General features: G+C 60.5%; 54 protein-coding genes and 1 pseudogene (1 of these 55 cut by a window edge). 19 read left to right on the top strand and 36 right to left on the bottom strand.

Going from position 1 to position 57,520, the window contains the following annotated elements:
- The 12 genes from fabZ to rpsB form a co-directional block, all read right to left on the bottom strand.
- Positions 1-81: the 5' end (the start) of a 3-hydroxyacyl-ACP dehydratase FabZ gene (fabZ, locus tag AO064_RS25135; RefSeq protein ID WP_003172281.1), read on the bottom strand. Its footprint begins 360 nt before the window's first position; the window shows 81 of its 441 coding nt (coding positions 1-81); it begins with the start codon at positions 79-81; its stop codon lies off the left edge, out of view.
- A gap of 111 nt (positions 82-192) precedes the next feature.
- Complete coding sequence (gene lpxD, locus AO064_RS25130) at positions 193-1,248, bottom strand: UDP-3-O-(3-hydroxymyristoyl)glucosamine N-acyltransferase (RefSeq protein WP_012722602.1); 1,056 nt, start codon at positions 1,246-1,248, stop codon at positions 193-195.
- Between the two features lie 3 nt (positions 1,249-1,251).
- Positions 1,252-1,755, bottom strand: a complete 504-nt coding sequence (locus tag AO064_RS25125; protein WP_003219314.1) for an OmpH/Skp family outer membrane protein — start codon at positions 1,753-1,755, stop codon at positions 1,252-1,254.
- Positions 1,756-1,800: 45 nt separating this feature from the next.
- Positions 1,801-4,188, bottom strand: coding sequence for an outer membrane protein assembly factor BamA (gene bamA, locus AO064_RS25120; protein WP_012722601.1), 2,388 nt, complete (start codon positions 4,186-4,188; stop codon positions 1,801-1,803).
- Between the two features lie 74 nt (positions 4,189-4,262).
- Positions 4,263-5,615: a sigma E protease regulator RseP gene (rseP, locus tag AO064_RS25115; protein WP_064054964.1), complete on the bottom strand. Its 1,353-nt coding sequence runs from the start codon at positions 5,613-5,615 to the stop codon at positions 4,263-4,265.
- Between the two features lie 53 nt (positions 5,616-5,668).
- Positions 5,669-6,859, bottom strand: coding sequence for a 1-deoxy-D-xylulose-5-phosphate reductoisomerase (gene ispC / locus AO064_RS25110; protein WP_064054963.1), 1,191 nt, complete (start codon positions 6,857-6,859; stop codon positions 5,669-5,671).
- Positions 6,856-7,662 (bottom strand): phosphatidate cytidylyltransferase, encoded by an 807-nt coding sequence (locus AO064_RS25105; RefSeq protein ID WP_012722598.1) that lies wholly within the window; start codon positions 7,660-7,662, stop codon positions 6,856-6,858. The genes ispC and AO064_RS25105 overlap by 4 nt, the downstream gene beginning before the upstream one ends.
- Positions 7,663-8,418 carry a polyprenyl diphosphate synthase gene (uppS, locus tag AO064_RS25100; RefSeq protein WP_012722597.1) on the bottom strand — a complete coding sequence of 252 codons (756 nt, stop codon included), beginning with the start codon at positions 8,416-8,418 and terminating at the stop codon, positions 7,663-7,665. It lies immediately after the preceding gene.
- 17 nt (positions 8,419-8,435) lie between these two features.
- A complete protein-coding gene (gene frr, locus AO064_RS25095; protein WP_064054962.1) occupies positions 8,436-8,993 on the bottom strand; it encodes a ribosome recycling factor in 558 nt (185 codons plus the stop codon).
- Positions 8,990-9,733 (bottom strand): UMP kinase, encoded by a 744-nt coding sequence (gene pyrH, locus AO064_RS25090; protein WP_003172271.1) that lies wholly within the window; start codon positions 9,731-9,733, stop codon positions 8,990-8,992. Before pyrH ends, frr begins: the two co-directional genes overlap by 4 nt.
- A gap of 211 nt (positions 9,734-9,944) precedes the next feature.
- On the bottom strand, positions 9,945-10,808 hold the full coding sequence (tsf, locus tag AO064_RS25085; RefSeq protein WP_012722595.1) for a translation elongation factor Ts: 864 nt from the start codon (positions 10,806-10,808) through the stop codon (positions 9,945-9,947).
- A gap of 203 nt (positions 10,809-11,011) precedes the next feature.
- On the bottom strand, positions 11,012-11,749 hold the full coding sequence (gene rpsB, locus AO064_RS25080; RefSeq protein WP_003189158.1) for a 30S ribosomal protein S2: 738 nt from the start codon (positions 11,747-11,749) through the stop codon (positions 11,012-11,014).
- A gap of 387 nt (positions 11,750-12,136) precedes the next feature.
- Between rpsB and map the strand changes: the two genes are divergently transcribed.
- The 3 genes from map (at position 12,137) to dapC (ending at position 17,038) form a co-directional block, all read left to right on the top strand.
- Entirely contained in the window at positions 12,137-12,919 is a 783-nt protein-coding gene (gene map, locus AO064_RS25075) for a type I methionyl aminopeptidase (protein ID WP_012722594.1), read from the top strand.
- Between the two features lie 60 nt (positions 12,920-12,979).
- Positions 12,980-15,682: a [protein-PII] uridylyltransferase gene (locus AO064_RS25070; RefSeq protein WP_012722593.1), complete on the top strand. Its 2,703-nt coding sequence runs from the start codon at positions 12,980-12,982 to the stop codon at positions 15,680-15,682.
- 159 nt (positions 15,683-15,841) lie between these two features.
- Positions 15,842-17,038, top strand: a complete 1,197-nt coding sequence (gene dapC, locus AO064_RS25065; RefSeq protein WP_012722592.1) for a succinyldiaminopimelate transaminase — start codon at positions 15,842-15,844, stop codon at positions 17,036-17,038.
- 58 nt (positions 17,039-17,096) lie between these two features.
- Here the strand turns inward: dapC and AO064_RS25060 are convergent, their stop codons facing one another.
- The 3 genes from AO064_RS25060 to AO064_RS25050 form a co-directional block, all read right to left on the bottom strand.
- Positions 17,097-17,606 (bottom strand): type II toxin-antitoxin system YhaV family toxin, encoded by a 510-nt coding sequence (locus tag AO064_RS25060; protein ID WP_064054961.1) that lies wholly within the window; start codon positions 17,604-17,606, stop codon positions 17,097-17,099.
- A gap of 2 nt (positions 17,607-17,608) precedes the next feature.
- Entirely contained in the window at positions 17,609-17,809 is a 201-nt protein-coding gene (locus AO064_RS25055) for an AbrB/MazE/SpoVT family DNA-binding domain-containing protein (RefSeq protein ID WP_064054960.1), read from the bottom strand.
- A 208-nt stretch (positions 17,810-18,017) separates the two neighbouring features.
- Entirely contained in the window at positions 18,018-19,661 is a 1,644-nt protein-coding gene (locus AO064_RS25050; protein ID WP_064054959.1) for a Na+/H+ antiporter, read from the bottom strand.
- Between the two features lie 266 nt (positions 19,662-19,927).
- Between AO064_RS25050 and AO064_RS25045 the strand changes: the two genes are divergently transcribed.
- The 4 genes from AO064_RS25045 to AO064_RS25030 all read left to right on the top strand — a co-directional run bounded on the left by AO064_RS25045 (position 19,928) and on the right by AO064_RS25030 (position 22,983).
- On the top strand, positions 19,928-20,236 hold the full coding sequence (locus AO064_RS25045; RefSeq protein ID WP_231501198.1) for an arsenate reductase: 309 nt from the start codon (positions 19,928-19,930) through the stop codon (positions 20,234-20,236).
- Between the two features lie 32 nt (positions 20,237-20,268).
- Positions 20,269-21,303 (top strand): 2,3,4,5-tetrahydropyridine-2,6-dicarboxylate N-succinyltransferase, encoded by a 1,035-nt coding sequence (gene dapD, locus AO064_RS25040; RefSeq protein WP_012722589.1) that lies wholly within the window; start codon positions 20,269-20,271, stop codon positions 21,301-21,303.
- Positions 21,304-21,367: 64 nt separating this feature from the next.
- Positions 21,368-22,573: an aminotransferase class V-fold PLP-dependent enzyme gene (locus tag AO064_RS25035; protein ID WP_064054958.1), complete on the top strand. Its 1,206-nt coding sequence runs from the start codon at positions 21,368-21,370 to the stop codon at positions 22,571-22,573.
- Positions 22,570-22,983: a SufE family protein gene (locus AO064_RS25030; protein WP_064054957.1), complete on the top strand. Its 414-nt coding sequence runs from the start codon at positions 22,570-22,572 to the stop codon at positions 22,981-22,983. Before AO064_RS25035 ends, AO064_RS25030 begins: the two co-directional genes overlap by 4 nt.
- 116 nt (positions 22,984-23,099) lie before the next feature.
- Here AO064_RS25030 and tcdA read toward each other — a convergent pair whose 3' ends face one another.
- Positions 23,100-23,909 (bottom strand): tRNA cyclic N6-threonylcarbamoyladenosine(37) synthase TcdA, encoded by an 810-nt coding sequence (gene tcdA, locus AO064_RS25025; protein ID WP_046036662.1) that lies wholly within the window; start codon positions 23,907-23,909, stop codon positions 23,100-23,102.
- A gap of 217 nt (positions 23,910-24,126) precedes the next feature.
- On the opposite strand from tcdA, the gene AO064_RS25020 reads away from it, so the two are divergent.
- The 4 genes from AO064_RS25020 to AO064_RS25005 all read left to right on the top strand — a co-directional run bounded on the left by AO064_RS25020 (position 24,127) and on the right by AO064_RS25005 (position 29,348).
- Positions 24,127-26,718 (top strand): glycosyltransferase, encoded by a 2,592-nt coding sequence (locus tag AO064_RS25020; RefSeq protein WP_064054956.1) that lies wholly within the window; start codon positions 24,127-24,129, stop codon positions 26,716-26,718.
- Positions 26,719-26,955: 237 nt separating this feature from the next.
- Positions 26,956-28,107, top strand: coding sequence for a succinyl-diaminopimelate desuccinylase (gene dapE / locus AO064_RS25015; RefSeq protein WP_046036633.1), 1,152 nt, complete (start codon positions 26,956-26,958; stop codon positions 28,105-28,107).
- Positions 28,107-28,916, top strand: a complete 810-nt coding sequence (locus AO064_RS25010) for a putative RNA methyltransferase (protein ID WP_064054955.1) — start codon at positions 28,107-28,109, stop codon at positions 28,914-28,916. The genes dapE and AO064_RS25010 overlap by 1 nt, the downstream gene beginning before the upstream one ends.
- 54 nt (positions 28,917-28,970) lie before the next feature.
- A complete protein-coding gene (locus AO064_RS25005; protein ID WP_012722582.1) occupies positions 28,971-29,348 on the top strand; it encodes a hypothetical protein in 378 nt (125 codons plus the stop codon).
- A gap of 194 nt (positions 29,349-29,542) precedes the next feature.
- On the opposite strand, the gene AO064_RS25000 is transcribed toward AO064_RS25005, so the two are convergent.
- Entirely contained in the window at positions 29,543-29,752 is a 210-nt protein-coding gene (locus AO064_RS25000) for a cold-shock protein (protein ID WP_003219353.1), read from the bottom strand.
- 180 nt (positions 29,753-29,932) lie between these two features.
- Here AO064_RS25000 and plsB point away from each other — a divergent pair, with 180 nt between their 5' ends.
- Genes plsB through AO064_RS24985 form a run of 3 tightly spaced genes read left to right on the top strand, consistent with a single transcriptional unit; the run spans position 29,933 to position 33,635 of the window.
- Positions 29,933-32,452 carry a glycerol-3-phosphate 1-O-acyltransferase PlsB gene (plsB, locus tag AO064_RS24995; protein ID WP_064054954.1) on the top strand — a complete coding sequence of 840 codons (2,520 nt, stop codon included), beginning with the start codon at positions 29,933-29,935 and terminating at the stop codon, positions 32,450-32,452.
- A 51-nt stretch (positions 32,453-32,503) separates the two neighbouring features.
- A complete protein-coding gene (locus AO064_RS24990) occupies positions 32,504-32,905 on the top strand; it encodes a YbaY family lipoprotein (protein ID WP_043204895.1) in 402 nt (133 codons plus the stop codon).
- A 40-nt stretch (positions 32,906-32,945) separates the two neighbouring features.
- Positions 32,946-33,635: a DUF4197 domain-containing protein gene (locus AO064_RS24985; RefSeq protein ID WP_012722579.1), complete on the top strand. Its 690-nt coding sequence runs from the start codon at positions 32,946-32,948 to the stop codon at positions 33,633-33,635.
- Between the two features lie 67 nt (positions 33,636-33,702).
- On the opposite strand, the gene AO064_RS30810 is transcribed toward AO064_RS24985, so the two are convergent.
- The 3 genes from AO064_RS30810 to AO064_RS24975 form a co-directional block, all read right to left on the bottom strand.
- Positions 33,703-33,915 carry a hypothetical protein gene (locus tag AO064_RS30810; protein WP_147469658.1) on the bottom strand — a complete coding sequence of 71 codons (213 nt, stop codon included), beginning with the start codon at positions 33,913-33,915 and terminating at the stop codon, positions 33,703-33,705.
- Between the two features lie 155 nt (positions 33,916-34,070).
- The gene (locus AO064_RS24980; protein ID WP_012722577.1) at positions 34,071-37,136 is read right to left on the bottom strand and encodes an efflux RND transporter permease subunit; all 3,066 of its coding nucleotides are present in this window, start codon (positions 37,134-37,136) and stop codon (positions 34,071-34,073) included.
- 6 nt (positions 37,137-37,142) lie between these two features.
- Entirely contained in the window at positions 37,143-38,243 is a 1,101-nt protein-coding gene (locus tag AO064_RS24975; RefSeq protein WP_012722576.1) for an efflux RND transporter periplasmic adaptor subunit, read from the bottom strand.
- A gap of 94 nt (positions 38,244-38,337) precedes the next feature.
- On the opposite strand from AO064_RS24975, the gene AO064_RS24970 reads away from it, so the two are divergent.
- Positions 38,338-38,973 (top strand): TetR/AcrR family transcriptional regulator, encoded by a 636-nt coding sequence (locus AO064_RS24970; RefSeq protein WP_064054953.1) that lies wholly within the window; start codon positions 38,338-38,340, stop codon positions 38,971-38,973.
- Positions 38,974-39,118: 145 nt separating this feature from the next.
- Here AO064_RS24970 and AO064_RS24965 read toward each other — a convergent pair whose 3' ends face one another.
- Positions 39,119-39,901 carry a class I SAM-dependent methyltransferase gene (locus tag AO064_RS24965; RefSeq protein WP_012722574.1) on the bottom strand — a complete coding sequence of 261 codons (783 nt, stop codon included), beginning with the start codon at positions 39,899-39,901 and terminating at the stop codon, positions 39,119-39,121.
- Positions 39,902-39,997: 96 nt separating this feature from the next.
- Between AO064_RS24965 and AO064_RS24960 the strand changes: the two genes are divergently transcribed.
- A complete protein-coding gene (locus AO064_RS24960; RefSeq protein WP_064054952.1) occupies positions 39,998-40,618 on the top strand; it encodes a hypothetical protein in 621 nt (206 codons plus the stop codon).
- A gap of 3 nt (positions 40,619-40,621) precedes the next feature.
- Here the strand turns inward: AO064_RS24960 and AO064_RS24955 are convergent, their stop codons facing one another.
- From AO064_RS24955 to ppc, 7 genes are all read right to left on the bottom strand, one after another.
- Complete coding sequence (locus AO064_RS24955) at positions 40,622-41,320, bottom strand: extensin-like domain-containing protein (protein ID WP_064054951.1); 699 nt, start codon at positions 41,318-41,320, stop codon at positions 40,622-40,624.
- Positions 41,321-41,323: 3 nt separating this feature from the next.
- Positions 41,324-42,151: an isocitrate lyase/PEP mutase family protein gene (locus AO064_RS24950; protein WP_064054950.1), complete on the bottom strand. Its 828-nt coding sequence runs from the start codon at positions 42,149-42,151 to the stop codon at positions 41,324-41,326.
- Positions 42,152-42,178: 27 nt separating this feature from the next.
- A complete protein-coding gene (locus AO064_RS24945; protein ID WP_012722570.1) occupies positions 42,179-43,039 on the bottom strand; it encodes a DUF72 domain-containing protein in 861 nt (286 codons plus the stop codon).
- Positions 43,039-43,329, bottom strand: coding sequence for a hypothetical protein (locus AO064_RS24940; protein ID WP_012722569.1), 291 nt, complete (start codon positions 43,327-43,329; stop codon positions 43,039-43,041). Before AO064_RS24940 ends, AO064_RS24945 begins: the two co-directional genes overlap by 1 nt.
- A gap of 200 nt (positions 43,330-43,529) precedes the next feature.
- Positions 43,530-44,213, bottom strand: coding sequence for a tRNA (adenosine(37)-N6)-threonylcarbamoyltransferase complex dimerization subunit type 1 TsaB (gene tsaB / locus AO064_RS24935; RefSeq protein WP_064054949.1), 684 nt, complete (start codon positions 44,211-44,213; stop codon positions 43,530-43,532).
- A gap of 89 nt (positions 44,214-44,302) precedes the next feature.
- Positions 44,303-44,950 (bottom strand): adenylate kinase, encoded by a 648-nt coding sequence (gene adk, locus AO064_RS24930; RefSeq protein WP_012722567.1) that lies wholly within the window; start codon positions 44,948-44,950, stop codon positions 44,303-44,305.
- 280 nt (positions 44,951-45,230) lie between these two features.
- Complete coding sequence (gene ppc, locus AO064_RS24925; RefSeq protein WP_064054948.1) at positions 45,231-47,858, bottom strand: phosphoenolpyruvate carboxylase; 2,628 nt, start codon at positions 47,856-47,858, stop codon at positions 45,231-45,233.
- 184 nt (positions 47,859-48,042) lie between these two features.
- Here ppc and AO064_RS24920 point away from each other — a divergent pair, with 184 nt between their 5' ends.
- From AO064_RS24920 to lptF, 3 genes are all read left to right on the top strand, one after another.
- Complete coding sequence (locus AO064_RS24920) at positions 48,043-48,387, top strand: hypothetical protein (protein ID WP_012722565.1); 345 nt, start codon at positions 48,043-48,045, stop codon at positions 48,385-48,387.
- 288 nt (positions 48,388-48,675) lie between these two features.
- On the top strand, positions 48,676-49,086 hold the full coding sequence (locus AO064_RS24915; RefSeq protein WP_173390380.1) for a DUF4398 domain-containing protein: 411 nt from the start codon (positions 48,676-48,678) through the stop codon (positions 49,084-49,086).
- A 55-nt stretch (positions 49,087-49,141) separates the two neighbouring features.
- Positions 49,142-49,927, top strand: a complete 786-nt coding sequence (gene lptF / locus AO064_RS24910; RefSeq protein ID WP_012722563.1) for a lipotoxin F family OmpA-related lipoprotein LptF — start codon at positions 49,142-49,144, stop codon at positions 49,925-49,927.
- A gap of 51 nt (positions 49,928-49,978) precedes the next feature.
- Here lptF and AO064_RS24905 read toward each other — a convergent pair whose 3' ends face one another.
- The 8 genes and pseudogenes from AO064_RS24905 to prfB form a co-directional block, all read right to left on the bottom strand.
- Positions 49,979-50,290, bottom strand: a complete 312-nt coding sequence (locus AO064_RS24905; RefSeq protein ID WP_064054947.1) for a hypothetical protein — start codon at positions 50,288-50,290, stop codon at positions 49,979-49,981.
- Positions 50,291-50,407: 117 nt separating this feature from the next.
- Positions 50,408-50,734, bottom strand: a complete 327-nt coding sequence (locus AO064_RS24900; RefSeq protein WP_064054946.1) for a PA3694 family proteiin — start codon at positions 50,732-50,734, stop codon at positions 50,408-50,410.
- Positions 50,731-51,553: pseudogene (locus AO064_RS24895) on the bottom strand (alpha/beta hydrolase). Before AO064_RS24895 ends, AO064_RS24900 begins: the two are co-directional and overlap by 4 nt.
- Before the next feature lie 27 nt (positions 51,554-51,580).
- A complete protein-coding gene (locus AO064_RS24890) occupies positions 51,581-52,858 on the bottom strand; it encodes a flavohemoglobin expression-modulating QEGLA motif protein (RefSeq protein ID WP_012722558.1) in 1,278 nt (425 codons plus the stop codon).
- Between the two features lie 21 nt (positions 52,859-52,879).
- Complete coding sequence (locus AO064_RS24885) at positions 52,880-53,428, bottom strand: hypothetical protein (protein ID WP_046036623.1); 549 nt, start codon at positions 53,426-53,428, stop codon at positions 52,880-52,882.
- Positions 53,429-53,444: 16 nt separating this feature from the next.
- A complete protein-coding gene (locus AO064_RS24880; RefSeq protein ID WP_080567166.1) occupies positions 53,445-54,161 on the bottom strand; it encodes a TetR/AcrR family transcriptional regulator in 717 nt (238 codons plus the stop codon).
- Between the two features lie 106 nt (positions 54,162-54,267).
- Positions 54,268-55,770, bottom strand: coding sequence for a lysine--tRNA ligase (gene lysS, locus AO064_RS24875; RefSeq protein ID WP_012722555.1), 1,503 nt, complete (start codon positions 55,768-55,770; stop codon positions 54,268-54,270).
- 94 nt (positions 55,771-55,864) lie between these two features.
- Positions 55,865-56,960, bottom strand: a protein-coding gene (gene prfB / locus AO064_RS24870; RefSeq protein WP_096236834.1) for a peptide chain release factor 2 whose coding sequence is annotated in 2 segments (ribosomal slippage) — positions 55,865-56,887 and positions 56,889-56,960 — 1,095 coding nt in all. Because the reading frame shifts where the segments join, the coding sequence is not laid out codon by codon here.
- Between the last annotated feature and the right edge of the window lie 560 nt (positions 56,961-57,520).

Below are 57,520 nucleotides of genomic sequence, written 5' to 3'. Positions count from 1 at the left end.
ATTGAGGTCCACTACGCGGTCCACCAGCAGGAACGGGTAACGGTGAGGCAGGTATTCGCGAATCTCGTTGATGTCCATCATTTCGGGGGGAAGCCTGTAATAAAGATTGGGGGCGGGCGAACTAAACGCACGCCCCGCTAGCAAATCAAGGAGGCAGTCTAGCGGCTGTGCACACTTGATATGGAAATGGTATCAGCCTTCTGATGAAGCATTACCGCCAGGGGTCACGTCCCCAACACGCTTTTCCAGCTGTTTGAGACGCCGAGCCATGTCGTCGAGCTGCCTCAACCGCGCTGCACTCTTGCGCCATTCAGCCGCAGGCTGCATGGCGGTACCGGAAGAATAGGCACCTGGCTCGGTAATCGAGTGGGTCACCATGGTCATCCCGGTGATGAAGACGTTGTCGCAAATATCAATATGCCCCACCAGCCCTACGCCACCGGCGAGCATGCAATGCTTACCGATTTTGGTGCTGCCGGAGATGCCCACGCACGCCGCCATGGCGGTGTGATCGCCAATCTGCACGTTGTGGGCGATCTGGATCTGGTTGTCGAGCTTCACGCCGTTACCGATCACGGTATCGGCCAGGGCCCCGCGATCGACAGCGGTGTTCACGCCAATTTCCACGTCGTCGCCGATCAATACGCCGCCGACCTGGGCAATCTTGTTCCAGATGCCCTTGGCGTTGGCAAAACCAAAGCCTTCACCGCCGATCACGGCACCCGACTGGATGACCACACGTTCGCCGATACGCACATCGTGGTACAGGGTCACGCGCGGTGCCAGCCAACCGTCGGCGCCGATCTCGCAGCGCGCACCGATAAAGCAATGGGCCCCAACGGTGACACCCGCCGCAATGCGCGCGCCGCTCTCGACCACCGCAAAGGCACCGATGCTGGCCGCAGGGTCAACCTGGGCATCATCGGCGATCACCGCAGACGGATGAACACCGGCCGCTGCCTTGGGCTTAGGATCGAACAGGTGCGACACCCGGGCATACGCCAGGTACGGGTCAGCCACCACCAGCGCATCCCCGGCAAACCCTTCGGCGTCAGCCGCTTTCAGCAACACGGCGGCGGCTTGGCTGTCGACCAGGTATTTACGGTATTGGGGGTTTGCGAGGAAGCTCAACTGAGCTGGGCCAGCCTCCTGCAAGGTGGCTAGCCCAGTGATTTCCTTCTCCGGGGAGCCACGCAAGGTGGCCCCCAGGAACTCGGCCAACTCGCCGAGCTTGATAGTCGCGGTCATGGCTTACTTCAGCTGGTTCATGCGCTCGATCACCTGGCGGGTGATGTCGTATTGAGGCTTGACGTCGATTACCGCGCCACGCTCGAACACCAGGTCAAAGGCACCTTTCTTGATGACTTCTTCCACAGCGCTGTCGAGTTTCGGCTTCAACTGTTTCAGCATTTCACGGTCAGCAACCGCTTTGGCTTCGTTCAGCTCTTTGGACTGGAACTGGTAGTCACGGGCCTTTTGCTTGAACTCAAGCTCCAGACGCTCGCGCTCCCCTTGTTGCATCTTGTCGCCACCGGCTACCAGGCGGTCCTGGATGCCCTTGGCGCTGCTTTCCAGGGTCTTGAGCTTGGTCAGTTGCGGACCGAATTTTTTCTCGGCATCCACGGCGTACTTCTTGGCCGCGTCCGATTCCAGCAGGGCCATCTGATAGTTCAGGACGGCGATTTTCATTTCGGCGAAGGCCGGGGTCGCTACCAGCACGGTTGCCAGCAGAACCAATTGAGTCAACTTACGCACGATGCACTCCTACAGAATCCGTTGTCGTTATCTTGGGTCAGACGCTTAGAACGTCTGGCCGAGGGAGAATTGGAAAATCTGGGTTTCAGCGTTGTCCGGTTTCTTGATCGGCATGGCCAGAGCAAAGCTCAATGGGCCAAGTGCAGTCACCCAGGTCACACCCACACCCACGGAGCTTGCCAGGTTGCTGAGGCTCACGTCGTTGCACTGAGTGTTGGACTTCACGCCACTCGGGTTTTTGATCTGCTCGCACTTGGAATCGAACACGTTACCCACGTCCCAGAAGACCGACGTACGCAGTGAACGCTGATCTTTCACGAACGGCAGTGGGAACAGGATTTCCGCGCCACCCTGGATCAAGACGTTACCACCGAACGGCAGCGGGTCGTTGTCGGAGTCGGCCACAGTGCCTTGGTTACCGGTCACACCCACACCACGGCTTGGCGTACCACGCGGACCCAAGGTGCTGTCCTTGAAGCCACGTACCGAGTTGAAACCACCAGCATAGTAGTTTTCATAGAACGGCAAGCCATTGGTAGAACCATAACCATCGCCATAGCCCAGCTCAGTGTGCAGGCGCATGGTGTAGTTGTCGCTCAATGGCTGGAACAGCTGGCCACGGTAGTCGAGTTTGAAGAACGACAGGTCGCTGCCCGGCGTGGTGGTTTCCAGGGTCAGGCTCTGGGAGTGGCCACGGGTCGCCAGTACGCCTTTGTTCAGGGTCGACTCGGACCAGCCGGCAGACGCCTTGAAGTTCAGGAACTTGTCGCCTTCGCGACGGGTAAAGTCGAAGATCTCGTCCACGGTGTACACACCGGTCTTGATTTCATCCTGCTGCGCGGTCAGGCCGAAGGTCAGACGCGAGGTCTCACTGATCGGGTAACCCACGTTGACACCGGCACCGAGGCTGTCGATTGCGTAGCTTGCTACGTCAACGTCGAGGTCTTTGTAGTCGGTGGTGCGGTAGAAGGCGTTGTAGCCCAGGCTCACACCGTCGGCAGTCCAGTAAGGGTCGGTATAACTGAAGTTATATCGGCTCTGGTATTCGCTTCGGGTCAGGCCGATGGACACTCGGTTACCGGTACCGAGGAAGTTGTTCTGGGTGATCGAACCACCAAGGATCAAACCGGCACTCTGTGCGAAGCCGACGCTCGCGGTGATGGAGCCCGACGCTTGTTCTTCAACGGCGTAGTTCACGTCAACCTGGTCATCCACGCCCGGTACGGCCGGGGTTTCGACGTTGACTTCCTTGAAGAAGCCCAGGCGTTCAAGACGGGTCTTGGACTGGTCAATCAGGTAAGTCGACGCCCAGCCACCTTCCATCTGGCGCATTTCACGGCGCAGCACTTCGTCCGCAGACTTGGTGTTGCCCCGGAAGTTGATACGGTTCACGTAGGCACGCTTGCCTGGATCGACGACGAAGGTGATGTCCACCGTGTGGTCATCATCATGCGGGGTCGGCACACCGTTGACGTTGGCGAAGGTATAGCCTTCATTACCCAGGCGACGGGTGATCAGTTCGGACGTGGTGGTCATCAGCTTGCGCGAGAACACTTGGTCTTTCTGCACCAGCAGCAGCGCCTTGACCTGGTCTTCAGGCACTTTCAGGTCGCCACTCAGCTTCACGTCACGAACCTTGTACTTCTCGCCTTCGTTGACGTTGACAGTGATGTAGACGTGTTTCTTGTCCGGGGTGATGGACACCTGGGTCGAAGCGATATCCATGTTGATATAGCCACGGTCCAGGTAGTAGGAACGCAGGCGCTCCAGGTCACCGGAAAGTTTTTCACGGGCGTACTTGTCATCGTTCTTGAAGAACGACAGCCAGTTGGTGGTCTTGAGTTCGAACAGGTCGATCAGGTCTTCATCAGCAAACTTGGTATTGCCCACCACGTTGATGTGCTGAATCGCGGCCACGGTGCCTTCGTTGATGTTGACCTTGAGGCCAACACGGTTGCGCGGCTGCGGCACCACTTCCGTTTCCACGGTCGCGGAGTAGCGGCCCTGGGCAACGTACTGGCGTTGCAGTTCGTTACGCACACCTTCAAGGGTGGCACGCTGGAAGATCTCGCCCTCGGCCAGGCCGGATTGCTTGAGGCCCTTCATCAGGTCTTCAGTCGAGATCGCCTTGTTGCCTTCGATCTCGATACTGGCGACGGAGGGTCGCTCGACGACGGTGATGACCAGGACGTTGCCTTCGCGACCCAGTTGGATGTCTTGAAAGAAACCGGTTTTGAACAACGCACGAGTGGATTCCACCAGGCGACGGTCATCAGCCTGTTCCCCAACGTTCAACGGCAAGGCACCAAAGACGCTACCCGCGGAAACCCGCTGGAGGCCGTTGACGCGAATATCGGAGATGGTGAAGGACTCGGCGTGAACTTCGGCGATCATCAATACGGTGAGAACCGCAGTTAGCAGCAGACGTTTCATGAAGTCCTTTCTTATTCCAACTGGCAATAAACAAACTGCCGCAAAATGCGGCAGATTCGCAATTCAGCGAAGCGTTACAGTCGACCCAGATCGTTGACCAAGGCTAATAACATCACCCCGACCACCAAACTGATACCGATCTGTATCCCCCAACCCTGCACCCGATCCGACAAGGGGCGACCACGCGCCCACTCGACCAGATAAAACAACAGATGCCCCCCATCCAATACCGGAATGGGCAGCAAATTCAGAACACCCAGGCTGATACTCAGATAAGCCAGGAAATTCAGGAAATCCGCGACACCCGACTGGGCAGAAGCGCCCGCCACTTTAGCAATGGTTATCGGCCCACTCAAGTTTTTTACCGAGAGCTCGCCGAACAACATTTTCTTGAGCGATTCGAGGGTCAGTACACTCATGGTCCAAGTGCGTTTTGCACCCTCGCCAATGGCAGCCAACGGCCCGAAGCTGATTTCGCGCACCATCGATGGCGGCCAATCGACACCTTTGACCCCTGCACCCAGGTAACCCCCGGCCGCCTTGGCTTCCCCGCGAACCGACAGCGTCACAGGGAAGTCGATTTGAGCACCATCGCGCTCAACTTTCAGCACAATTTTGGTATCAGGACGTACACGCACCAAGTCAACCACTTGCTGCCAGTCACCCAGCGGCTGGCCATCAAGGGCCAACAAGCGGTCGCCCGTTTTCAGGCCTGCAGCCTGGGCCGGGCCTTTCGGGTCCAGCTCCGCGAGCACCGGCGGCAAGGCCGGACGCCAGGGCCGTATGCCCAGAGACTTGATCGGATCAGGCTCATCAGCGCCCTTGAGCCAGTGGTCAAGAGCCAGCTCGCGCGGGGTTTCGGTGGTGGAATCCTGCTCGCGCACCACCACGTTGACGGTGCCGCTTTCACCCAGGCGACGCACCAACTGCAAATTGACCGCGCCCCACCCCGTGGTGGGTTCGCCATCAATGGAAACAATTTCTTGCCCAGCAACCAACCCAGCCTTGGCGGCGATACTGTCCGACTCGACCGCGCCGATGACCGGACGCACCTGCTGGCTGCCCAGCATGGCCAAGACCCAGAAGAACACCATCGCCAACAGGAAGTTGGCGATCGGACCGGCGGCAACAATGGCGATACGCTGACGAACGGTCTTGCGATTGAAGGATTGGTCCAGTTGGTCTGCCGGTACTTCACCTTCGCGCTCATCGAGCATCTTGACGTAGCCACCCAACGGGATGGCCGCGATCACGAACTCGGTGCCACGGCGGTCGTGCCAGCGCAACAGCGGCATGCCGAAACCGACGGAAAAGCGCAATACCTTGACGCCGCAACGACGCGCCACCCAGAAGTGGCCGAATTCGTGGAAGGTAACCAGCACACCCAGAGCAACCAGGGTGCCGACAATCATGTAAAGCGCACTCATCTAAGTTCTCCGCATTCCTATCCAGTGCCTCAAGGCTCAAACCTGCCCACAGGCTAACGCACGTTGCGGTTCAACCATTGTTCCGCCAGGGCCCGGGCCTTGGTATCGGCCTCGAATACTGCCCCCAGATCGCTCACCGTCACAACAGGCTCAAGCGCCAGGACGTCCTCGATGATACTCGCGATCTGCGGAAAGCGGATGCGCCGTTCGAGAAACGCCGCCACCGCCACCTCATTGGCCGCATTCAGCATCGCCGGCGCGCTATTGCCCGCTTCGGCAGCTTGCCGGGCAAGGCGCAGGCACGGAAAGCGCTGCTCGTCGGGCGCTTCGAAGTCCAGACGCGCCACGGCAAACAGGTCCAAAGGCGCCACGCCGGAATCGATCCGCTCGGGCCAGGCCAGAGCATTGGCGATCGGGGTGCGCATATCGGGGTTGCCCAACTGCGCGAGGACCGAACCGTCCACGTAGTCGACCAGGGAATGAATCACACTTTGCGGGTGAATCACCACCTCGACCTGATCAGGCCGCGCATCGAACAGCCAGCACGCCTCGATCAGTTCCAACCCCTTGTTCATCATGCTCGCCGAATCCACAGAGATTTTGCGCCCCATGGACCAGTTCGGATGAGCGCACGCCTGGTCGGGCGACACCTGTTCCAGCTCCGCGAGCGGGGTTTTCCGGAACGGCCCCCCGGAGGCGGTCAGCAGGATCCGACGCACACCCACCTGACTCAGGCCACGGGCATAGTCGCCGGGCATGCACTGGAAGATCGCATTGTGTTCGCTATCGAGTGGCAGCAGTACCGCGCCACTTTTGCGCACCGCCTGCATGAAGAGCGCGCCGGACATGACCAGCGCTTCTTTATTGGCCAAGAGGATCTTCTTGCCGGCGTCGACGGCCGCCAGGGTTGGACGCAACCCCGCAGCACCGACAATAGCGGCGACCACCGTGTCAACTTCGGCGTCGGCCGAGACTTGGCACAACCCCTCCTCCCCGACCAACACCTGAGTCGCAAGCCCGGCAGCCCGCAGGTCATCCTGCAGCGTCCGCGCCGCAGCGGCTTCAGGCACTACCGCAAATCGCGGCGCATGGCGTACGCACAAGGCCAGCAGCTCGCTCATGCGGGTAAACCCGGTGAGGGCGAAAACCTGGTAGCGATCAGGATGGCGCGCAATCACATCCAGGGTGCTAAACCCTACCGAGCCGGTTGCACCCAGCACGGTCACTTGTTGCAGGCGGCTCACGACGCCGTCATCCACAACAGCACGGCAAAGATCGGAATGGCAGCAGTCAGGCTGTCGATGCGGTCCAGCACACCGCCGTGACCCGGCAGCAGGTTGCTGCTGTCCTTGATCCCGGCCTGGCGCTTGAACATGCTTTCGGTAAGGTCACCCACCACCGAGATAAACACGACGATGGCTGTAGCCACCAGCGCCAGGAAGATGTCCTTCACCGCCCAGCCACGCACAACGCCGACGACCAGTGCGATCACCAGCGTCAACGCCAAACCACCGTATACACCCTCCCAGCTCTTGCCCGGACTGACCGCCGGTGCCAGCTTGCGCTTGCCAAAGGCCCGACCTGAGAAGTAGGCACCAATATCCGCCCCCCAGACCAGCACCATGACCGCCAGGATCAGCCAGTTACCCATCGGGTAACGCTTGATCTCAATCAGCCCCTGCCACGCCGGCAGCAGGATCAATAAACCAATCACCAACTTGCAGGCCACGCTCGACCATTGACTGCTGGTGCGCGGGTAAGTCAACACCAGGAATGTCGCCAGCGCCCACCACAGTACTGCCGCACCCAACACCCAAGGTGCAATGTCGGGCAGGATGTACAAGAGAAACGCCAAGGCGGCCACCACGGCGGCATAGGCCACCCGCGGCAACTGTGCGTTGAAACCTGCCAGGCGCGCCCATTCCCAGGCACCCAGGGTGACGACCAGGCCGATAAACAGCGCAAAGCCGGAACCCTCGAGCAGGAAAAACCCACACAAGGCGATCGGCAACAGGATCAGTGCTGTGATGATTCGTTGTTTAAGCATTTAAACCCGGGCTCCAGCTTCGATCTGCTCACTCGTTTTACCGAAGCGACGCTGACGGGAAGCGAAATCGGCCAGCGCTGTACGCATGGCATCGTGTTTGAAGTCCGGCCAGAACAGGTCGGAGAAGTACAGCTCGGTGTAGGCCAGCTGCCACAACAGGAAATTACTGATGCGGTGCTCACCACCGGTACGTATGCACAAGTCAGGCAACGGCAGATCACCGGTTACCAGGCAGGTTTGCAAGAGTTCGGGCGTGATGTCGTCGGGTCGCAGATGGCCGGCCTGCACTTCGCGGGCCAGCCGCTGCGCGGCCTGGGCGATATCCCACTGGCCACCGTAGTTGGCTGCGATCTGCAGCACAAAACGGTTGGCGCCGGCAGTAATGGCCTCGGCTTCGCGCATGGCCGCCTGCAGTTCCGGATGGAAGCGCGAGCGATCACCAATGATGCGCAGGCAGATGTTGTTGTCATTGAGGCGCTTGGCCTCACGACGCAACGCCCGGAAGAACAAGTCCATCAAGGCGCTGACTTCTTCGGCGGGCCGCTGCCAGTTTTCACTGGAGAACGCGAACAAGGTCAACACTTCGACCTTGGCTTCGGCGCACACCTCGATCACCGCCCGTACCGCATCGACACCCGCTTTATGCCCGGCGACACCCGGCATAAAGCGTTTTTTCGCCCAGCGATTATTCCCATCCATGATGATCGCGACATGGCGCGGCACCACAGAGGGTACAGTCTGCTTGGTCTTTTCCATGAAGGCGTCCTGACCCCTTATACGGCCATCAGGTCCTTTTCTTTTTCTTCCGTGGCCTTAGTGATCTGGGCCTCGGCATCCTTGGTCAGCTTATCGATATCAGCAGTGGCACGACGCTCTTCGTCTTCACTGATTTCCTTGTCCTTGACCAGTTTCTTCAGGTCACCCAGGGCATCGCGACGAATGTTACGCACGGCGACGCGCGCATCTTCGGCAGCGCTGCGCGCCTGCTTGGTGAAGCCCTTACGGGTTTCTTCAGTCAGGGCCGGCATGGAGATCAGCAGCAACTCACCCAGGTTGGTAGGGTTGAGGTTCAGACCGGCGCTCTGGATCGCCTTGTCGACAGCACCGAGCATGTTGCGCTCGAAGGCCACGACCTGCAGGGTGCGCGAGTCCTTGACCGTGATATTGGCAACCTGGGTGATGGAAGTATCTGCGCCGTAGTAAGGCACCATCACGCTACCCAGGATGCTCGGGTGCGCCTTGCCGGTACGAATCTGGCCGAATGCGTGCGCCAGAGACTCCAGGGATTTCTGCATACGCTCTTGAGCGTCTTTCTTGATTTCGTTGATCATTGTTGGCCTTCCTCGATCAGAGTCCCTTCTGCGCCGCCGTGTACGATGTTCAGCAGGGCGCCGGGCTTGTTCATGTTAAATACGCGCAGCGGCATCTTGTGGTCGCGGCACAGGCAAATAGCCGTCAGGTCCATCACGCCCAGCTTGCGATCCAGGACTTCATCGTAGGTCAGATGATCGAACTTCTCGGCATGCGGGTCTTTGAATGGGTCTGCGGTGTACACGCCGTCTACCTTGGTCGCCTTGAGCACCACGTCAGCATCGATCTCGATGGCGCGCAGGCACGCTGCCGAGTCGGTGGTGAAGAACGGGTTACCCGTGCCGGCGGCGAAGATCACCACTTCCTTGGCGTTCAGGTGGCGCATGGCTTTGCGGCGATCATAGTGATCGGTCACGCCGACCATGGAAATAGCCGACATCACGATAGCCGAGATATTAGCGCGCTCCAGGGCGTCGCGCATGGCCAGGGCGTTCATCACAGTGGCCAGCATGCCCATGTGATCGCCGGTGACCCGGTCCATGCCGGCCGCACTCAGTGCCGCGCCGCGGAACAGGTTACCGCCGCCGATCACCAGGCCGACCTGTACGCCGATACCGACCAGTTGGCCGACTTCCAGCGCCATGCGGTCGAGCACTTTGGGATCGATCCCGAACTCTTCCGAGCCCATCAGGGCCTCGCCGCTAAGCTTGAGTAGAATGCGTTTATAGCGAGCCTGATAACCACTGCCCTGCTGAGCCATTGCGAATCTCTCCTGCGGCGTATTTTTAAAAATTCTTGGCGAGCCGTTTTACGGCTTGCGTTCACTCTAGCTGGACGCTGTCACAGCGCCATCGGAACACGGCTTTGTAAGCCAGTTCCGAGGGGAAGCCAAATAAAATCGACCTTCCCATTTGAAAAGAGGCTGCGCGCGTGAGCGGGCAGCCTCTTTCGGGCGACAGTTGAAGACTGTCTTATTGCTTGGCGGCAGCCAGCTGGGCAGCAACTTCTTCAGCGAAGTTGTCGACCGGCTTCTCGATGCCTTCGCCTACTTTGAAGTAAGTGAAGGAAACGATTTCAGCACCGGCTTTCTTGGCCAGTTCGCCGACCTTGATCTCAGGGTTCTTGACGAACGCCTGCTCAACCAGGCTTGCTTCAGCCAGGAACTTGCTGATACGGCCCTTGATCATGTTTTCAACGATGTTCTCTGGCTTGCCAGCGATTTTGTCAGCGTTGAGGCTCAGGAACACCGCTTTTTCACGTTCGATTGCGTCAGCAGACACTTCCGATGGCAGCAGGAACTCAGGGTTGCTGGCCGCTACGTGCATAGCGATGTCTTTGGCCAGCTCAACGTTGCCGCCTTTCAGAACAACCGCCACACCGATTTTGTTGCCGTGCAGGTAACCGCCGACAACATCACCTTCAACGCGAACCAGGCGACGGATGTTGACGTTTTCGCCAACCTTGCCGACCAGTACCAGGCGATCAGCTTCTTGAGCTTCGATCAGCGGAGCGGCGTCAGTCAGCTTGTCAGCGAATGCTTTTTCAACGCTGGCAGCAACGAATGCCTTGAAGTCGTCCTGCAGAGCCAGGAAGTCGGTCTGCGAGTTCACTTCCAGCAGAACAGCGGACTTACCGTCTTCTTTCAGAGCGATTGCGCCTTCAGCAGCTACGTTGCCTGCTTTCTTGGCAGCCTTGATGGCGCCGGAGGCACGCATGTCGTCGATGGCTTTTTCGATGTCGCCGCCGGCCTTGGTCAAGGCCTTTTTGCAATCCATCATGCCTTCGCCGGTACGCTCACGCAGTTCTTTAACCAACGCTGCAGTAATCTCTGCCATTTCAAAATCCTCTTGGATAGGTTTTCAACCATTCCACCCGATCAAACGGGCGATCAATTCTTCCCGAATAACCCTTGTAGGCTGCTGCACGTTACAGTCGCTAGGTTGCGCTGCCACAAGTGGGAGCCGACAAATGGTTTTCGAGGTGGCAAAAAGGGGGCCAAGCCCCCTTTTTGCTTACTGAGTCAACGCCAGGGCGTCAATTACTCAGCGGCAGCTACCGGAGCTTCTTCAACAAACTGCTCGGTACCACCAGCAACGTGGTTGCGACCACGGATTACAGCGTCAGCCATCGAACCCATGTACAGCTGGATAGCGCGGATTGCGTCATCGTTGCCTGGGATGATGTAGTCAACGCCTTCCGGGCTGCTGTTGGTATCGACTACGCCGATAACCGGGATGCCCAGCTTGTTGGCTTCGGTGATCGCGATGCGCTCGTGATCAACGTCGATAACGAACAGTGCGTCAGGCAGACCGCCCATGTCCTTGATACCACCCAGGGAACGATCGAGCTTTTCCAGGTCACGGGAGCGCATCAGCGCTTCTTTCTTGGTCAGCTTGGCGAAAGTACCGTCTTCGGCTTGCACTTCAAGGTCACGCAGACGCTTGATGGAAGCACGGATGGTTTTGAAGTTGGTCAGCATGCCGCCCAACCAGCGGTGATCGACGTACGGCGAACCGCAACGTGCTGCTTCTTCAGCAACGATCTTGCCAGCGGAGCGCTTGGTGCCGACGAACAGGATCTTGTTTTTGCCCTGGGCCAGGCGCTCTACGAAAGTCAGTGCTTCGTTGAACATCGGCAGGGTTTTTTCAAGGTTGATAATGTGGATCTTGTTACGCGCGCCGAAAATGTATTTACCCATTTTCGGGTTCCAGTAACGGGTCTGGTGACCGAAGTGCACACCGGCCTTCAGCATATCGCGCATGTTGACTTGGGACATGATAGTTCCTTAATAAGTCGGGTTTGGCCTCCACGTATCCCAATGACCAACCAGCGGCATCAAGGCCTCCGGCACCCAGGTCATCGTGTCGACACGTGTGTGGATTTAAGCTTTGCGGGGTATCCCCGGAAAGCGGCGCATTTTATACCACAGCAAGGGCGAAAACGGAACCCGCAATCACATTTGCCGTGAGCCTCTTTCATGCAACCCTTTGAATAGAGCCAACAACCCCCCACCTTATAGAGAGAAGCGATCATCAGAGGCTCATGATTTGACGCCATGGTCTGTTAGAATCGCGTTTTTTGAGGCTTGTGCGAATTCTGTAACCTTTTGTCGCACGCCCGTAAACCGTATTGATTTCAGCGCGTCGCGCTAGAGAGAGCCTGTATGACCGTTAGCTTGAAAACCGCCGAAGACATCGCTGGCATGCGCATCGCCGGCAAACTGGCTGCCGACGTGCTGGAAATGATCGCCGAGCACGTCAAGCCTGGCGTAACCACCGAAACCCTGAACCAGATCTGCCATGACTATATCGTCAATGTGCAGGGCGCCATTCCTGCGCCGCTGAACTACAAAGGCTTCCCCAAGTCGATCTGCACCTCGGTCAATCACGTGGTCTGCCACGGGATTCCGGGTGACAAGCCGTTGAAGGACGGCGACACCCTGAACATCGACGTCACCGTCATCAAGGACCGCTATTTCGGCGACACCAGCCGCATGTTCCACGTCGGCACCGTACCGGTCTGGGCCGAGCGCCTGTCGCAGGTGACCCAGGAGTGCATGTACAAGGCCATCGAAATCGTCAAGCCCGGCTGCCGCCTGGGCGACATCGGCGAAGTGATCCAGAAGCACGCGGAAAAGAACGGTTTCTCGGTGGTGCGCGAATTCTGCGGCCACGGCATCGGTACCGTCTTCCACGAAGAGCCACAGATCCTGCACTACGGCCGTGCCGGTACCGGCATGGAGCTCAAGGCAGGCATGACCTTCACCATCGAGCCGATGATCAACCAGGGCAAGGCCGACACCAAGGTACTGGGCGACGGCTGGACCGCCATCACCAAGGACCGCAAGCTCTCGGCCCAGTGGGAACACACCCTGCTGGTCACCGAAACCGGCTACGAGATCTTCACCCTGCGTGCGGACGACACGATCCCGCGCGTTTCCGCGTAAGGATCACCCAGGTTTTCCCCAACCGTGTTGTGACTGATAGATAGAAAGGAAAGCCGATCGATGCCCCAGGTGGATCCCGAACTCTTCGACCGTGGCCAGTTCCAGGCCGAACTGGCCCTGAAGGCGAGCCCTATAGCTGCGTTCAAGAAAGCTATCCGCCAGGCCCGCGAGGTGCTCGATGGGCGCTTTCGCAGTGGCCGGGATATCCGCCGGCTGATCGAGGACCGCGCCTGGTTCGTCGATAACATCCTGCAAAAAGCTTGGGAACAGTTCAGTTGGAGCGAAGACGCCGACATCGCCCTGGTGGCGGTCGGCGGCTACGGTCGTGGTGAGTTGCACCCCTACTCCGACATCGACCTGCTGATCCTGCTGGACAGCGCCGATCATGAGATCTTTCGCGATTCCATCGAGCGTTTTCTGACGTTGCTGTGGGACATCGGCCTGGAAGTCGGCCAGAGCGTGCGCTCGGTGGATGAATGCGCCGAAGAAGCCCGTGCCGACCTCACGGTGATCACCAACCTGATGGAAAGCCGTACCATCGCCGGCCCCGAGCGCCTGCGCCAGCGCATGCTTGAAGTGACCAGCACCGCACACATGTGGCCGAGCAAAGACTTCTTCCTGGCCAAGCGTGCCGAGCAAAAGGCCCGGCACCACAAATACAACGACACCGAATACAACCTGGAACCCAACGTCAAGGGCTCGCCGGGCGGGCTGCGGGATATCCAGACGATTCTGTGGGTAGCGCGTCGCCAGTACGGCACCCTGAACCTTCGCGCCCTGGCTGGCGAAGGCTTCCTGGTGGAGAGCGAAAACGCCCTGCTGGCCTCGTCCCAGGAGTTCCTCTGGAAAGTGCGCTATGCCCTGCACATGCTCGCCGGGCGCTCCGAAGACCGCCTGCTGTTCGACCACCAGCGCTCCATCGCCACCCTGCTGGGCTTTGAGGGCGAGGATGCGAAGACCAGCATCGAAAGCTTCATGCAGCAGTACTACCGGGTGGTCATGAGCATTGCCCAGCTCAGCGACCTGATCATCCAGCACTTCGAAGAAGTGATCCTGGCCCCCGAAGACGAGGCGCCGCCGCAACCGATCAATTCGCGCTTCCAGTTGCACGACGGTTACATCGAGGCGCGCAACGACAATGTATTCCGCCGCACACCGTTCGCCATGCTGGAGATCTTCGTGCTGATGGCCCAGCAGCCGGAAATCAAAGGCGTGCGCGCCGACACCATCCGCCTGCTGCGGGAAAACCGTCACCTGATCGACGACGATTTCCGCAACGATATCCGTAACACCAGCCTGTTCATCGAGCTGTTCAAGTGCAAGATCGGCATCCACCGCAACCTGCGGCGCATGAACCGTTACGGCATCCTCGGGCGCTACTTGCCGGAGTTCGGCTTTATCGTCGGGCAGATGCAGCACGACCTGTTCCACATCTATACCGTGGACGCCCACACCCTGAACCTGATCAAACACCTGCGTAAGCTGCAGTACACCCAGGTGTCAGAGAAATTCCCGCTGGCCAGCAAACTCATGGCCAAGCTGCCCAAGCCCGAGCTGATCTACCTCGCCGGCCTCTACCACGATATCGGCAAAGGCCGGCATGGCGACCACTCAGAGATCGGCGCGGTCGACGCTGAAGCGTTCTGCCAACGTCACCAACTGCCGCTGTGGGACAGCCGCCTGATCGTCTGGCTGGTGCAAAACCACCTAGTGATGTCGACTACCGCCCAGCGCAAGGACTTGTCCGACCCGCAGGTGATCCATGACTTCGCCGGAATAGTCGAGGATGAAACACGCCTGGACTACCTGTACGTACTGACCGTTTCCGACATCAACGCCACCAACCCGACGTTATGGAACTCGTGGCGCGCCAGCCTGCTGCGCCAGCTCTACACCGAGACCAAGCGTGCCCTGCGCCGCGGCCTGGAAAACCCGGTTGACCGCGAAGAGCAGATCCGCCGCACCCAGAGCGCCGCCCTGGATATCCTCGTGCGCGGCGGCAACGACCCGGATGATGTCGAGCAACTGTGGTCGCAACTGGGTGACGACTACTTCCTGCGCCACACCGCCGGCGACGTGGCCTGGCACAGTGACGCGATCCTGCAACAGCCCGCCGATGGCGGCCCGCTGGTGCTGATCAAGGAAACCACCCAGCGCGAATTCGAAGGCGGCACGCAGATCTTCATCTACGCCCCCGACCAGCACGACTTCTTCGCTGTGACCGTGGCGGCCATGGACCAACTCAACCTGAACATCCATGACGCTCGGGTCATCACCTCCAGCAGCCAGTTCACCCTCGACACCTACATCGTGCTCGACACCGAAGGCGAATCCATCGGCGATAACCCGGTGCGGGTGAAGAAGATCCGCGAAGGCCTGACCGAGGCCCTGCGCAACCCGGACGACTACCCGACCATCATCCAGCGCCGGGTCCCGCGCCAGCTCAAGCACTTTGCGTTTGCGCCCCAAGTGACCATTTCCAACGACGCCCAGCGCCCGGTAACCGTGCTGGAGCTCAGCGCACCGGACCGCCCTGGCCTGCTGGCGCGGATCGGCGGGATTTTCCTGGAGTTCGATTTGTCACTACAGAATGCCAAGATTGCGACCTTGGGCGAGCGGGTGGAAGACGTGTTCTTCATTACCGATGCCGATAACCAGCCGCTGTCCGACCCGGAACTGTGTCGCCGCCTGCAGGACGCTATCGTCCAGCAATTGAGCGTGACCCAGGAACCTGGCGTGGAACTGACACGCCTGACTATCTAAAAAACAGGGCCCGTGTGGGAGGGGGCTTGCCCCCGATAGCGGTGGATCAGATAAAAATGCGTTGGCTGTCACACTGCAATCGGGGGCGAGCCCCCTCCCACATTTAAATGACTTCGCCCAGCAGACCGCATGTTTTCAACCGAATTGAACGAGACTTCCATGAACAACGCCCTGAACCAGCTGCAGCCCTATCCGTTCGAGAAACTGCGCGCCCTGCTCGGCAGCGTCACGCCGAACCCGGACAAACGCCCGATCGCGCTGTCCATCGGTGAGCCCAAGCATAAGTCTCCGACGTTTGTCGCCGAAGCGCTGAGCAACAACCTCGATCAAATGGCGGTGTACCCCACCACCCTGGGCATCCCGGCCCTGCGCGAGGCCATCGGCGCCTGGTGCGAACGCCGCTTTGACGTGCCCAAGGGCTGGCTCGACCCGGCGCGCAATATCCTGCCGGTCAACGGCACCCGCGAGGCGCTGTTCGCCTTCACCCAGACCGTGGTCAATCGCGGTGACGACGCGCTCGTGGTCAGCCCGAACCCGTTCTACCAGATCTACGAAGGCGCCGCGTTCCTGGCCGGGGCCAAGCCGCATTACCTGCCGTGCCTGGACGCCAATGGCTTCAACCCGGATTTCGACGCCGTGACGCCGGACATCTGGAAACGCTGCCAGATCCTGTTCCTGTGCTCCCCCGGCAACCCGACCGGCGCGTTGATCCCGGTCGACACCCTGAAAAAACTCATCGCCCTGGCCGACGAATACGACTTCGTTATTGCTGCCGACGAGTGCTACAGCGAGCTGTACTTCGACGAGCAAACCCCGCCACCGGGCCTGCTCAGCGCCTGCGTCGAGCTGGGCCGCCAGGACTTCAAGCGTTGCGTGGTGTTCCACAGCCTGTCCAAGCGCTCCAACCTGCCAGGTCTGCGCTCCGGGTTCGTGGCCGGCGACGCCGACATCCTCAAGGGGTTCCTGCTGTACCGCACCTACCACGGCTGCGCGATGCCGGTGCAAACCCAACTGGCCAGCATCGCGGCCTGGCAAGATGAAGCCCACGTGCAGGCCAACCGTGACCTGTACCGGGAAAAATTCGACGCCGTACTGGCGATCCTCAAGCCGGTGCTGGACGTACAAAGCCCGGATGGCGGGTTCTACCTGTGGCCAAAGGTAAAGGGCGACGATGCGGCCTTCTGCCGCGACTTGTTCGTCGAAGAACACGTGACCGTGGTGCCGGGCTCGTACCTGTCGCGGGAGGTGGACGGTGTCAATCCAGGCGCGGGGCGCGTGCGCCTGGCCTTGGTTGCGCCGCTGGGGGAATGCGTGGAAGCAGCTGAGCGGATTCGGGATTTCATTCAGCGGCGCTGATAAGCCAGATACAAAAAAGCCCAGCGCATCACGCTGGGCTTCTTACTTTCACAGCGCCCTACTCTATCTCGGTACCTGACGCCGCGCTGCCAAGGTTCAATCCCTCGCGCGCTGCGTTAAGTTCAGCGAAGGAGTTAGGCATCTTTCCGCTTTTCAACATCGCAGTGAAAACAGCGTAAACGTCGTTTTTATCACCCGCCTTTCGCAGTGTTCGCTCATCATTGAGCCATGCGTAAATGATGGTCTTTGGCGCATCCGACCTGAACTGGAAGAACAACCGATAACGCGGCAGCATGCCCTGCTTTTTAACCCGGAACCAATGTAGAAAATCACGACCGAGGGTCTTACCCTGACGATAACAAGGGTGCGCAGGATCGGCGGGTACGTTACGCAGAATATTGCAGGTCACAGCATCAAACAATTTATACGCAGGGTGATGATGAAAACCAGCTGGATCACTGGCAGCGGCCCGCTCTATTTCAACAGTGAGCTCCTCAAGGCGCAGAACGAAAAACGGGTGAGCATAAAGAGCCCACCCGTTTTCGATATGAACGGTACTTTCGGTCACGCTCAACCTTCTTGTAGCTCACGACGCCGATTAGCATCGGCTTGAGCACGAAGGGTTTCAATTCGTTTCACCAAACCACGTGGTAGAGGCAGGACACTGTCGGGGTTTGCTTTGATGTCGTCATCAAGCAACTCCAAGAAACCGGCACCTGCCTGTAACTCGGCTTTTTTTTCAGTAAACGAGACGACATTGCCTTTAGACATGACCTCTCTCCTTAAAATTTTCTTTAATTTCATCCAGTTATTTATTCGCTCAAGCCTGAAGCGAGTCAATCACTGAAATACACTGAACGACCTTAGGATCAATGTAGAACACTATTGATCACGAGGAGGGCATTTAACACTATAAAAGCCCCTGAGCGACAACGTCCCGATAGATGGAGAGTCCAGCGCCGCCAGGTACAAACAGACCTTACTTAATGTGTCCCAGATTCGCCTCACTCATATCCAACTCCGCCAATACCTCCCTCAAGACGTCATCACCAATCTGGTGATGACGGCTCAAGCTATATAACTCCAACCGCTGCGCCCGCAGCGCCTTGAGACGCAGCTTTCGTTCAAGCAGATCCATTTGCCGCGCCAGCGCCTGGGCTTCCGCCGAGTCGTTGAACACGTCCAGTTGATGGCGATACTCCGACATCAACCGTGCCTTCAACTCGGCGGCGAGTGCGGCTTGGGCAGCGTCCTGGGTTTCCGTTTCAACGGGCTCCTCGGCCTCTAGGGCATGAATCGCGGCAACGGCTGTTTTCTTCCAGGCTTCGCGGACTTCGTTATGACGCTTCTCATCCGGGCTTTTCTCAATGCCGCGCAACAATAGCGGCAACGCGATGCAAGCGGCGATCAACGACAGGAGGATCACCCCCGCGGCGATGAAGATCAGCAGGTCACGCTCGGGGAAATCCTGGCCCGGCGCCAGCAGCAAGGGCACCGACATCACACCGGCCAGAGTGACCGCACCGCGCACACCCCCCACCGTCAACAGCCAGCAGGAACGGGCTGTGGGCACCAGGGTCAGCTCGCTTTTCCCACGTAACCGCCGCAGTAAACCCGACAGCCGCCAGATGCTCTGCACCCAGATAAACCGCAGCACCACCAGCACCAGGAAGATCGCGATCACATCCAGGCAGCGATAAAACAGCGTGGGCCACAGCGTCGGCTCATGACTGACGACGGCCTTGATGATGTCCGGCAGTTGCAGGCCCAGCAGCAGGAAAATCAGGCCGTTGAAGGCAAACTCCAGCAACGACCACACGCTGCGATTGAGCAAGCGCGTACTGGTCTGGCGTGGCAGCAGGTCGAGCCAGCTTTGCATCATGCCTGCCGCCACCGCCGACAGTATGCCCGATGCGCCCAGGCGTTCGGCCAGCACATAGGCCGCAAACGGCAGCAGCAACATGAAGACCACGTGGGTGGCCGGATCATCCCAACCCCGCGCAATCATCCAGGCGCGCAGACGGCCGACCAGCCAGCTGAGCGCCACACCGACCGCCAGGCCGCCGACCGCCACCAGGACAAAGGTCAGGCTCGCATCGGCCAGGGAAAACACCCCGGTCAGCGCGGCCGCCAGGGCGAACTTGAAGGTCACCAGGCCCGAGGCATCGTTCATCAGCGCCTCGCCTTGGAGCATATGCATCAACGGCGTCGGCAAGCGGTTCTGGGCAATGGCCGACACCGCCACGGCGTCCGTCGGCGACAACACGGCCGCCAGGGCGAAGGCCACCGGCAACGGGATCGCAGGCAATAGCCAGTGAATGAAGTAGCCGGCACCGACCACCGTAAACAGCACCAACCCCACCGCTAGCGTCAGGATCGGCCCGCGCAGGCGCCATAACTCGCGCTTGGGCATGCGCCAGCCATCAGAAAACAGCAGAGGCGGCAGGAACAGAAACAGGAACAGCTCCGGGTCCAACGCCACATGCAACCCTAGCGTCGGCCAGGCCAGCAGGGCACCGGCGGCAATTTGCACCAGCGGTAACGGCAGAGGGATGATACGCCCGACCAGACGCGAAACGCTGACCAGCATCAGCAGGATAAGAACGGTGTAGGCGGTTTGCATAAAACAGGTTTCCCGGACAATCGACTTGCAACGACACACATCAGGCAACAAGTGGCCGTTGAAGTGCCATATTACCCGGCTATGTTAGCGGCTATGCCGCGCAGTGGCTTTTGCACAAAAGTCGCACAGCGCTGACGAGCGGCACCCAAACCCGCTGGTCGTGGCATAATCCGTGATCTTTCGTTTTAAGCAGCCCAAAGGGGGGCAATTCCTTGACCGCTTCAAGCAAAACGTTGCACCTTTTCGGCATCAAAGCCTGCGACACCATGAAAAAGGCGCGTACCTGGCTCGATGAGCACGGCGTCAACTATGAGTTTCACGACTACAAAACGGCCGGTATCGACCGCGAACACTTGACCCAATGGTGCAACGAGCACGGTTGGCAGGTGGTTTTGAACCGTGCGGGCACCACCTTTCGCAAACTCGAAGACGAACGCAAAGCCGATCTCGATCAGTCGAAAGCCATTGAATTGATGCTCGCGCAACCCTCGATGATCAAGCGCCCAGTGCTCGATCTCGGTGACAGAACCCTGATTGGCTTCAAGCCAGATAGTTATTCGGCGGCCCTCAAGTAGGCCAGCCCTTTCCATTTTGTAGAGGTAACAGCATGTCCAATTCCCTGTTCAGCCTGGGCTTCGGCGTCGGCACTCAGAACCGCCAAGGTGCTTGGCTGGAAGTGTTTTACGCACAACCGTTGCTCAACCCATCGGCTGAAATTGTCGCCGCCATCGCACCGATCCTCGGTTACAGCGAAGGCAACCAGGCGATTACGTTCACCGTCACCCAGGCCCTGCAATTGGCAGACGCGCTCAAAGGTGTTGATGCCACCCAAGCCGCGCTGCTGAGCCGCCTGGCTGAAAGCCACACCCCGCTGGTCGCCACCGTGCTGGCCGAAGACGCGGCACTGACCTCCACCCCCGAGGCCTACCTCAAGCTGCACCTGCTGTCCCACCGCCTGGTCAAGCCGCACGGTCTGAGCCTGGCCGGTGTGTTCCCGCAGTTGCCGAACGTGGCCTGGACCAGCCAGGGCGCGATCGACATCGCGGAATTGGCCGAGCGCCAGCTGGAAGCCCGCCTGCGCGGCGAGCTGCTGGAAGTGTTCTCGGTGGACAAGTTCCCGAAAATGACCGACTACGTCGTGCCAAGCGGCGTACGTATCGCTGACGCCGCGCGTATCCGCCTGGGCGCCTACGTGGGCGAAGGCACCACCGTGATGCACGAAGGCTTCGTCAACTTCAACGCCGGCACCGAAGGTCCGGGCATGATCGAAGGCCGTGTATCGGCGGGCGTGTTCGTCGGCAAGGGCTCGGACCTGGGCGGCGGTTGCTCCACCATGGGCACCCTGTCGGGCGGCGGCAACATCGTGATCAAGGTGGGCGAAGGCTGCCTGATCGGCGCCAACGCCGGTATCGGTATCCCGTTGGGCGACCGCAACACCGTGGAGTCGGGCTTGTACGTCACTGCCGGCACGAAGGTTGCGCTGCTGGACGAACAAAACCAACTGGTCAAAGTGGTCAAGGCACGTGAGCTGGCCGGCCAGCCGGACCTGCTGTTCCGCCGCAACTCGGAGACCGGTGCGGTGGAGTGCAAAACCCACAAATCGGCCATCGAACTGAACGAAGCGCTGCACGCTCACAACTAAGCAGCCACTCGATGCCACTAGCGGGCCCCGCCCCTGGGGCTCGCTTATACGAGTCTTGAACACCATGCTAGTGCCCTCCCCCTGGCGCGCCGATTTCCCGGCCATCGCCACGCTGCAACGGCAAGACCAGACTTACCTGGACAACGCCGCCACCACGCAAAAACCCCAGGCCCTGTTGGATGCCATCAGCCATTACTACGCCAATGGCGCAGCCAATGTGCACCGTGCCCAGCATTTGCCAGGCGCCCATGCGACGCAAGCCTTCGAAGACAGTCGCAGCAAGGTCGCGCAGTGGTTGAATGCAGGCGACAGCGGGCAGATCGTGTTCACCCACGGCGCGACCTCAGCGCTGAACCTCTTGGCCTATGGCCTAGAGCACTTATTCAATGCGGGCGATGAGATTGTCATCAGTGCCCTGGAACACCACGCCAACCTGCTGCCCTGGCAGCAACTGGCCAAACGTCGCGCCGCCACGCTGGTGGTGCTGCCGCTGAACGATGATGGCGTGATCGACCTGCCGGCCGCCGCCGAGCTGATCGGCCCACGCACACGCCTGCTGGCGGTGAGCCAGTTGTCCAACGTGCTCGGCGCCTGGCAGCCGCTGGAGGCCCTGCTGGCGCTCGCCCAGCCACACGGCACCCTGACGGTGGTCGATGGCGCCCAGGGCATCGTCCATGGCCGTCACGACGTGCAGGCTTTGGGCTGCGATTTCTATGTGTTTTCCAGCCATAAGCTGTATGGCCCAGATGGCGTCGGCGTGCTGTTCGGGCGCAACGAAGCCTTGCATCACCTGCGCCACTGGCAGTTTGGCGGCGAGATGGTGCAACAGGCGGACTACCACAGCGCCAGCTTCCGCCCGGCACCGTTGGGTTTCGAGGCGGGCACCCCGCCGATTGCCAGTGTGATCGGCCTGGGCGCCAGCCTGGATTACCTGGGTTCGCTGGACCAGCCCGCGATCGTCGCCCATGAAGCGGCGCTGCATGACTACCTGTTGCGTGGCCTCAAAGCGCGCAATGGCGTGCGCGTGCTGGGGTCACCGCAGGTCGCGCTGGTCAGTTTTGTCGTCGATGGCGTGCACAACGCGGACCTCGCGCACCTGCTCACCGAGCAAGGCATTGCCGTACGCGCCGGTCATCACTGCGCCATGCCGCTGCTCAAGGCGATGCACTTATCGGGGGCGATCCGTGTGTCCCTGGCGCTGTATAACGATTCGGATGACCTGGAACGCTTCTTTGAGGCGCTGGACCAGGCGCTGGAGATGTTGCGATGAGCCTGCCGGTAGAGGCCGTTGCCGCGCTGGAGGCTTTTCAGGCCGTGGGCAGTTGGGAGCAGCGCGCGCGGATGCTGATGCAATGGGGCGAGCGGCTGCCAGCATTGGCGGATGAAGATAAGACCGAGGCCAACCTGGTGCAGGGCTGTGAAAGCCTGGTGTGGTTGGTGGGACGTTTGGAGGACGGTCGCTGGCGGTTTGCTGCGAGCAGCGATGCACGGATGATTCGCGGGTTGGTCGCATTGCTGCTGGCGCGGGTCAATGGGCTTTCTGCTGCCGAGCTACTGGCCGTGGATCTGCCCGACTGGTTCAATCAATTGGGGCTTTCCCGTCAACTCTCACCCTCGCGCAGCAATGGCCTCAACGCGGTCCTGCAACGCATGCGCGAACTCAGCCATACACAGAGCTAAATGTGGGAGGGGGCTTGCCCCCGATTGCAGGGTGTCAGTCACTGAACAAGTTGGCTGATCCACCGCTATCGGGGGCAAGCCCCCTCCCACATTTGAATTGTGTAGGGTTCCGAGATTTAAGTGGGCTTGACCCGCTCCGACGGCCGGCGCACTCCGGCAACAATCTTGTCCACCGCCTTGGTCGCCGCCACCATGCCGAACGTGGCGGTCACCATCATCACCGCGCCAAACCCACCGGCGCAGTCCAGCTTCACCCCGTCCCCGACGAAACTCTTCTGCAAACAAATGCTGCCATCCGGCTTGGGATAGCGCAGTTGTTCGGTGGAAAACACGCACGGCACGCTGTAATGGCGGGTCACGGTGCGGGAGAAACCATAGTCGCGGCGCAAAGTGGAGCGCACTTTCGACGCCAGCGGGTCGTTGAAGGTACGGTTCAGGTCGCAGACCTGGATCAGCGTCGGGTCGATCTGCCCGCCCGCGCCGCCGGTGGTGATGATCTGGATCTTGCGGCGCTTGCACCAGGCGATCAGTGCCGCCTTGGCGTTGACCGCGTCGATGCAGTCGATCACGCAGTCGATGTTGGGGGTGATGTACTCGGCCATAGTGTCGCGGGTCACGAAGTCCGCCACCGCATGCACCGTGCAATCCGGGTTGATCGCGCGCAGGCGCTCAGCCATCACTTCGACCTTGGGTTTACCGACGGTGCTGTCCAGCGCGTGCAACTGGCGGTTGCTGTTGCTGACGCAGACGTCATCCAGGTCAAACAGCGAAATCTCGCCCACCCCGCAACGGGCCATGGCTTCCGCCGCCCACGAGCCCACGCCGCCGACGCCGACAATCGCCACATGGGCCGCTTTCAAGCGTTCCAAGCCTTCAATGCCATACAAGCGGGCGACGCCTGCAAACCGCGGATCTTCTGTACTCATGACCATTACCCCAAAAACCGGCGCGCATTATGGGCTACGCAGCGGCAAGTTTTAAGCTACAAGTTACAAGTAAAGAACTTAGATGTACTTTCGCTGCCCAATGTCCGGTTTTTCTCGGCTTGCTGTACGGTCAGGGAAGGGCCGGTGTAGGATGCGCGCCGTTCGGCGTAGGCCGACACCTCTTTTCGTTCCACACCCTTTGGAACCCGAAATAGCCATGGCATCGCGTAAATTTGGACTCAACCTAGTGATAGTGCTGGCAATTGCCGCGCTATTCAGCGGTTTCTGGGCGCTGATCAACCGCCCGGTCGCTGCCCCCAACTGGCCTGAACAGATCTCCGGTTTTTCCTACTCGCCGTTCCAGCAAGGCCAGTACCCACAGAAAGACCAGTACCCGACCGACGACCAGATGCGTCGCGACCTCGAGATCATGAGCAAGCTGACGGACAACATCCGTACCTACTCGGTCGACGGCACGCTGGGGGATATCCCCAAGCTGGCCGAGGAGTTCGGCCTGCGTGTGACGCTGGGGATCTGGATCAGCCCGGATCTTGAGCGCAACGAGCGAGAAATCCAGCGCGCCATCGAAATCGCCAACAGCTCGCGCAGTGTGGTGCGGGTAGTGGTCGGTAACGAAGCCCTGTTCCGTGAGGAAATCACCCCCGAAGCGCTGATTGTGCTGCTCGACAGGGTCCGCGCCGCCGTGAAAGTGCCGGTGACGACGTCCGAGCAATGGCACATCTGGGAAAAGAACCCGCAACTGGCCAAGCACGTCGACCTGATCGCCGCGCACATCCTGCCGTTCTGGGAATACATTCCGATGGACAAGGCCGGCCAGTACGTACTCGACCGCGCCAGGGACCTGAAGAAACTGTTCCCGAAAAAGCCGTTGCTGCTGTCGGAAGTGGGCTGGCCGAGTAATGGCCGCATGCGCGGTGGCAATGAAACGTCGCCTGCCGACCAGGCGATTTATCTGCGCACACTGGTGAACAAGCTCAATCGCCAGGGTTTCAACTACTTCGTGATCGAGGCGTTCGATCAGCCGTGGAAAGTCAGTGACGAAGGCTCGGCTGGCGCTTACTGGGGTGTATACAACGCTGCGCGCCAGCAGAAATTCAACTTTGACGGGCCGGTGGTGGCGATTCCGCAATGGCGCGTGCTGGCCATCGGTTCGGTGGTGCTCGCGCTGCTGTCCCTGACGCTGCTGATGATCGATGGCTCATCCCTGCGCCAGCGTGGCCGCACCTTCCTGACCTTTATCGCGTTTCTCTGCGGTTCGGTGCTGGTGTGGATCGGCTACGACTACAGCCAGCAATACAGCACCTGGTTCAGTGTCACCGTGGGGATCCTCCTGGCCCTTGGCGCCCTCGGCGTGTTTATCGTGTTGCTGACCGAAGCCCACGAACTGGCGGAAGCGGTATGGACCCACAAGCGCCGGCGTGAATTCCTACCCGTGGAGGGCGATTCGGACTACCGCCCGAAAGTGTCGATCCATGTGCCGTGCTACAACGAGCCGCCGGAGATGGTCAAACAGACCCTCGACGCCTTGGCCGCCCTCGATTACCCGGATTACGAAGTCCTGATCATCGACAACAACACCAAGGACCCGGCCGTGTGGGAGCCGGTACGCGACTACTGCGAAACCCTCGGCCCGCGCTTCAAGTTCTTCCACGTCGCGCCGCTGGCGGGTTTCAAGGGTGGTGCACTGAACTACCTGATCCCACACACCGCCAAGGACGCCGAAGTGATCGCGGTGATCGACTCGGATTACTGCGTGTCGCCGAACTGGCTCAAACACATGGTGCCGCACTTCGCCGACCCGAAAATCGCCGTGGTGCAGTCGCCGCAGGATTACCGCGACCAGAACGAAAGCACCTTCAAGAAGCTCTGCTACGCGGAATACAAAGGCTTCTTCCATATCGGCATGGTGACGCGCAACGACCGTGACGCGATCATCCAGCACGGCACCATGACCATGACCCGTCGCTCGGTGCTCGAAGAACTGGGCTGGGCCGACTGGTGCATCTGCGAAGATGCCGAACTGGGCCTACGCGTGTTCGAGAAAGGCCTGTCGGCGGCGTATTACCACGACAGCTACGGCAAGGGCCTGATGCCGGATACCTTTATCGACTTCAAGAAACAGCGTTTCCGCTGGGCCTACGGGGCGATCCAGATCATCAAGCGTCACACCGCGAGCCTGTTGCGTGGCAAGGGCACCGAGCTGACCCGTGGCCAGCGCTACCACTTCCTCGCGGGCTGGTTGCCGTGGGTGGCGGACGGCATGAACATCTTCTTCACCGTGGGCGCCCTGTTGTGGTCGGCGGCGATGATCATCGTGCCGACGCGGGTGGACCCGCCGTTGCTGATTTTCGCGATTCCGCCATTGGCGCTTTTTGTGTTCAAGGTCGGCAAAATCATCTTCCTCTACCGCCGTGCGGTAGGCGTGAACTTGAAGGATGCCTTCTGCGCAGCCCTGGCCGGTCTGGCGTTGTCCCACACCATCGCCAAAGCGGTGCTATATGGCTTCTTCACCACCAGCATCCCGTTCTTTCGTACACCGAAAAACGCGGATAACCACGGCTTCTGGGTCGCGATTTCCGAAGCCCGCGAAGAAATGTTCATCATGCTGCTGTTGTGGGGCGCGGCGCTGGGGATCTACCTGGTGCAGGGCCTGCCCAGCAATGACATCCGCTTCTGGGTGGTGATGCTGCTGGTCCAGTCGCTGCCGTATGTGGCGGCGCTGGTCATGGCTTTCCTGTCGTCGCTGCCGAAACCGGCGCCGAAGGTCGAGCTGGCAACCGCTGAGTAAAAACTTGCGCAATGCACTAAACGGCGGCCTCTGGCCGCCGTTTTGCTATAAGATAACGGCCGTTTTATGAGTCTTGGCCCAGGCCAATGCTTTGTGTGGGAGGGGGCTTGCCCCCGATGGCAGTGGCCCAGTCAACAGATGCAGTGACTGACACTCAGCCATCGAGGGCAAGCCCCCTCCCACACTGAATCTACGCCCCTTACGTCCTGCGCCCATCACATGCTTCCGGAGTTTTCCATGACGGCCCATGCCGACCTTTCGCCGACCCTTCAACTCGCTATCGACCTGATCCGTCGCCCCTCAGTGACGCCGATCGACGCCGATTGCCAGAAGCTGATGATGCAGCGCCTGGGCGACGCCGGTTTTGCGCTCGAGCCGATGCGCATCGAAGACGTGGACAACTTCTGGGCCACCCATGGCAAGCATGAAGGTCCGGTGCTGTGCTTCGCCGGCCACACCGACGTGGTGCCGACCGGCCCGGTGCAAGCCTGGCAGAACGACCCGTTCGACGCGTTGATCGACGAAAACGGCATGCTCTGCGGGCGTGGCGCGGCGGACATGAAAGGCAGCCTGGCGGCGATGCTGGTGGCGGCCGAGCGCTTTGTCAGCGACTACCCGGACCACAAGGGCTCGGTCGCCTTCCTGATCACCAGCGATGAAGAAGGCCCGGCGCACCACGGCACCAAAGCCGTGATCGAACGCCTGGCCGCACGCAAGGAGCGTCTGGACTGGTGCATCGTCGGCGAGCCGTCAAGCACCACCCTGGTGGGCGATGTGGTCAAGAACGGCCGTCGTGGTTCCCTCGGCGCGACCCTGACCGTACGCGGTGTACAGGGCCACGTGGCGTACCCGCACCTGGCGAAGAACCCGATCCACTTGGCTGCACCGGCCCTGGCGGAACTGGCTGCCGAGCATTGGGATGACGGCAATAGCTTCTTCCCGCCCACCAGTTTCCAGATCTCCAACCTCAATTCCGGCACCGGCGCGACCAACGTGATCCCCGGCGACCTGACAGCGGTGTTCAACTTCCGCTTTTCCACCGAATCCACCGTTGAAGGCTTGCAACAACGGGTGGCCGAGATTCTCGACAAACATGGCCTGGATTGGCACGTGGAGTGGGCGTTGTCGGGCCTGCCCTTCCTCACCGAACCGGGCGCGTTGCTGGATGCGGTCTCGGCGAGCATCAAGGCGATCACCGGGCGTGAGACCCAGGCGTCCACCAGCGGCGGTACCTCCGATGGACGTTTCATCGCGACCCTCGGCACCCAGGTGGTCGAGCTGGGCCCGGTCAACGCAACGATCCATCAGGTCAATGAGCGCATCCTGGCCAGCGATCTCGATGTGCTGACCGAAATCTACTACCAGACCCTGATCAAGTTGCTCGCCTGATGCTGGCCTGCCCCATTTGCAGCGCGCCGCTCAACGCGGTGGACAATGGCGTGGCGTGCCCGGCCGGACACCGTTTCGACCGCGCGCGCCAGGGTTACCTGAACCTGTTGCCGGTACAACACAAGAACAGCCGCGACCCCGGCGATAACCTGGCCATGGTCGAGGCGCGCCGCGACTTTCTCAACGCCGGGCACTACGCCCCGGTGGCCAAGCGCCTGGCTGAACTGGCCGCCGAACGCGCGCCGCAGCGCTGGGTGGACATCGGTTGTGGCGAGGGTTACTACACCGCGCAAATCGCCGAAGCCCTGCCCCACGCCGATGGCTACGCGCTGGATATCTCCAAGGAAGCGGTCAAACGCGCTTGCAAGCGCAACCCGGCGCTGACTTGGTTGATCGCCAGCATGGCCCGTGTGCCGTTGGCCTCAGGCAGTTGCCAGTTTCTCGCCAGCGTTTTCAGCCCATTGGATTGGGAAGAGGCCAAGCGCCTGCTCAGCCCCGGCGGCGGCTTGATGAAGGTCGGCCCTACCGCCGGCCACCTGATGGAACTGCGCGAGCTTTTGTACGACGAAGTGCGCGAATACACCGACGACAAGCACCTGGCCCTGGTGCCGGACGGCATGAGCCTGGCGCACAGCGAAACACTGGAATTCGCCCTGAGCCTGGCCGAACCCCAGGACCGTGCCAACCTGCTGGCGATGACACCCCACGGCTGGCGCGCCAGTGCCGAGCGCCGCGCCGACGTGATCGAGGCGGCCGAGCCGCTGCTGGTCACGGTATCGATGCGCTACGACTATTTCGTGCTTCAATAACAGACTTTCCAGTATCCGCGAATGGATTTTCGAATCCCGCAACGAGGAACATCCATGCGCCAACCCGATATAGAGATTTACCTGAAGGACGCCGACGTCGACTACAAGGCCATCGCGGCCTGGCTCGGCGCCGCCCTGGGCCCCTGCACCGACTGGGTCCAGAAGGGCCAGACCTACAAGTGCAAGGCTGGCAACGTACCCGTTACCTGGCTGCCGAAAGCTGTAGGCAAATGGAACAGCCTGTACCTGGAAAGCGACCAGACGCCGTGGGACGACGACATCGCCTGTGCCCGCGCAGCCTTTGCCGCGCTGAACGTCGAAGTGCGTTGCGCACCGGGCACCTGGGTTGAGGAAGAAGGTGAAGAAAGCGCTGACACCTGGATTCGCATCAGTGAAGACGGTGAAGAGCAGATCACCTGGAAAACCGCATAATCCTGAAAATAGGTGGGAAGTGCTTGTGTGGTGAGCGGGCTTGCCCCGCGCTGGGCTGCGTAGCAGCCCCAACAAGAACGCCGCGTCGTGTCACGCACTCCGCGGCGTAATGTTTTAGGGCCGCTTCGCAGCCCAGCGCGGGGCAAGCCCGCTCACCACAGCAAGCCCCTCGCCACATCTGTACAGCGGTGGGCTTACAGCCCCACCACATCCTCCGCCTGCAACCCCTTCTCGCCAGTCACCACGGCGTACTCCACCTGCTGGCCCTCGGCCAGGGAACGATGGCCCTCACCGCGAATGGCGCGGTAGTGCACAAACACATCCTTGCCGTCTTCACGCTGGATAAAGCCATAGCCCTTTGCGTCATTGAACCACTTCACATTACCGGTTTCGCGCGTTGCCATCTGTTCACTCCCACCTGATTGTTATTGTTGAGTCGGTCGCGTTGAACTGCCGAGTATAAGACAGGCTCAAAAACGTTCAACTCAAGTTTACATCGCTGCTTTTTTGCCGATTTTCGGTGAATACGGCACACTACCCGCCCGAGCGCCTGCTCGGTTTTTTCCACTTGAAGCAGCACGCCTATGACCCGCTCTCCGTTCCGCCGTCTAGTGTTTGGCACCTTGCGCCGACTGTTGTACCTCTGGGTTCGCTCAGAGACGATCAACCAGTCGTCCTTAACCCTTAGCCTGGACCGCAGCCGGCCGGTGTTCTACGTCCTGCAATCGCCCTCCCTCAGCGAATTGGCCGTGGTCGATGCCGAGTGCACCAAGGCCGGCCTGCCGCGCCCGGTGCTGCCGGTATCGGTCGGCCCGTTGATGGAACCGGCGGCGTTCTTCTACCTCACGCCGGAACCGGACTGGCTCGGACGCCAGGACAAGCGCGGCGCACCACCGACCCTGACCCGCCTGGTCAATACCCTCAGCGAGCACGCCGAAGAGAATGCACAAATCATTCCGGTCAGCGTGTTCTGGGGGCAGTCGCCGGAGAGCGAGTCCAGCCCGTGGAAGCTGCTGTTTGCCGACAGCTGGGCGGTCACCGGGCGTCTACGCCGCCTGTTGAGCATCCTGATCCTGGGCCGCAAGACCCGCGTGCAATTCTCCGCGCCTATCAACCTGCGTGAATTGATCGAGCACAATAAAGGGCACGAACGCACCGTGCGCATGGCCCAGCGCATCTTGCGTGTGCACTTTCGTAACCTGAAGACCGCCGTGATCGGCCCCGACTTGTCACACCGGCGCAACCTGGTGAAGGGCCTGGTCAACATGCCGCTGGTGCGCCAGGCGATTGCCGACGAAGCCGAACGGGAAAAGATCACCCCGGAAAAAGCCAAGGCCCAGGCCCTGCGCTACGGCAACGAAATCGCCTCGGACTACACCTACACGGCGATCCGCTTCCTCGAAGTGGTGCTGAGCTGGTTCTGGAACAAGATCTACGACGGCATCAAGGTCAATAACATCGAGGGTGTGCAAAAGGTTGCCCAGGGCTACGAGGTGATCTACGTGCCCTGCCACCGCAGCCATATCGATTACCTGTTGCTCTCGTATTTGCTGTTCAAGAATGGCCTGACCCCACCGCACATCGCCGCCGGGATCAACCTGAACATGCCGGTGATCGGCAGCCTGCTGCGCCGTGGCGGTGCGTTTTTCATGCGCCGCACCTTCAAGGGCAACCCGCTGTACACCTCGGTGTTCAACGAGTACCTGCATACCTTGTTCACCAAAGGCTTCCCGGTGGAGTACTTCGTCGAAGGCGGACGCTCACGCACCGGGCGCATGCTGCAGCCGAAGACCGGGATGCTGGCGATTACACTGCGCAGTTTCCTGCGCTCTTCGCGCATGCCCATCGTGTTTGTGCCGGTGTACATCGGCTACGAGCGCGTACTCGAAGGCCGCACCTACCTGGGCGAGCTACGTGGCGCGAGCAAGAAGAAAGAGTCGATCTTCGATATTTTCAAAGTGGTTGGTGCGCTCAAGCAGCGCTTCGGCCAGGTCGCCGTCAATTTCGGCGAGCCGATCAAGCTGGCTGAATTCCTCGACGCCGAGCAACCGGACTGGCGCTCCCAGGAGCTGGGCCCGAACTACAAACCCGCCTGGCTGAATGAAACCACCAACCGCCTCGGCGAACAGGTGGCGCGCCACTTGAACGAAGCTGCGGCAGTGAACCCGGTGAACCTGGTGGCGCTGGCATTGCTGTCCACCACGCGCCTGGCCCTCGACGAACAAGCCATGGCGCGCCAGTTGGATTTGTACCTGGCGCTCCTGCGCCGCGTGCCCTACTCGCCCCACACCACCTTGCCCGAGGGCGATGGCCTGGCGCTGATCAAGCACGTCAAGGACATGGACCTGCTGTCGGAACAGAGTGATGCGCTGGGTAAGATTTTGTACCTGGACGAGCAGAATGCCGTCCTCATGACCTACTACCGTAACAACGTGCTGCACATTTTTGCGCTGCCGGCGCTGCTGGCCAGTTTCTTCCAAAGCAGCTCGCGGATGAGCCGCGATCAGATCCTGCGCTATACCCACGCGCTGTACCCGTACCTGCAATCGGAGCTGTTTATCCGCTGGTCGCTGGACGAGCTGGATACCGTGGTCGACCAATGGCTGGAGGCCTTTGTCGAGCAAGGCCTGCTGCGTTTCGAGAACAACGTGTACCTGCGCCCGGCGCCGAGCTCGCGGCACTTTGTGCTGCTGACGCTGCTGTCCAAGACTGTCGCCCAGACCCTGCAACGCTTCTACATGGCGATTTCGCTGCTGCTCAACAGCGGCCAGAACAGCATCAGCGCCGAAGAACTGGAAGACCTGTGCACGATCATGGCCCAACGCCTGTCGATCCTGCATGGCCTCAACGCCCCGGAATTCTTCGACAAGAGCCTTTTCCGACATTTCATCCAGACCTTACTGGAGCAAGATGTGCTGCGCCGCGACGAAGCCGGTAAGTTGAGCTACCACGACCTGCTCGGCGAACTGGCCGAAGGCGCGGCCAAGCGCGTGTTACCGGCGGAGATTCGCCTGTCGATCCGTCAGGTCGCCTTGCATCGCGTGGATGGGGCCGCCGAAGCCTCGGTCGAACCGCAACCGCCAAAACCTGAAGAAAGCCGCTAGATTTAAGCAGGCGCCGGATGGAATCCGGCGCCGTTGAAAAGGAGCTGCACCTTGAAAAAGATCATCCTCCTGGGCCTTACCGCCCTGCTCGGAGCCTGCCAATCCATGACGCCCGCGCCCAAGGCCAGCCTCGACGGCGAAGTCTTCTACCTGCAACGTATCGCCCTGCCGCCGGCCGCGACCTTGAGCGTCAGCCTGCAAGACGTGTCCCTGGCGGATGCACCCGCCGTGACCCTCGCCGAGCAGAAAGGCCCGGTCAAAGGCCAAGTGCCGCTGCCCTTCCACCTGAGCTACGACCCCGCGCAAGTCAAACCCGGCCACAGTTATTCGGTGAGCGCTCGCATCGAACTGGATGGCAAGCTACTGTTTATCACCACCGAACGGTACTCCGTGCAGCTCAATGGCCAGGACCCACACCCCCTGCGCCTGCGCGTCGACGCTGTAGCCCACTGAGTCGTCTCTAGAACATAAGCCCTATCAAAAGGAAGCGCCCATGCTCCGTAACTCCCTTCGCTTTACTGCCCTGTGTGCTGGTTTGTTGCTCGGTGCCAACGCCATGGCCCTGGACTTGAGCAGCCTGTCCCAGGGTGACGCCAGCGGCGGCCTCAAGGACGCCCTGACCCAAGGCGCGCAGATCGCCGTGAAGCAACTAGGCGTACCCGGCGGTTTCAGCAACAACCCGGAAGTGAAGATCGGCCTGCCTGGCAAGCTGGGCAAAGTGGCCGACAAACTGAAAATGTTCGGCATGGGTGACCAGGTCACTCAGCTCGAAACCAGCATGAACAAGGCCGCCGAAACCGCCGTGACCCAGGCCCAGCCGATCCTGGTCAACGCCGTCAAGAACATGAGTGTGACTGACGCCAAGGGCATCCTCAGCGGCGGCCAGGATTCCGCCACCCAGTACCTGAACAAAAGCAGTCGCGAGGCCATCCGCGCCAAGTTCCTGCCGATCGTCAAGGCCGCTACCGACAAGGTCGGCGTGGCTCAGCAGTACAATGCCCTGGCCGGTAAAGCCGCAGCCTTTGGTGCGGTGGATGCCAAGAGCGCCAACGTCGAAAACTACGTGACCGAGCAGGCGCTGGACGGGTTGTTCAAGATGATTGCGAAGCAGGAAGAAACCATCCGTGAGAACCCAGCGGCTGCCGCGACCAGCCTGGCGAAGAAAGTCTTCGGCGCCCTGTAAGCTCGCGCTCTGAGCCCGGACAGGTGGGGGAGGCTCACCTGCCCGGATTCAAGCAGTTCTGGCGTAATTAGAAGAACTTCCCTATACCAAGACCACCGAAGGCGATCATGCCCAAGGGCATGACACCGAAGCCTATTGCCGCGCCGCTCTTGGGCTTGCAAGGGTCTTCAGGCTTATTGCAGGAAGGGGGTTTGGAGCAAGGGGGTTTAGGCTTGGCAGGCGCACAGGAGTTGCTGCCGCAGCCGGACTTCCAAGCATTAAAATTAATACCTATTTTCATAAATACTCCTTGAATCATCAGATTTATGCTTCCGCCGACAAGGATAAAACCCTGGCGGCAAAAGACCTGGCAATCAGGTAATTCATGAGTGGCCCCTCGCCGAATAAACGTTCCTGGCTCCGTAATACCTTTGTGAATATCCCTACGACAAGGTTTTACACGACCTGCGGTTTGACCCGGAACCATGCCGCGTACAACGCCGGCAAAAACAACAGCGTCAACGCCGTGGCCACAATCAACCCGCCCATGATCGCCACGGCCATTGGCCCGAAAAACACGCTGCGCGACAACGGAATCATCGCCAGCACGGCCGCCAGGGCTGTCAGCACAATCGGGCGGAAACGTCGGACGGTGGCTTCAATAATCGCCTGCCAGGGTGCCAGTCCCGCCTTGATGTCCTGTTCGATCTGGTCAACCAGGATCACCGAGTTACGCATGATCATCCCCGACAGTGCGATGGTTCCCAGCATGGCCACGAAGCCGAAAGGTTGACGGAATACCAGCAGGAACAATGTCACACCGATCAGCCCCAGCGGTGCAGTCAGAAACACCATGGCGGTGCGCGAGAAACTGCGCAGTTGCAGCATCAGCAGGGTCAGCACCACCACAATGAACAAGGGCACACCGGCCTTGACCGAATTCTGGCCACGGGCAGAGTCCTCGACCGTACCGCCGACATCCAGCAAGTAGCCATCCGGTAGCTCGGCGCGTACGCCTTCGAGGGTCGGCAGGATCTGTTGGACTAACGTCGCCGGTTGTTCCTTGCCATAGATATCCGCGCGAACCGTCACGGTGGGCAAGCGGTTGCGGTGCCAGATGACGCCCTCTTCGAAGCCGTATTCGAGGGTGGCGATCTGCGACAGCGCTACGCTTTTACCATTGTCGGTAGGCACGGCCAGGCTTGGCAGCAGCGACAGTTCAGTGCGCTCGTGCACGGTGCCGCGCAAGAGGATTTCGATCAACTCGTTGTCCTCGCGGTATTGGCTGACGGTGGAACCGGTCAACGAACTCTGCAGGAATTTCGACAGGTTGGCGGTGCTCACACCGAGGGCACGGGCGCGGTCCTGGTCGATGTTGAGGTAGACGATCTTGCTCGGTTCTTCCCAGTCCAGGTGCACGTTGACCACATGGGTATTTTCGCGAACCTTGGCCGCAACCTTACGTGCGAGGGCGCGGACCTCTTCGATATGTTCGCCGGTCACGCGAAACTGCACTGGATAGCCTACAGGTGGGCCGTTTTCCAGACGTGTGACGCGTGAACGCAGGTCAGGGAATTGTTCGTTGAGCGTTTCGATCAACCAGGTGCGCAGGGTTTCGCGCTCCTCGATGGTTTTGGCCAATACCACAAACTGGGCGAAGCTGGTGGCCGGCAGCTGTTGATCCAGCGGCAGGTAGAAACGCGGCGAGCCTGTGCCGACGTAGGCCACGTAGTTATCGATACCGGCGTGATCCTTGAGCAAGGCTTCCAGGCGCTTGACCTGGTCGGCGGTATTGCTCAGGGAGGCGCCCTCGGCCAGCTTCAGGTCGACCATCAACTCCAGGCGGCCGGAAGCCGGGAAGAACTGCTGTGGCACAAAACGAAACAGCGCGACCGAGCCGATAAACAGCAGCAGCGTCAGGACGATTACGGTTTTGCGTCGCCGTACGCACCACTCCACCCAGCGTCTTACACGTTGATAGAACGGTGTTCCGTAGGGATCAGGGCCATCAGTGCCGTGCTTGGCCGCATGAATTTTCGCCAGGTCCGGCAGGAGTTTTTCCCCCAGATAAGGCACAAACACCACGGCGGCGACCCACGAGGCCAACAACGCGATGGTTACTACCTGGAAGATCGAACGCGTGTATTCACCGGTGCTCGATTGCGCAGTGGCAATCGGCAGGAATCCGGCGGCGGTGATCAATGTACCGGTGAGCATCGGGAACGCCGTGCTGGTCCAGGCGAAACTCGCGGCTTTGAGTCGGTCGTAACCCTGCTCCATTTTGATCGCCATCATTTCCACTGCAATGATGGCATCGTCCACCAGCAGGCCTAACGCCAACACCAGGGCGCCGAGGGAAATCTTGTGCAGGCCGATCCCGAGGTAATACATGGTGGCAAAGGTCATCGCCAGCACCAGAGGAATCGCCAGGGCTACCACCATGCCGGTGCGCACGCCGAGGGAGAAGAAACTCACCAGCAACACAATGGCCAGCGCTTCGGCCAGTACCTGCACAAATTCACCGACGCTGGTTTTCACTGCCGCCGGCTGATCCGAGACCTTGCGCAGCTCCATGCCCGCAGGAAGGTTCTTCTGCAAGCGTGCGAATTCGACTTCCAAGGCTTTGCCCAAGACCAGGATATCGCCGCCGTCACGCATGGCGACGGCCAGGCCGATGGCGTCTTCGCCCATGTAGCGCATGCGCGGGGCCGGTGGGTCGTTGAAGCCACGGTGGATGTCGGCCACATCGCCGATACGGAAGGTGCGGTCACCCACGCGAATCGGAAAGCTGCGGATCTCTTCAACGGTCTTGAAATTGCCCGATACCCGAAGTTGCACACGCTCGCTCGGGGTTTCAAAGAAACCCGCCGTCGAGACCGCATTCTGTTCCTGCAAAGCCTGCTGCACCGCCGCCAGGGGTAAACCGAGGGTGGCGAGCTTGAGGTTGGACAGTTCGATCCAGATCTTCTCATCCTGCAGGCCGAGCAACTCGACCTTGCCCACATCCGGCACCCGCTGCAGTTGAATCTGGATACGGTCGGCGTAGTCCTTGAGCACGGCGTAATCAAAGCCATCGCCGGTCAGCGCGTAGATGTTGCCGAAGGTGGTGCCGAATTCATCATTGAAAAACGGCCCCTGGATGTCCGGCGGCAACGTCTGGCGGATGTCGCTGATCTTCTTGCGCACCTGGTACCACAGCTCGGGGATCTGCGCCGAATGCAGGGAATCGCGCGCTATAAAGGTCACCTGGGATTCACCGGGGCGCGAGAAAGAGACGATGCGCTCGTACTCACCGGTCTCCATCAGTTTCTTTTCAATACGCTCGGTGACTTGCCGCGAGACTTCCTGGGCTGTAGCGCCGGGCCAATTGGTCTTGATCACCATGGCCTTGAAGGTGAACGGCGGGTCTTCGCTTTGCCCCAACTTGGAGTAGGACAAAGTACCGACCACTGCCAGCAGAATCATCAGGAACAGTACGATCTGGCGATTACGCAACGCCCATTCGGAAAGATTGAAACCCATCGGGGACTACTCCTTGGCCGCCAGATTCACCACACGGTTGGCGCGATCCACCGGGCGCACTTGCTGGCCTTCGTGGAGCACATGCACACCGGCGGCAATGACCCAATCGGTCGGGCTCAAGCCTTCCAGTACCGGGACGGTTTTTTCACCAAAGGCGCCAATACGGACCGGCACGCGTTTGAGGGTGTTGTCGGGCTGTACGCGCCAGACGTAGGACGCACCGTTCTCCGCACTGAGGGCAGAGAGCGGCACCGACAACGGAATAATGCCGTCAGCCTGTATGAATACGCGGGCGCTCTGGCCCAGTTCCGCCGGCACCTTGCCGCCGGTGAACGCCACGCGGGCCGCGAATGTGCGCGACTTCGGATCGGCCGCCGGTGACAGCTCGCGAATACGCCCGCTGAAGCGCTGGTCGGGCTGGCTCCACAGCTCGACCGACACCGGCTGGCCGATCTTGAAGCGACCAAAACCTTGCTCGGGCAGGCTGATCAGCACTTCGCGCTCGCCATCGGTGGCCAGGGTGAACACCGTCTGGCCGGCAGACACCACCTGGCCGACTTCGACCGCGCGCTTGGCTACCACACCGTCCTGGGGTGCGCGCAGCACGGCGTAGCCAGCCTGGTTGCTGGCCACGTCAAACTCGGCCTTGATCTGCTTGAGGCGTGCTTCACCGGATCTATAGAGGTTTTCAGAATTGTCGTACTGGGAACGGCTGACCATCTGACGGTCCATCAGGGTCTTGTAGCGATCGCGCTCGGCACGCACCAGGCTCAGGTTGGCCTCGGCGGCGGCGACTTGGGCACGGGTCGCTTCGAGTTGCAGGCGCACGTCCTGAGGGTCGAGCTCCGCCAGCGCCTGGTTGGCCTTGACCCGTTCGCCCTCCTCCACCAGCCGCTTACTGACTTTGCCGCCAATGCGAAACGCCAGGTCCGGCTCATAGCGTGCGCGCACTTCGCCGGGGTAGCTGTCCATCGACTGCGCAGAAGGCTGTGGCTGCACCACCATGGCCGGTCGGATGGTGGTCTGGGTCGCTTCTTCATGGCCACAGGCGGCCAATAGGAGGACCAGACTGGCAGGCAACGCAAAGGGCAGGAAAATGCTGCGCATGCTGTAGGACCTTTTCGCTAATGGAGCTAGGAATAATTATACTGGCGGGTATGTTATTAATACCAAACTCACCAGTCCAGTATTAAAGGTGAAAATGTCCGACAATCCTGTAAACACCAATAGCCCCGGGCGTCCCAAGGACATGGCAAAACGCCAGTCAATCCTTGAAGCCGCGAAAATCCTGTTTTTGAGCAATGGCTACGCCAGTACCAGCATGGATGCCGTGGCACTGGAAGCGGGCGTGTCGAAACTGACCGTCTACAGCCATTTCAACGATAAAGAGACGTTATTCACCGCCGCCGTAGTGGCCAAGTGCGAAGAACAACTGCCGGTGATGTACTTCGAGCTGCCCGTGGGTGTGCCCGTAGAGACTGTGTTGCTGAACATCGCGCGAGGGTTCCATCGCCTGATCAACAGCGAAGAGTCGGTCAACCTGCATCGCCTGATGATGACCACCGGCAATCAAGACGTGAAACTCTCACAGATCTTCTTCGAGGCCGGCCCCATGCGCATGTTGCAAGGCATGGAGCGCTTGCTGAGCAAGATCGACCAGAGCGGCGCGCTGAGCATCGACAAACCGTTTACCGCAGCCGAGCACTTCTTCTGCCTGCTCAAAGGCACGGCGAACTTTTGCTTGCTGTATGGCTGCGGCGGGCAACTGAGCGAAGAAGCCGCCGAAGAACATGTACAGGAGGTGGTGGGGTTGTTTATGCGGGCGTACAGGCCTTAAAGCCTCGTTGCATGGACGGGCCTCATCGCTGGCAAGCCAGCCCCCACACTTAGATCGTGGGGTTACAGTTAGATAGCGGCAGGCTGTCTGGCCGCCGGCGGGAGCAAGCTCCCTCGCCACAGGTCCAGTGCCGTACCCAGAGAGGTCAAGGCTTGAGCGCTTTCTTCGGGTAGATGTCATACCGACTGGACTTGCCATCCAGCGCATGACTTGGCTTGGGCCCGTCAATGCACGGCGCTTTGCGCGGGCGCTTGACCACCACACGGTGGCTGGCCAGGGCCAACGCGGCAGCCAACAGCGCCGGGGCGTCCGGATCATCCCCCACCAACGGCCGGAACAGGCGCATCTCCTTCTTCACCAGCGCAGTTTTCTCACGGTGCGGGAACATCGGGTCAAGGTAGATCACCTGGGGCGGCTCACCTTCCCAATTGCGCATCACGTCGATGGAGTTGCCCTTGAGCAACTGCATGCGCGCCACGATCGGCGCCACCTCAAAATCATCCGCGCCACGCGCCAACCCATCTTCAAGCAACGCGCCGATCAGCGGCTGGCGCTCGATCAAACTCATCTCGCAGCCCAGGCTGGCCAGCACGAACGCGTCCTTGCCCAGGCCGGCCGTGGCGTCCAGCACCCGTGGACGCACGCCTTGGGCAATGCCCACGGCCTTGGCGATCATCTGCCCGCTGCCACCACCGTACAGGCGCCGATGCGCCGCTCCGCCTTCGACAAAGTCCACCCGCACCGGCCCAGGCGCGTCAGGCCCAAGCTGTTGCAACTGCAGGCCATGTTCGCCGACCTGCAGGGAAAAGTCCGCATCCGCCAGCTGCAACGGCAGCCCCAACAGTGACGCCCACTGCTCGGCACGGGCCTTGAAACCGTCGCCCAAGGCCTCGACCTGGATGCGGCTGGCCGCTGGTTGTTCGCTCATCAATCGCTACGCTCAAAAATATTAAGGATCGGCAACTACCGGCCGATAAAAACAACAGTCAGGTATTTTGCCAGAGCTGAGCGTCGACCGAGAAAAATGTCAGACATTCTTCCCCTAACCATCGGTGTACTGCCGACCCACAACCACTACGGCCTGCGCAATACCCAAGCGCTGGCCGGGGTGAGCCATGTGTGGCAGGACTTCTTCGCCCGGGCATTGGCCGAGCAGCTTGGCGATACGCCGGACGCGCTCGCGGTGCAGGCGTCTGCGCCGGCAGACCCCGCGGTAGAACCGAGTGCTGGCGCCGACCTGTTGTCGCAGATCCTCACGCAGCGTGGGTGTGACGTGAAAGACACCGAAATCGCGCCGCCGGAGCCGCTGTTCCTGCCGATCGCCGAGTTCGAGACCGACTTGCTGCCCCCCGCCGCCACACCGTTCCCGGAAGAAGAAATCGTCGCCCAGCAACGCCAGCAGAACTTCGAAAGCGGTTGGGTCCGCCCAATCGTACTAACCGCTGGCCAAGCGCTGCCGGAGCCAGGCCCGGCACCGGAGCCACGCCCACTGCAACTGCCCATCGCCGAATTCGAGTTGGACCTGCTGCCACCGGCCGCCACGCCGTACCCGACCGAAGAACTGGTCGCGCAACAGAAAGCCCTGGACTTCGATTACTACTGGGCACGCCCGCTGGTCACCCACAACCTGCGCCTGGCCGCCTGACACTCAGCGACACACCCACCAACGCCCCATATCCAGATGGAAATGGTTGCGGTGCGCGGCGTTGTAGTCCGGGCTCAGCACCACATTGAAATCATCACAGGCGCTATCGCGTACCTGGCGCAAGAACCGCGCATTATCGCCCTCCCCCGGCCAATCCTTGAGCACGCTGATACTGCGCCCATCCGCCAGACGAAAGCCGGCAATGTCCAGCGCATTGGCCGACGCATGCTGGCTCAGTCGCCCCTCGGCACGGTTATACATATTGCGGCAGGCAAAGCTGCCCAGGTGATCGACCCGTGTCACCGCCTGACCGAATACCGCCTGGGCCGCCGGTTGCAGGCTGTGCCGCTCGAACAGGGCGAAGGCCACCGCCAGTGGGCAACTGGCGAGGAAGCTGCTGCTCAGCCCGACCGCTGCGCCCTGGACGCGCAAGCTATTACGCAAGGGGCAAGCGGCATCGGCGGGCGAGTCCGCCTGATGGCTGACGCGCAGGCCCGAGGTTTCCAGCACTTGATCGCACAGCGCCGGGTCATCCTGCAGGCGCCCCAGCTTGTAACGGGTCAGCAGGTTGGGGCTGGCACGTACGTCCAGCGGTGCCCAGGGGTTCCAATCGGCCGGTATTGGCACCCAGCCACGCCAGACGCCCACGGCAACGGCGCCCGCCAGGATCAGCAGCAAGCCCATCACGTTGAAAAAACGCACGGCTTAGTCCTTGAAGAACTGGTTGGCCTGGCTGAACGGCATCTTGCGCTCGGTAAAGGTGAATGTGCCCAGCTCATACACTTCCTGGGCTGCACGATAGAACTCACCGTAGGCCGCCAACGCCAGGGCCGAGCCGACGCTGATCCGTCGCACGCCCATCTCGCTGAGCTGCGCAACGCTCAGGCTCAAGCCGCCGGACATCAACACATTCACCGGCTTGGGCGCCACCGCCTTGACCACCGCCAGCACTTCCTCGGCACTGCGCAAGGCCGGCGCATACAGCACGTCGGCACCGGCCTCGGCGTAGGCCTGCAGGCGGCGGATGGTGTCGGGCAGATCCAGGCGGCCGTGCAGGAGGTTTTCCGCACGGGCCGTCAGGGTGAAGGGGAATGGCAGGCTACGGGCGGCGGCAACGGCCGCTTCCACACGTTCTACGGAAAGGTCAAAGGGATAGATCGGGTCGACGGCGACGCCCGTGGCATCTTCGATGGAGCCACCGACGATCCCCGTGGCGGCGGCACGCAGGATGGTCTGGGCGCAACCTTCGGGGGTGTCGCTGAAGCCGTTTTCGAGGTCAGCCGCCACCGGCAGCGCCGTGGCCTTAGCGATCATGCAGGCATTGATCAACGTGTCTTCCAGGGACAGCGCCCCTTCCGCATCCGGGCGCGCCAAGCTGAACGCGTAGCCCGCACTGGTGGTGGCCAGCGCTTCAAAACCCAGGCTGGCCAGCATCACGGCGGAGCCTGCATCCCACGGGTTAGGCATTACGAAGGCGCGGTCACGCTCATGCAAGGCCTTGAAGGTTTCGGCGCGAAGGGTTTGCGCATCCATGTCTGGCTCCTGGCGGGAAAAGGAGCCCTAGAGTAACCCCAGTTGCTCCACTTCGGGGGTACGATCCAACGTGGGCAGTGGCGGCAGCCCAGGTAGGCGCGCCATCAACTGGTCGTGGAAACGCAGGGCCAACTGCGCGGCGAGACGGTTATCCGAGGTGTGCAGGAACACATAGGGCGTACGGCCTTCTTCGATCCAGCCGGCGACTTTTTCCACCCACGGGACCAAAAACGGATCGTTGGCTTCGAGTTCGGGATGGCCGATAAAACGCACTTGGGGGAACTGCGTCAGCGCCGCTGGCCGTGGTGGCACCTTGGGCTTTTTCGATTGGGCGTGCAGCACGGCGGCTGAAGTCGACGTGCAACTGAAGAGTGCACGAGGGTCCAGGCAGATGCGCTCCACGCCCCGGTCACGCAACAAGCGGTTGAGCATGCGCTCGGCATCGCCCTTAGCGAAGAATTCCTGATGGCGTACTTCTACGGCCATTGGCCGCTCCAGGCCATCAATGAAACCGGCCAATTCCCCCAGACGCTGCGGTGTGAACGTCGCGGGCAGCTGCAACCACAGCGGCGATACCCGCTCACCCAACGGACTCATCAAGCCCACAAAGCTTTCCGCTGCCGGGAGCTGCTCAATCAGGTTGCCGCTGTGGCTGATATCACCGGGAAACTTGGCCGTGAAGCGAAAATCCTCGGGCATGATCTCGGCCCAGCGTTGCACGGTGGCGGCCGACGGGCGAGCATAAAACGTGGTGTTGCCTTCAACGGCGTTGAAAACCTGGGAGTAGAGCGCAAGGTAGTCGCTGGAACGGGCATCGGCGGGGTACAGGTACTCGCGCCAAGCGTTTTCACTCCAGGACGGGCAACCGAGGTAGTAAGGCAGACGCATCAGATGTGGATGTCGAGGCCCAGCACTTCCATATCCCATTCGACAAAGCCGGCGGTGGTCAGGTAGCTGGCCAGGGCGGTGGCGACACTTCTGCTCATTGAGCGGGGGAAGACCATGTCTTGCTGACGGGCGGGAAGACCGCTGATACGTGATTGAGCGTTGGACTGCGCATCGGGCTGGACTTCGATGAAGTCCGGTGAATCTTCGACGGACTCGTCTACCGTGACGTTGGCCTTACGCGGCTTACGCTTGATGGGGTAGGACTGTGAGGAAAAGCCGTCTATACGCATCGATGCGAACTCGGTATCGGTGATGGCATTTTAGTGGCGCAATCCGTAACGCGCAAATGCTCTGGTGATAACTAGAACACATAATTTGAAAAAGGTTTAAAACGGGGGGCAAATTCTGACGATTGGTGCAGATTAGAGGCGTGTTCGGGATTTTTAGGGCTGCTTCGCAGCCCGGCGCGGGGCAAGCCCGCTCACGACAGTTACAGGCCGCGTTCGGCCTTGGTCTGCGCCACTTTATCGCGCAGGTACACAGGTGCGGCCTGATCTGCGGGAATCGCCTCGCCACGCTCAAAAGCAAAACGAGCCAACGTCAGCAGGTCCTCGGCATGAGGCAACATCGCTGCGTCCTGGCCCACCAACGGCACCGCGATGCGCTCACCATAACCCCAACCGGTGCCCGCACCGAACCAGTCGCCGCTGGCGTCGGCAGGCAGCACCGATGACTCCGGCGGCTGCACGGCTTCAACACCGACCAGGCGCATCTCTCCCGCTGTTTCGCGGTAGCAACCCCAATACACTTCATCCATGCGCGCATCGATGGCCGCCGCAACCTGCTGGGCGCCATGTTCACGCAAGGCGCGCTGGGCCAGCACGGCGAGGTTGGACACCGGCAACACCGGACGCTCCAGCGCAAATGCCAGGCCCTGCACCACGCCGATGGCGATACGCACGCCGGTAAAGGCACCCGGCCCACGGCCGAAGGCAATGGCATCGACCGCAGCCAGCGTAGTACCGGCGTCTTCGAGCAGTTGCTTGATCATCGGCAACAGCTTTTGCGCGTGCAGGCGCGGGATCACCTCGTAGTGGCTCGTTACCTTGCCATCGTGCAGCAGGGCAACCGAGCAAGCTTCAGTCGCGGTGTCCAGGGCCAGCAGGGTGCTCATCGGTGTAGGTGTCCAAGTCGAAAAAAAGTGCGCCAGTATAAACAACAACGGCCCGCAAGCGGGCCGTTATCCGTGAAGCCGTCGAGGGATCAGCTCAGTGCTTGCAGCACTTTGGCAGTGATCGCTTCGACCGAGCCGACGCCAGGAATGTGGCTGTACTTCGGCTTGCCCTGGGCAGCGGACAGCTTCTGGTAGAAATCCACCAGCGGCTTGGTCTGGGAGTGGTAGACCGACAGACGATGACGCACGGTTTCTTCAGTGTCGTCTTTGCGCTGCACCAGGTCGTCGCCGGTCACATCGTCCTTGCCTTCAACTTTTGGCGGGTTGTAGACGGTGTGGTACACGCGGCCCGAGGCTTCGTGAACACGACGACCGGCAATGCGCTGGACGATCTCTTCATCTTCAACCGCGATTTCAACCACGGCGTCCAGCTCGACGCCGGCCTTCACCAGGGCTTCAGCCTGGGGAATGGTGCGCGGGAAGCCGTCGAACAGGAAACCGTTCTTGCAGTCTTCCTGGCTGATGCGTTCCTTGACCAGGTTGATGATCAAGTCATCGGACACCAGGCCACCGCTGTCCATCACGCTCTTGGCGATCAGGCCCAGCTCGGTGCCCGCCTTGACGGCCGCACGCAGCATGTCGCCGGTGGAGATTTGCGGAATGCCGAATTTTTCAGTGATGAACTTTGCCTGAGTACCTTTACCGGCCCCGGGAGCTCCCAGCAGAATGACGCGCATCGATGTGCTCCTCAATTTTTTTATAGAGATGACGCTCGGATTCGCCGCGAGGGGCCAATCGCGTAAAAATAGAATTCGGGCCGCCCAAACGGCCAAAGGCTGATCAAGATACACAGCAGGCCTTAACCACACAAGCCGCCAAAAGTCGCAGGAACCCGCGCCGTGCATGCGTCATAGGTAGGGTGTGCCTGAGTGCAACCCGGCCTCGTAAACGCCGACCGCCCTTTTCAGGGCGGCCGTCGTGGTTTATCTGCAAGCCGTTGAGAACACGCAAAAAACCTTAGCCGGTGTTACGCAAACCGGCAGCAATACCGGCCACGGAGACCAGCAGCGCCTGTTCCAGAGGGCTGTCTTGTGCCGCTTCCTGCTGACGGGAGCGCGCCAGCAACTCGGCCTGCAACAAGTGCAAGGGGTCGAGATAGGTGTTGCGCAGGCGGATGAACTCCAGGGTGTCCGGACTGTGCGCCAGCAGTTGCGACTGGCCAGTCAGGCCAAGCACCACGCTGCACGCCTGCGACAATAGGTCGCGCAAATGCGTCCCCAATGGCAGCAGGTCTGGCTGCACCAGGCGCTCGTCATACAGGCGGGCGATATCGGCGTCGGCCTTGGCCAGCACCATTTCCAGCATGTCGATGCGGGTACGGAAGAACGGCCACTGCTCGCGCATCTGCCCCAGCAGTTCGCCTTCGCCGCGCTCCAGGGCCTTGCTCAGCGCGGCCTCCCAGCCAAGCCAGGCCGGCAGCATCAGGCGGGTCTGGGTCCAGCCGAAGATCCACGGGATCGCGCGCAGGCTTTCAATCCCGCCCGCACGTCGCTTGGCCGGGCGACTGCCCAGCGGCAAGCGGCCCAGCTCCTGTTCCGGCGTGGACTGACGGAAATACTCGACGAACTGCGGATTTTCCCGCACCACGGCGCGGTAAGCACTGACACCGTCTGCCGCCAATTCGTCCATCAAATGGCGCCAGGCCGGTTCAGGAGGCGGTGGTGGCAACAGCGTCGCTTCCAGTACCGCCGCCAAATAGAGGTTGAGGTTCTGCTCGGCGATATCCGGCAAACCGAACTTGAAGCGGATCATCTCGCCCTGTTCAGTGGTCCGGAACCGTCCTGCCACCGAACCCGGCGGCTGCGACAGGATCGCCGCGTGGGCCGGGCCACCGCCACGACCGACGGTGCCACCGCGACCGTGGAACAACAACAGTTCCACTTGCTGCTCGCGGCAGATATCCACCAGCCGCTCCTGCGCCCGGTACTGCGCCCAGGCGGCGGCGGTGGTGCCGGCGTCCTTGGCCGAGTCCGAGTAGCCGATCATCACTTCCTGCGGGCCCTGCAAACGCGTGCGATAGCCAGGCAGCAGCAACAGTTGCTCGATCACCGGGCCGGCGTTATCCAAGTCGGCCAGGGTTTCGAACAGCGGCACCACGCGCATCGGCCGTTGCACGCCCGACTCTTTAAGCAGCAGTTGCACCGCCAACACGTCCGACGCAGCGCCGGCCATGGAGATGACGTACGAGCCCAACGATGCGGCGGGTGCGGCGGCGACTTCCTTGCAGGTGTTGAGCACTTCGGCAGTATCCGCCGACGGCTTGAAATACCCCGGCAGCAGCGGTCGACGATTGGCCAGCTCTTTCATCAAGAAGCTGATGCGCGCCTTTTCATCCCAGTCTTCGTAACGCCCCAGGCCGAGGTAATCGGTGATTTCAGTCATGGCCGCCGAATGACGGCTGGAGTCCTGGCGCACATCCAGGCGCACCAGGAACAAACCGAACGTCACCGCACGCCGCAGGCAGTCGAGCAGCGGCCCGTCGGCGATCACGCCCATGCCGCACTCGTGCAACGACTGGTAGCACAACTCCAGCGGCTCCAGCAGGTCGCGATTGTTTTGCAGCACCTCGGCGGGCGCTGGCGTGCTGCTGCTCAACGCCGTGTGTGCCCACTGGCGCGTGGCCCGCAGGCGTTCGCGCAGTTGCTTGAGCAGAGCGCGATAGGGTTCGACGCTGTCGCCGACCTTGGCTTGCAATGCCGGGCTGGCTTGCTGCATCGACAGCTCGGACGCCAGGTGATCGATATCACGCAGGTACAGGTCGGCCGCCATCCAGCGTGCCAGCAACAGCACTTCACGGGTGACCGGCGCGGTGACATTCGGGTTGCCGTCACGGTCGCCGCCCATCCACGAAGCGAAGCGGATCGGCGCCGCCTCGAGCGGCAAGTGCAGGCCAGTGGCGGCGTGCAGGGCCTGGTCGGCCTTGCGCAGGTAATTGGGAATGGCGTGCCACAGGGAATGTTCGATTACCGCAAAGCCCCACTTGGCCTCGTCTACCGGGGTGGGCCGGGTGCGGCGGATTTCTTCGGTGTGCCAGGCTTCGGCGATCAAGCGTTGCAGGCGCTGGCGAATCTGCTCGCGCTCTGCGGTGGTAAGGTCACGGTGATCCTGCAGCGCCAGTTGGGCGGCAATGGCATCGTATTTCTGGATCAAGGTGCGGCGCGCCACCTCGGTCGGGTGCGCGGTGAGGACCAATTCAATTTCCAGGCGCCCCAACTGGCGGGCCAGGGACTCGTTGCTGTGCCCTTCGCTTTGCAGGCGGGCGAGCAATTCCGGCAATACGCGGGACTCAAAGGGTGCCGGTTGCGACTCATCGCGCCGGTGAATCAGTTGGTATTGCTCGGCGATATTGGCCAGGTTGAGGAACTGGTTGAACGCCCGGGCGACCGGCAGCAGTTCGTTTTCCTGCAACTGATTGAGGCTCGCGCTCAATTCATCGCCGGCCCCGCGTCGGTCGGCCTTGGCGCCTTTGCGGATCTGCTCGATTTTGTCGAGAAAAGCATCGCCGTACTGCTCTCGAATGGTGTTGCCCAACAGCTCACCCAGCAGGTGAACATCCTCACGCAAGCGTGCATCGATATCACTCATCAGCCAATCTCCAGCCAGAAATCCGGGACGCGCAGGTCTGCCAGAGTGCCGCCGGCGTCGATTTATGACAAGACTTTAAACCTTGTGAGTTGCAGCTAGTCTCAACACTGAGTCGCCTGCGTTTATCCATGCAGCGACTGGTCACTCATCACCGCCTGCCATCACGGGCTTTATTGAGGTTGCCATGAAAATCCGAGAACTGGCCCAGCATTGGGAAGAGAACGCCAAGGGTCGCTTGACCAAGACCGAGTACGCCATCCACTTGGATGTGGAGTCTGCCGCGAGGCTGGCGGCCATCGCCGAAATGTACCCCAAGCGCCACACTGAAGAACTGCTCGGCGAGCTGATCGGCGCCGCCCTCGAAGAGCTGGAAGCCAGCTTTCCGTACATCAAGGGCCAGCAGGTGATTGCCACCGACGAAGAGGGCGATCCGTTGTATGAAGACGTCGGTCCTACCCCTCGCTTCCTGACGCTGTCGCGGCGTTATCTGCATGATATGTCCGCCAGCAGCGACGAACAGAAGCACTGATACGACCCCGCCAAACCCTTGTACGCCGGGCACTTCGCGCGCCCGGCGTACCGCTGCGCAACGCAGAAGTTCCAAGTTTTTTATGCTGACCGTTCAGTCAGATATTTTTTTAGGCAAATCGCCATCTTCTCTGAACTTTTGAAAAAAGCCTCCGGTCACAGCCAGTAAGCCATCACTTGGAACGGCCGTTTGAAAGGGCTTCTGCTGCTTTATCGCCAGGTCCTCAGCCGCACTCCAGTGACATGGATTTAAACGTTTTTCAGGAGTTATCCAATGGAGTTGAAGACGATGAAGACCAGCACTGCCAAATCCTCGTTTAACCACCTGCGCGGGCTCAAATTGGCCGCGCTGGCAATCGGCACCAGCTTCGTTCTGGCGGGTTGCGCCGGCAATCCTCCGACCGAGCAGTACGCGGTGACCCAGTCCGCAGTCAACAGCGCTGTCAGCGCCGGCGGCACCGAGTACGCAGCTGTAGAAATGAAGTCGGCCCAGGACAAGCTCAAGCAAGCCGAGATTGCCATGCACGACAAGAACTACGACGAAGCCCGTCGCCTGGCTGAACAAGCCGAGTGGGATGCTCGCGTCGCCGAGCGTAAGTCCCAGGCCGCCAAGGCTGAACAGGCTGTGAAGGATTCCCAGAAGGCTGTTGATGAGTTGCGTAAGGAAGGCATGCGCCCGGCTGCTATCCAGCAGAAGTAAGACGCACCCCTTGACCGCATCGCACCTGATATCGAATTGAAAGGACGACACGACTATGCGTAAACAATTGATGATCCCTGCCCTGCTGGCGATGAGCGTTGCACTGGCGGCCTGCTCCACCCCGCCGAACGCGAACCTGGAAAACGCACGGACCAACTTCTCGGCCCTGCAAACCAACCCGCAAGCCACCAAGCTGGCGGCGCTGGAAACCAAGGACGCCAGCGAATGGCTGGACAAGGCTGACAAGGCCTACCGCGATAAGGAAGACGAGAAGAAAGTCGACCAGCTGGCCTACCTGACCAACCAGCGCGTTGAAGTGGCCAAAGACACCATCGTGCTGCGCGAATCCGAAGCCAAGCTGAAAAACGCCGGTGACGAACGCGCCCGCGCCTTGCTGGACGCCCGTGATGCACAGATCAAGCAACTGCAAGACAGCCTGAATGCCAAGCAGACTGATCGCGGCACCCTGGTAACATTCGGTGACGTGCTGTTCGCTACCAACAAGTCCGACCTGAAATCCAGCGGCCTGGTGAACATCACCAAACTGGCTCAGTTCCTGCGCGACAACCCGGACCGTAAAGTGATCGTCGAAGGCTACACCGACAGCACCGGTTCCGACTCGTACAACCAGAGCCTGTCCGAGCGCCGTGCGGCTTCGGTACAACGCGCACTGGCCCAACAGGGTGTGGATATTTCCCGCATCGTGACCCAGGGCTATGGCAAGGAATACCCGGTTGCCGACAACGGCAGCGTATCGGGCCGTGCCATGAACCGCCGCGTTGAAGTGACCATCTCCAACGACAACCAGCCGGTCAAGCCACGGTCTTCCGTTGCTAACTGATTGATGCTGGAATAAAAGAACCCCACCGGTCGGTGGGGTTTTTTTTGCCTGTCAGCCACCGACCTTACGACCGTTGTCACTGTCCGGCATCATCGCTTCCATGCCCTGGCGCCCGCTCATCATCTTGCGAAGTTGCTCAGGGTCCATCTCACCGCCGGAACCCTCCGAACCACCGGAACCAGAAGAGCCACCACTGCCTTGGGCACCCCCACTGCCCCCCAGCATTGCCATCAGCTTCTTGAGCAGTTCCTGGTCTACGCCGCCCTTAGCTTTCGGCTCCTCAGGACCTTTGGCGCCGCCCTGATCAAGGCTGTTCTGGCCATTGACCATGCCCATTGCTCTGTCGATTGCACCAATCGCCATATCATTCTCCTGGAATCATTCGTAATTTTTGTCAGCAAGGCTGACAGCTCATTCAGTGGCTTCTTACACGAAACGGTTCCAGGATTTATGGCCAGGCAGCGGCGGCCGAGGCATAGATTACTGCTGTAACTGTGGGGTCTCCTGACCCAGGCAACGCACGGCCTGCTTCTTGTTGTTGACCAGCACGCCGCTCAGGCCTTTCTGCTCGGTATCGAACATGACCAGCACCCCATCGACGCACTGCGCCACTTGCGCGGCCGGCGTCAGCGAGATCTTGTAGTCCTCGCCCGGCACCGTCTTGAGCAGGGTGAAATCGCTGAGCAACAGCGCATCTTCCGGTTTGGCGAAGTGCAGGTAACCGTAGTACCACAGGCAACCGACGGTACCGATGATGGTGCCGATACCGGTGAGGATCAGCGGGATCATGTTGCGTTCTTCGCTCATTGCGGGCTCTCTGATGAATCAACGTTAGAAGTGGGGTAGTTCGGAATTTCGCCCAGCCGCCGCAGGCCGTTGAAGTGCTGCGGGTCATCGAGGTAACGCAGCATCACGGTTTGCCAAGTCTTGTCGGCAAAGGTCTGTACATGACCGCCTCGGGTCAACTGCAGCACCCTGGGCGGCGGTGCGGCCTGGTACAGGCGAATGCCATTGGCCACGGGCACGATCGGGTCATCCAGGCTGTGGAACAACAGCTTCGGCACGCCGGTCAGCTGAGGCATGGCATGGATCGCGCTGTCGGCGTCCGGTACCAGCCAGGACAACGGCACCTGAAACGGCCATGTTAACCAGGAGGTGCTCAGGGCGAATTGTCCTACGTCACGATAACTGGCAGGCACGCCGTCCAGCACCAGCGCCTTGAGCCGGGATTGGCGCTCCGGGTGCGCGGCCAGGTAGTGCACCGCCAGCGCACCGCCCAGGCTTTGGCCCAGCACGATCAGTGGCTGGCCTTGGGTTTCAGGCGCTTTGTCGATCCAGGTGNACCTGGTAGCCCTGTTCGGACAGCCACCAACTGCCACCCAAGTGCCAGGCCAGATTGCCACCGTTACCGTGCAGGTGCAGCACCGTGCCCTTGAGCGGCACACCGGGCTTGGCCGGCAGCCACCAGGCGTGGAGCTTCACACCGTCGGCGGTGGTGAGGGTGACGTCGCGGTACTGCAGGTGCGCTTTTTCCGGCGTGAACGGCAGGCCGGGTTCGGGGTAGAACAGCAATGAGCTGCAGCCGTTCAATGTGAGTAGCAGGCATAGAATGCCGAGGATTCTCATCCGTTGAAGCCTCGCGAATACCACGGTTTAAAGGATATTGGAGTAATCCGCCTCGATCCGATCCAGGCTCAGGTGGTTGAGGAAGTTGGAGAAGCACATCCACGCCGCCAGCGCGTTCATGTCGCGAAACTGCTCGGGCAGGTACTTGGGCGGCACCACCAAGCCTTCGTCGACCAGTTGGCGCAGGGTGCGCATGTCTTCCAGGGTGGTCTTGCCGCAGAACAGCAGCGGCACTTGTTCCAGCTTGCCTTTGCGCACGGCCAGCTGGATGTAGTTGTAGACCATGATAAAGCCCTTGAGGTAGGACAGATCCTTGGTAAACGGCAGACCGGTCGGCACCGACCCTCGGAATACGCGACTGGCATTGCCGTAGCTTTCGGCCATCTCAAAGCCTTGCTCGCGGAAGAACTCGAACACCTGCAGGAAATCGGCACCCTCCTCCACCATATGGATGGCGCGGGTGCGGTTGGTCAGCTTGCGCAGGCGACTCGGGTAGGAGGCAAACGTGATGATTTCCATCAGGATCGCCAAGCCTTCCTGAGTCACGGTGGACGACGGCGGGCCCTTGGACAGGAAGGTGCAGATGGGCTGGTTCTGGCCATTGAGGGTGGTGCCCACGTGCACCAGGCCTTCATGCACTTCCAGGGCACGCACGTCGCGATCGTTGAACATCGCGTCGGCGCGGATCTTGATGTAGTCCGCACCCGCCGCCGCGTCGGCGACGATACCGTCGGACTCGAACACGCGGATGGTTTCTTCAGCCTCGCCGAATACTTTATTCAGGCGTGTTTGCAGCAGAGCGACGGCGTCCTTGGCGGTGAGCGTCTTGGCTTCGTCCTTGAGGTCGCCACGGCCGTCGATATTGTTCAGGTAGTCGGACAGCATCAGGCCCAGGTCGGCCAGGGTCGGGTCGCCGGCGTGGAACGCATCGGAGGCGGCGCCGTACAGTTCCTGGGAAATCAGGCCGAAATCCTCGGTGCCACGCGCTTCGAGCATGCGCACCACCATGCGATATTCCCGGCACATGCGGCGCATGATCTGCCCCACCGGGCTGAACTGGCCGAGCCGGCGGGTGATGTCGCGCTCGATGTTCTGGAACTCCAGCTTCACCGCGCTGGAGTCGAACGCCAGTGGCCGGTTGAGATAGTAATCACGGTCAACCGCCGGCATTTCCTTGCCTTTGGCCTTGAGGAACCCCTGACGAATGTTTTCGTCCCACTTCACGGCGTCGAGGACGCGAATCGGTGTTTGCGCCAGCACAATGCGATCAGACAAGGTGCGTATCGTCTGCTGGTAATCGTCCACCCGGTGCTTCCTCTTTAAACGTTATTTGCCCGCGCGCCGGTAGCGCACGGCCTCTACGAATACATCGGCATTGGCCGGGTCATCCAGGTAGGCAAACACCTGGTCCAAGGGGCTGTCGACCAGCACCCCGGCGCCTTCGACGGTTTCCACAGTACTGCCATGCAAGTTTTTTTGGCCTATCGCTTGATGAATCTGCTCAAGGTCGAGGGTGTAGACCACCAATTCGTGCTTTTCGCTGATTTCAAAACCCGCCAGGATGAAATGCCCGCCCAGCTTGGCCGGCAACGGCGCTGACAGGTACCAGCGGTTGCCATGGCGCGACACACTGAACAGGTACTCGTCACGCTGGCCTGGCTTGGCTGTAGGGTAGCTCACGGCTTTATAACGGTGCTCGCCGACGCGGGTGATGTGCAGGTTGAGCGGCTCGCCCCAGGCGTTTTTGCTGGTCCATTGGCCCAGCAGGGCCGGCGGCGCGGCTTCATGGGCCGGCAGCGGCTCCTTGAAGGTCACCAGGCAACCGCTGAGCAGCAGGAACGACAAGGCGATTACAACCAAACGCCAGGTTTTCATTGGACATCCCCCGGTGTCAGACCGAGGCCAACACCAAATGCATGTAACGCTTGAGGATCTCAAGCATTTCTTCACCGGTCAGAGGCTCTGCGCCGCCCAACAGGCCCTGATATTCCATCCGACTGATTATCGCCGTCAACACTTTGGCATCCTGTTGCGGCTCGCGGGAGCCCAACACCTGGAAAAACTGCCCGGTGCCCTGCAACAGAATTTGCTGATGGGAGCGCACCAGTTCCGCCAGGCGCGGGTTGAGCAAGGCTTCCTGGCGAAAAGCCTGTTCGGCCATCAGGTGTTCGCGACGGTTGGTCAATTGGCGTAGCACATAGTCGGCGGTCAGCCGCGCAATGTCATCGGCCAACTGCGAGCGCGAGGCGGGGCTGCCGTCACCATAGGCGACCATTTCACGCAGCAGGCCTTCGTTACGCACCCACAGCTTGCCCATGAACGCGGCACTGCGTTCAACGTATTGGGCAAACGTATCGGTGAGCAGGTCATCGATATCCTTGAAATAGTAGGTGGTGGCCGACAACGGCACCCCCGCCTCCGCCGCCACTGCCCGATGGCGCACAGCCCGTACGCCGTCACGCACCACGATGCGCATGGCGGCATCGAGAATGTCTTGCCTGCGCTGCTCGCTGCCCCGACGGCTGGCCTTGCGGCCCTGGTACTGGACGCTTTCAGCCACGGCAGCAGCAATGCCGGCGGCACCTTCTTGAGCCATTACGCGGTTCACGACACACATCCTTGAATAGATCAAAACCTGGCGCTGTTTGCTTGACGCTTATAAACGCCACATAAAAAAGCCGCCTTATAAAAGGCGGCTTCGGATTTCGCTACGGTTACGCTTGCGGCCGCATGTGCGGGAACAAGATCACGTCACGGATCGACGGCGAGTTGGTCAGCAGCATCACCAGGCGGTCGATGCCGATACCTTCACCGGCGGTGGGCGGCATGCCGTATTCCAGGGCGCGTACGAAGTCAGCATCGTAGTGCATGGCTTCGTCATCGCCGGCGTCCTTATCGGCCACCTGGGCCATGAAGCGCTCGGCCTGGTCTTCCGCGTCGTTGAGCTCGGAGTAGGCGTTGGCGATTTCGCGGCCGCCGATGAACAGCTCGAAACGGTCGGTGACGTTCGGGTTGTCATCGTTGCGACGGGCCAGCGGCGACACTTCGAACGGGTACTGAGTAATGAAGTGCGGCTGCTCGAGCTTGTGCTCCACCAGCTCTTCGAAAATCATCACCTGCAATTTGCCCAGGCCTTCGAAGCCCAGCACCTTGGCGCCAGCTTTCTTGGCGATTGCACGGGCCTTGTCGATGTCGTTCAGGTCGTCGGCGGTCAGCTCAGGGTTGTACTTGAGGATCGAATCGAATACCGACAGACGCACGAACGGCTCGCCGAAGTGGAACACCTTGTCGCCGTACGGCACGTCGGTGCTGCCCAGAACCAGCTGCGCCAATTCGCGGAACAGTTCTTCGGTCAGGTCCATGTTGTCTTCGTAGTCGGCGTAGGCCTGGTAGAACTCCAACATGGTGAATTCTGGGTTGTGACGGGTCGAGACGCCTTCGTTACGGAAGTTGCGGTTGATCTCGAACACCTTCTCGAAGCCGCCAACAACAAGGCGCTTGAGGTACAACTCAGGCGCAATACGCAGGAACATTTCCAGGTCCAGCGCGTTGTGGTGGGTTTCGAACGGCTTGGCTGCGGCACCACCGGGGATGGTTTGCAGCATCGGGGTTTCCACTTCCAGGAAGTCACGCTGCATCAGGAAGCTGCGGATGTGGGCGATGACTTGCGAACGCACGCGGAAGGTCTGGCGCACGTCTTCGTTGACGATCAGGTCAACGTAGCGCTGGCGATAGCGCTGTTCGGTGTCGGTCAGGCCGTGGTGCTTGTCCGGCAGCGGGCGCAGGGATTTGGTCAGCAGGCGCACGCTGGTCATTTCCACGTACAGGTCTCCCTTGCCGGAACGGGCCAGGGTGCCTTCGGCGGCGATGATGTCGCCCATGTCCCAGGTTTTCACCGAGGCCAGGGTGTCTTCGGACAGGGTCTTGCGGTTGACGTAGACCTGGATACGCCCGGTCATGTCCTGGATCACCATGAACGAGCCACGGTTAAGCATGATGCGACCTGCCACCTTGACCGGAATCGCAGCCTCTGCCAGCTCTTCCTTGGTCTTGTCCGCGTATTGCTTCTGCAAGGCATCGCAGTAGTTTTCGCGGCGGAAGTCGTTGGGGAAGGCATTGCCCTTGGCGCGCTCGGCAGCCAGCTTTTCCTTGCGCAGGGCGATCAGGGAGTTTTCTTCCTGTTGCAGGGCTTGCGGGTCGAGTTGTTGGTCGCTCATGTCTTTTGAAATTCCATCACAGGTTCGTTGCCCCCAGCCTTCGGCTGGGGATCGCCGGGCAAGGACGCTGCGTCCCCCCGGCTCCTACAGTCTTTTACAGGCCCGATTTCAGGCTGGCTTCCAGGTATTCGTCGATATCGCCGTCGAGCACTTTGTCACAGTCGCTGCGTTCGATGTTAGTGCGCAGATCCTTGATCCGCGACGCATCGAGCACATAAGAACGGATCTGGTGACCCCAGCCGATATCCGACTTGGTGTCTTCCAGCGCCTGGGAAGCGGCGTTGCGCTTCTGCATTTCCTGCTCGTACAACTTGGCCCGCAGCATTTTCATGGCGGTGTCCTTGTTGGCGTGCTGGGAACGTTCGTTCTGGCAGCTGACCACGGTGTTGGTCGGTACGTGGGTAATCCGTACGGCCGAGTCAGTGGTGTTTACGTGCTGACCACCGGCACCGGAGGAGCGGTAGGTGTCGATACGCAAGTCGGCCGGGTTGATCTCGATTTCCACCTTATCGTCGATCTCTGGCGAGACGAACACGGCGGAGAACGAGGTATGGCGACGATTGCCGGAGTCGAACGGGCTCTTGCGCACCAGACGGTGAACGCCGATCTCGGTCCGCAGCCAACCAAAGGCGTACTCACCCTTGATGTGCACGGTCGCGCCTTTGATACCCGCGACTTCACCGGCCGACAGCTCCATGATGGTTGCGTCGAAACCGCGCTTGTCGGCCCAGCGCAGGTACATGCGCAGCAGGATGTTGGCCCAGTCTTGGGCCTCGGTGCCGCCGGAACCGGCCTGGATGTCCAGATACGCGTTGTTCGGGTCCATTTCATGGCTGAACATGCGACGGAATTCAAGCTTGGCGAGGTTTTCCTCGAGACGGGCCAGCTCGGCGACGACATCGCCCACTGCGCCTTCGTCGTTTTCTTCGACGGCCATGTCCAGCAGGTCACGGCAATCGCCCAGGCCGGTGTTCAGCTCATCAAGGGTGTCGACGATCTGTGCCAGCGCAGCGCGCTCGCGGCCCAGCTCCTGGGCGTATTCAGGTTTGTTCCAGACAGCCGGATCTTCAAGCTCACGATTGACTTCGGTCAGACGCTCATGCTTTTGATCGTAGTCAAAGATACCCCCGAATAGTTTCGGAGCGCTCGGACAGGTCCTTGATGGTGTTAAGGATCGGGTTGATTTCCATGGCGGGCAGCACTCGTTGGCGAACTTTTGAAAGCCGGCGAGTATAACGGCAAACGGGGGGGAGCGGCAGTCCGCTGGGCGAAAAGGCGCGGGGCTGGATCATTGGAGTACATATCCATTCCTGCGGTAACGGCCACTATTGGTTCCGCTCTCACAGCGGCTCACTTTTGAAGAGCGCAAAAGTAAGCAAAACGCTCTTGCCCCAACACTCGGCACCTCGCTTAGGCTCGGTGTACCCGTAATCCGACAGCGATTTGGGGGGCCGCCTAAGATCAAGATCAAAAGCAGGCTGATATCTACCTGATGTATGCAGTTCAAACTGTGGGAGGGGGCTTGCCCCCGATGGCAGTGTGACAGCCACAGATGCATCAACTGACACACCGCCATCGGGGGCAAGCCCCCTCCCACATTTTTAACCCAGTAACGCACCCCCAACCCCGGTCGGCTCTAAGGCCGCCGCGCTTTTGCTTTTGATATGAGGCGCCCCGTCAAACACGCTGGCCGAACGCAGGCTTGAATCCGTGGGTAACCCGGCAGGACGCCGGGTTAGCCGTCCTGGGC

Source organism: Pseudomonas marginalis, from assembly GCF_001645105.1.
GTDB lineage: Bacteria > Pseudomonadota > Gammaproteobacteria > Pseudomonadales > Pseudomonadaceae > Aquipseudomonas > Aquipseudomonas petroselini.
This window is presented reverse-complemented; position numbering and strand designations above follow the sequence as displayed.

Bases quoted from the DNA above. Each gene is read 5' to 3' on its own strand.
- lpxD (WP_012722602.1), bottom strand. From the start codon at position 1,248: ATGACCGCGACTATCAAGCTCGGCGAGTTGGCCGAGTTCCTGGGGGCC.
- bamA (WP_012722601.1), bottom strand. From the start codon at position 4,188: ATGAAACGTCTGCTGCTAACTGCGGTTCTCACCGTATTGATGATCGCC.
- rseP (WP_064054964.1), bottom strand. From the start codon at position 5,615: ATGAGTGCGCTTTACATGATTGTCGGCACCCTGGTTGCTCTGGGTGTG.
- AO064_RS25105 (WP_012722598.1), bottom strand. From the start codon at position 7,662: ATGCTTAAACAACGAATCATCACAGCACTGATCCTGTTGCCGATCGCC.
- uppS (WP_012722597.1), bottom strand. From the start codon at position 8,418: ATGGAAAAGACCAAGCAGACTGTACCCTCTGTGGTGCCGCGCCATGTC.
- frr (WP_064054962.1), bottom strand. From the start codon at position 8,993: ATGATCAACGAAATCAAGAAAGACGCTCAAGAGCGTATGCAGAAATCC.
- pyrH (WP_003172271.1), bottom strand. From the start codon at position 9,733: ATGGCTCAGCAGGGCAGTGGTTATCAGGCTCGCTATAAACGCATTCTA.
- tsf (WP_012722595.1), bottom strand. From the start codon at position 10,808: ATGGCAGAGATTACTGCAGCGTTGGTTAAAGAACTGCGTGAGCGTACC.
- rpsB (WP_003189158.1), bottom strand. From the start codon at position 11,749: ATGTCCCAAGTCAACATGCGCGATATGCTGAAGGCCGGTGTGCACTTC.
- map (WP_012722594.1), top strand. From the start codon at position 12,137: ATGACCGTTAGCTTGAAAACCGCCGAAGACATCGCTGGCATGCGCATC.
- AO064_RS25070 (WP_012722593.1), top strand. From the start codon at position 12,980: ATGCCCCAGGTGGATCCCGAACTCTTCGACCGTGGCCAGTTCCAGGCC.
- dapC (WP_012722592.1), top strand. From the start codon at position 15,842: ATGAACAACGCCCTGAACCAGCTGCAGCCCTATCCGTTCGAGAAACTG.
- AO064_RS25055 (WP_064054960.1), bottom strand. From the start codon at position 17,809: ATGTCTAAAGGCAATGTCGTCTCGTTTACTGAAAAAAAAGCCGAGTTA.
- AO064_RS25050 (WP_064054959.1), bottom strand. From the start codon at position 19,661: ATGCAAACCGCCTACACCGTTCTTATCCTGCTGATGCTGGTCAGCGTT.
- AO064_RS25045 (WP_231501198.1), top strand. From the start codon at position 19,928: ATGAAAAAGGCGCGTACCTGGCTCGATGAGCACGGCGTCAACTATGAG.
- dapD (WP_012722589.1), top strand. From the start codon at position 20,269: ATGTCCAATTCCCTGTTCAGCCTGGGCTTCGGCGTCGGCACTCAGAAC.
- AO064_RS25035 (WP_064054958.1), top strand. From the start codon at position 21,368: ATGCTAGTGCCCTCCCCCTGGCGCGCCGATTTCCCGGCCATCGCCACG.
- AO064_RS25030 (WP_064054957.1), top strand. From the start codon at position 22,570: ATGAGCCTGCCGGTAGAGGCCGTTGCCGCGCTGGAGGCTTTTCAGGCC.
- tcdA (WP_046036662.1), bottom strand. From the start codon at position 23,909: ATGAGTACAGAAGATCCGCGGTTTGCAGGCGTCGCCCGCTTGTATGGC.
- AO064_RS25020 (WP_064054956.1), top strand. From the start codon at position 24,127: ATGGCATCGCGTAAATTTGGACTCAACCTAGTGATAGTGCTGGCAATT.
- dapE (WP_046036633.1), top strand. From the start codon at position 26,956: ATGACGGCCCATGCCGACCTTTCGCCGACCCTTCAACTCGCTATCGAC.
- AO064_RS25010 (WP_064054955.1), top strand. From the start codon at position 28,107: ATGCTGGCCTGCCCCATTTGCAGCGCGCCGCTCAACGCGGTGGACAAT.
- AO064_RS25005 (WP_012722582.1), top strand. From the start codon at position 28,971: ATGCGCCAACCCGATATAGAGATTTACCTGAAGGACGCCGACGTCGAC.
- AO064_RS25000 (WP_003219353.1), bottom strand. From the start codon at position 29,752: ATGGCAACGCGCGAAACCGGTAATGTGAAGTGGTTCAATGACGCAAAG.
- plsB (WP_064054954.1), top strand. From the start codon at position 29,933: ATGACCCGCTCTCCGTTCCGCCGTCTAGTGTTTGGCACCTTGCGCCGA.
- AO064_RS24985 (WP_012722579.1), top strand. From the start codon at position 32,946: ATGCTCCGTAACTCCCTTCGCTTTACTGCCCTGTGTGCTGGTTTGTTG.
- AO064_RS30810 (WP_147469658.1), bottom strand. From the start codon at position 33,915: ATGAAAATAGGTATTAATTTTAATGCTTGGAAGTCCGGCTGCGGCAGC.
- AO064_RS24980 (WP_012722577.1), bottom strand. From the start codon at position 37,136: ATGGGTTTCAATCTTTCCGAATGGGCGTTGCGTAATCGCCAGATCGTA.
- AO064_RS24975 (WP_012722576.1), bottom strand. From the start codon at position 38,243: ATGCGCAGCATTTTCCTGCCCTTTGCGTTGCCTGCCAGTCTGGTCCTC.
- AO064_RS24970 (WP_064054953.1), top strand. From the start codon at position 38,338: ATGTCCGACAATCCTGTAAACACCAATAGCCCCGGGCGTCCCAAGGAC.
- AO064_RS24965 (WP_012722574.1), bottom strand. From the start codon at position 39,901: ATGAGCGAACAACCAGCGGCCAGCCGCATCCAGGTCGAGGCCTTGGGC.
- AO064_RS24960 (WP_064054952.1), top strand. From the start codon at position 39,998: ATGTCAGACATTCTTCCCCTAACCATCGGTGTACTGCCGACCCACAAC.
- AO064_RS24950 (WP_064054950.1), bottom strand. From the start codon at position 42,151: ATGGATGCGCAAACCCTTCGCGCCGAAACCTTCAAGGCCTTGCATGAG.
- AO064_RS24945 (WP_012722570.1), bottom strand. From the start codon at position 43,039: ATGCGTCTGCCTTACTACCTCGGTTGCCCGTCCTGGAGTGAAAACGCT.
- AO064_RS24940 (WP_012722569.1), bottom strand. From the start codon at position 43,329: ATGCGTATAGACGGCTTTTCCTCACAGTCCTACCCCATCAAGCGTAAG.
- tsaB (WP_064054949.1), bottom strand. From the start codon at position 44,213: ATGAGCACCCTGCTGGCCCTGGACACCGCGACTGAAGCTTGCTCGGTT.
- adk (WP_012722567.1), bottom strand. From the start codon at position 44,950: ATGCGCGTCATTCTGCTGGGAGCTCCCGGGGCCGGTAAAGGTACTCAG.
- ppc (WP_064054948.1), bottom strand. From the start codon at position 47,858: ATGAGTGATATCGATGCACGCTTGCGTGAGGATGTTCACCTGCTGGGT.
- AO064_RS24920 (WP_012722565.1), top strand. From the start codon at position 48,043: ATGAAAATCCGAGAACTGGCCCAGCATTGGGAAGAGAACGCCAAGGGT.
- AO064_RS24915 (WP_173390380.1), top strand. From the start codon at position 48,676: ATGAAGACCAGCACTGCCAAATCCTCGTTTAACCACCTGCGCGGGCTC.
- lptF (WP_012722563.1), top strand. From the start codon at position 49,142: ATGCGTAAACAATTGATGATCCCTGCCCTGCTGGCGATGAGCGTTGCA.
- AO064_RS24905 (WP_064054947.1), bottom strand. From the start codon at position 50,290: ATGGCGATTGGTGCAATCGACAGAGCAATGGGCATGGTCAATGGCCAG.
- AO064_RS24900 (WP_064054946.1), bottom strand. From the start codon at position 50,734: ATGAGCGAAGAACGCAACATGATCCCGCTGATCCTCACCGGTATCGGC.
- AO064_RS24885 (WP_046036623.1), bottom strand. From the start codon at position 53,428: ATGAAAACCTGGCGTTTGGTTGTAATCGCCTTGTCGTTCCTGCTGCTC.
- lysS (WP_012722555.1), bottom strand. From the start codon at position 55,770: ATGAGCGACCAACAACTCGACCCGCAAGCCCTGCAACAGGAAGAAAAC.